Source organism: Enterococcus hulanensis, assembly GCF_005405485.1.
Taxonomy (GTDB): domain Bacteria; phylum Bacillota; class Bacilli; order Lactobacillales; family Enterococcaceae; genus Enterococcus_A; species Enterococcus_A hulanensis.
Genome location: NZ_BJED01000008.1, coordinates 173,015 through 222,342, shown reverse-complemented (window position 1 = coordinate 222,342; position 49,328 = coordinate 173,015). Strand labels below are relative to the sequence as shown.

At 39.8% G+C, this 49,328-nt stretch carries 40 protein-coding genes and 1 tRNA gene (1 of these 41 cut by a window edge); 32 read left to right on the top strand and 9 right to left on the bottom strand.

What is annotated here, in order from left to right; translation table 11 throughout:
* Nucleotides 1-116 precede the first annotated feature (116 nt).
* From FFR60_RS11020 to FFR60_RS10955, 14 genes are all read left to right on the top strand, one after another.
* Entirely contained in the window at nucleotides 117-4,748 is a 4,632-nt protein-coding gene (locus tag FFR60_RS11020; RefSeq protein ID WP_171004914.1) for a SpaA isopeptide-forming pilin-related protein, read from the top strand.
* Between the two features lie 3 nt (nucleotides 4,749-4,751).
* Nucleotides 4,752-5,465, top strand: coding sequence for a pilin N-terminal domain-containing protein (locus tag FFR60_RS11015; protein WP_137664196.1), 714 nt, complete (start codon nucleotides 4,752-4,754; stop codon nucleotides 5,463-5,465).
* A 74-nt stretch (nucleotides 5,466-5,539) separates the two neighbouring features.
* Entirely contained in the window at nucleotides 5,540-7,303 is a 1,764-nt protein-coding gene (locus tag FFR60_RS11010) for a sortase family protein (RefSeq protein WP_137664195.1), read from the top strand.
* Nucleotides 7,304-7,340: 37 nt separating this feature from the next.
* On the top strand, nucleotides 7,341-9,512 hold the full coding sequence (locus FFR60_RS11005) for a glucosaminidase domain-containing protein (RefSeq protein ID WP_137664194.1): 2,172 nt from the start codon (nucleotides 7,341-7,343) through the stop codon (nucleotides 9,510-9,512).
* Between the two features lie 17 nt (nucleotides 9,513-9,529).
* Nucleotides 9,530-10,102 (top strand): signal peptidase I, encoded by a 573-nt coding sequence (lepB, locus tag FFR60_RS11000; RefSeq protein ID WP_137664193.1) that lies wholly within the window; start codon nucleotides 9,530-9,532, stop codon nucleotides 10,100-10,102.
* A gap of 18 nt (nucleotides 10,103-10,120) precedes the next feature.
* The gene (locus tag FFR60_RS10995; RefSeq protein WP_137664192.1) at nucleotides 10,121-10,864 is read left to right on the top strand and encodes a hypothetical protein; all 744 of its coding nucleotides are present in this window, start codon (nucleotides 10,121-10,123) and stop codon (nucleotides 10,862-10,864) included.
* Nucleotides 10,865-10,882: 18 nt separating this feature from the next.
* Nucleotides 10,883-11,977: a coiled-coil domain-containing protein gene (locus FFR60_RS10990; RefSeq protein WP_137664191.1), complete on the top strand. Its 1,095-nt coding sequence runs from the start codon at nucleotides 10,883-10,885 to the stop codon at nucleotides 11,975-11,977.
* A 159-nt stretch (nucleotides 11,978-12,136) separates the two neighbouring features.
* Nucleotides 12,137-12,862, top strand: a complete 726-nt coding sequence (locus tag FFR60_RS10985) for a hypothetical protein (protein WP_137664190.1) — start codon at nucleotides 12,137-12,139, stop codon at nucleotides 12,860-12,862.
* Complete coding sequence (locus FFR60_RS10980) at nucleotides 12,862-14,358, top strand: hypothetical protein (protein WP_137664189.1); 1,497 nt, start codon at nucleotides 12,862-12,864, stop codon at nucleotides 14,356-14,358. The genes FFR60_RS10985 and FFR60_RS10980 overlap by 1 nt, the downstream gene beginning before the upstream one ends.
* A gap of 63 nt (nucleotides 14,359-14,421) precedes the next feature.
* Complete coding sequence (locus FFR60_RS10975) at nucleotides 14,422-15,222, top strand: winged helix-turn-helix domain-containing protein (protein ID WP_249354989.1); 801 nt, start codon at nucleotides 14,422-14,424, stop codon at nucleotides 15,220-15,222.
* A gap of 359 nt (nucleotides 15,223-15,581) precedes the next feature.
* A complete protein-coding gene (locus FFR60_RS10970; RefSeq protein WP_137664188.1) occupies nucleotides 15,582-16,295 on the top strand; it encodes a helix-turn-helix domain-containing protein in 714 nt (237 codons plus the stop codon).
* 3 nt (nucleotides 16,296-16,298) lie between these two features.
* On the top strand, nucleotides 16,299-16,733 hold the full coding sequence (locus FFR60_RS10965) for a hypothetical protein (protein ID WP_137664187.1): 435 nt from the start codon (nucleotides 16,299-16,301) through the stop codon (nucleotides 16,731-16,733).
* A gap of 504 nt (nucleotides 16,734-17,237) precedes the next feature.
* Nucleotides 17,238-17,489 carry a helix-turn-helix domain-containing protein gene (locus tag FFR60_RS10960; RefSeq protein ID WP_249354988.1) on the top strand — a complete coding sequence of 84 codons (252 nt, stop codon included), beginning with the start codon at nucleotides 17,238-17,240 and terminating at the stop codon, nucleotides 17,487-17,489.
* 46 nt (nucleotides 17,490-17,535) lie between these two features.
* Nucleotides 17,536-18,768, top strand: a complete 1,233-nt coding sequence (locus FFR60_RS10955) for a site-specific integrase (protein WP_137664186.1) — start codon at nucleotides 17,536-17,538, stop codon at nucleotides 18,766-18,768.
* 92 nt (nucleotides 18,769-18,860) lie between these two features.
* On the opposite strand, the gene FFR60_RS10950 is transcribed toward FFR60_RS10955, so the two are convergent.
* A tRNA-Arg gene (locus FFR60_RS10950) sits at nucleotides 18,861-18,932 on the bottom strand.
* Nucleotides 18,933-18,984: 52 nt separating this feature from the next.
* Here FFR60_RS10950 and rpoN point away from each other — a divergent pair.
* The 7 genes from rpoN to FFR60_RS10915 all read left to right on the top strand — a co-directional run bounded on the left by rpoN (nucleotide 18,985) and on the right by FFR60_RS10915 (nucleotide 27,104).
* Nucleotides 18,985-20,286, top strand: a complete 1,302-nt coding sequence (rpoN, locus tag FFR60_RS10945; RefSeq protein WP_088932254.1) for an RNA polymerase factor sigma-54 — start codon at nucleotides 18,985-18,987, stop codon at nucleotides 20,284-20,286.
* Nucleotides 20,287-20,462: 176 nt separating this feature from the next.
* Nucleotides 20,463-21,506, top strand: coding sequence for a sugar-binding transcriptional regulator (locus FFR60_RS10940; protein ID WP_088932255.1), 1,044 nt, complete (start codon nucleotides 20,463-20,465; stop codon nucleotides 21,504-21,506).
* A 35-nt stretch (nucleotides 21,507-21,541) separates the two neighbouring features.
* Nucleotides 21,542-22,543 (top strand): type I glyceraldehyde-3-phosphate dehydrogenase, encoded by a 1,002-nt coding sequence (gap, locus tag FFR60_RS10935; protein WP_088932256.1) that lies wholly within the window; start codon nucleotides 21,542-21,544, stop codon nucleotides 22,541-22,543.
* Nucleotides 22,544-22,691: 148 nt separating this feature from the next.
* Complete coding sequence (locus FFR60_RS10930) at nucleotides 22,692-23,882, top strand: phosphoglycerate kinase (protein WP_137664185.1); 1,191 nt, start codon at nucleotides 22,692-22,694, stop codon at nucleotides 23,880-23,882.
* Nucleotides 23,883-23,929: 47 nt separating this feature from the next.
* The gene (tpiA, locus tag FFR60_RS10925) at nucleotides 23,930-24,685 is read left to right on the top strand and encodes a triose-phosphate isomerase (RefSeq protein ID WP_137664184.1); all 756 of its coding nucleotides are present in this window, start codon (nucleotides 23,930-23,932) and stop codon (nucleotides 24,683-24,685) included.
* A 118-nt stretch (nucleotides 24,686-24,803) separates the two neighbouring features.
* Nucleotides 24,804-26,117 (top strand): phosphopyruvate hydratase, encoded by a 1,314-nt coding sequence (gene eno / locus FFR60_RS10920; RefSeq protein WP_088932259.1) that lies wholly within the window; start codon nucleotides 24,804-24,806, stop codon nucleotides 26,115-26,117.
* Between the two features lie 285 nt (nucleotides 26,118-26,402).
* Nucleotides 26,403-27,104, top strand: a complete 702-nt coding sequence (locus tag FFR60_RS10915; protein WP_137664183.1) for a hypothetical protein — start codon at nucleotides 26,403-26,405, stop codon at nucleotides 27,102-27,104.
* Between the two features lie 53 nt (nucleotides 27,105-27,157).
* Here FFR60_RS10915 and FFR60_RS10910 read toward each other — a convergent pair whose 3' ends face one another.
* Nucleotides 27,158-28,777, bottom strand: a complete 1,620-nt coding sequence (locus FFR60_RS10910) for a SulP family inorganic anion transporter (RefSeq protein ID WP_137664182.1) — start codon at nucleotides 28,775-28,777, stop codon at nucleotides 27,158-27,160.
* A 231-nt stretch (nucleotides 28,778-29,008) separates the two neighbouring features.
* Between FFR60_RS10910 and FFR60_RS10905 the strand changes: the two genes are divergently transcribed.
* The 6 genes from FFR60_RS10905 (at nucleotide 29,009) to FFR60_RS10880 (ending at nucleotide 35,551) form a co-directional block, all read left to right on the top strand.
* On the top strand, nucleotides 29,009-29,458 hold the full coding sequence (locus FFR60_RS10905; RefSeq protein WP_137664181.1) for a YueI family protein: 450 nt from the start codon (nucleotides 29,009-29,011) through the stop codon (nucleotides 29,456-29,458).
* Nucleotides 29,459-29,647: 189 nt separating this feature from the next.
* Nucleotides 29,648-31,258, top strand: a complete 1,611-nt coding sequence (pyrG, locus tag FFR60_RS10900) for a CTP synthase (RefSeq protein ID WP_088932263.1) — start codon at nucleotides 29,648-29,650, stop codon at nucleotides 31,256-31,258.
* 181 nt (nucleotides 31,259-31,439) lie between these two features.
* Entirely contained in the window at nucleotides 31,440-32,309 is an 870-nt protein-coding gene (locus FFR60_RS10895) for a class II fructose-bisphosphate aldolase (RefSeq protein WP_088932264.1), read from the top strand.
* Between the two features lie 317 nt (nucleotides 32,310-32,626).
* A complete protein-coding gene (murA, locus tag FFR60_RS10890; RefSeq protein ID WP_137664180.1) occupies nucleotides 32,627-33,898 on the top strand; it encodes a UDP-N-acetylglucosamine 1-carboxyvinyltransferase in 1,272 nt (423 codons plus the stop codon).
* On the top strand, nucleotides 33,898-35,193 hold the full coding sequence (gene rho, locus FFR60_RS10885; protein ID WP_137664179.1) for a transcription termination factor Rho: 1,296 nt from the start codon (nucleotides 33,898-33,900) through the stop codon (nucleotides 35,191-35,193). Before murA ends, rho begins: the two co-directional genes overlap by 1 nt.
* Before the next feature lie 94 nt (nucleotides 35,194-35,287).
* On the top strand, nucleotides 35,288-35,551 hold the full coding sequence (locus tag FFR60_RS10880; protein WP_088932267.1) for a type B 50S ribosomal protein L31: 264 nt from the start codon (nucleotides 35,288-35,290) through the stop codon (nucleotides 35,549-35,551).
* 153 nt (nucleotides 35,552-35,704) lie between these two features.
* Here the strand turns inward: FFR60_RS10880 and FFR60_RS10875 are convergent, their stop codons facing one another.
* A complete protein-coding gene (locus FFR60_RS10875) occupies nucleotides 35,705-36,568 on the bottom strand; it encodes a MurR/RpiR family transcriptional regulator (RefSeq protein WP_137664178.1) in 864 nt (287 codons plus the stop codon).
* Between the two features lie 254 nt (nucleotides 36,569-36,822).
* Between FFR60_RS10875 and FFR60_RS10870 the strand changes: the two genes are divergently transcribed.
* Together FFR60_RS10870 and FFR60_RS10865 are read left to right on the top strand one after the other, a co-directional pair.
* Entirely contained in the window at nucleotides 36,823-38,292 is a 1,470-nt protein-coding gene (locus FFR60_RS10870; protein ID WP_137664177.1) for a PTS transporter subunit EIIC, read from the top strand.
* 80 nt (nucleotides 38,293-38,372) lie between these two features.
* The gene (locus tag FFR60_RS10865; protein WP_171004913.1) at nucleotides 38,373-39,887 is read left to right on the top strand and encodes a subtype B tannase; all 1,515 of its coding nucleotides are present in this window, start codon (nucleotides 38,373-38,375) and stop codon (nucleotides 39,885-39,887) included.
* Nucleotides 39,888-40,187: 300 nt separating this feature from the next.
* On the opposite strand, the gene FFR60_RS10860 is transcribed toward FFR60_RS10865, so the two are convergent.
* Genes FFR60_RS10860 through FFR60_RS10850 form a run of 3 tightly spaced genes read right to left on the bottom strand, consistent with a single transcriptional unit; the run spans nucleotide 40,188 to nucleotide 42,508 of the window.
* The gene (locus tag FFR60_RS10860; RefSeq protein WP_137664176.1) at nucleotides 40,188-41,354 is read right to left on the bottom strand and encodes a M20 family metallopeptidase; all 1,167 of its coding nucleotides are present in this window, start codon (nucleotides 41,352-41,354) and stop codon (nucleotides 40,188-40,190) included.
* Between the two features lie 33 nt (nucleotides 41,355-41,387).
* Nucleotides 41,388-41,888: a nucleoside recognition domain-containing protein gene (locus tag FFR60_RS10855; RefSeq protein WP_088935930.1), complete on the bottom strand. Its 501-nt coding sequence runs from the start codon at nucleotides 41,886-41,888 to the stop codon at nucleotides 41,388-41,390.
* Entirely contained in the window at nucleotides 41,867-42,508 is a 642-nt protein-coding gene (locus FFR60_RS10850) for a nucleoside recognition domain-containing protein (RefSeq protein WP_137664175.1), read from the bottom strand. Before FFR60_RS10850 ends, FFR60_RS10855 begins: the two co-directional genes overlap by 22 nt.
* A 197-nt stretch (nucleotides 42,509-42,705) precedes the next feature.
* On the opposite strand from FFR60_RS10850, the gene FFR60_RS10845 reads away from it, so the two are divergent.
* Complete coding sequence (locus FFR60_RS10845) at nucleotides 42,706-43,566, top strand: LysR family transcriptional regulator (protein ID WP_137664174.1); 861 nt, start codon at nucleotides 42,706-42,708, stop codon at nucleotides 43,564-43,566.
* Nucleotides 43,567-43,716: 150 nt separating this feature from the next.
* Here the strand turns inward: FFR60_RS10845 and FFR60_RS10840 are convergent, their stop codons facing one another.
* From FFR60_RS10840 to FFR60_RS10830, 3 genes are read right to left on the bottom strand one after another with little or no spacing between them, the layout of a single operon-like run.
* Nucleotides 43,717-45,288 (bottom strand): response regulator, encoded by a 1,572-nt coding sequence (locus FFR60_RS10840; RefSeq protein ID WP_137664173.1) that lies wholly within the window; start codon nucleotides 45,286-45,288, stop codon nucleotides 43,717-43,719.
* Complete coding sequence (locus tag FFR60_RS10835) at nucleotides 45,281-46,729, bottom strand: sensor histidine kinase (RefSeq protein ID WP_137664172.1); 1,449 nt, start codon at nucleotides 46,727-46,729, stop codon at nucleotides 45,281-45,283. The genes FFR60_RS10840 and FFR60_RS10835 overlap by 8 nt, the downstream gene beginning before the upstream one ends.
* Nucleotides 46,730-46,731: 2 nt before the next feature.
* Nucleotides 46,732-47,700, bottom strand: a complete 969-nt coding sequence (locus tag FFR60_RS10830; protein ID WP_137664171.1) for an ABC transporter substrate-binding protein — start codon at nucleotides 47,698-47,700, stop codon at nucleotides 46,732-46,734.
* A 239-nt stretch (nucleotides 47,701-47,939) separates the two neighbouring features.
* On the opposite strand from FFR60_RS10830, the gene FFR60_RS10825 reads away from it, so the two are divergent.
* Nucleotides 47,940-48,956 (top strand): ABC transporter substrate-binding protein, encoded by a 1,017-nt coding sequence (locus tag FFR60_RS10825; protein WP_249354987.1) that lies wholly within the window; start codon nucleotides 47,940-47,942, stop codon nucleotides 48,954-48,956.
* A gap of 75 nt (nucleotides 48,957-49,031) precedes the next feature.
* On the top strand, nucleotides 49,032-49,328 hold the 5' end (the start) of the coding sequence (locus FFR60_RS10820) for a sugar ABC transporter ATP-binding protein (RefSeq protein WP_137664170.1). 1,206 nt of this gene lie beyond the right edge of the window; 297 of the gene's 1,503 nt are visible here — the first part of the coding sequence; it begins with the start codon at nucleotides 49,032-49,034; its stop codon lies beyond the right edge, outside the window.

The window sequence follows — 49,328 nt, the reverse complement described above, 5'->3', positions numbered from 1 at the left end:
ACTTTGATGATCGTGATTGCATTAGGTGCGATCGTTGTAGGTACAGCAACAATGGCGATTGAAAAGAAACGTCGTCAATCTGTATAAGGTAGATGACAGAAAGGATGGGTAGACAAGTGCAAAAGAAAAGACTAAAGAAACCAGTCGTCATATTTCTTCCCATCATTCTCCTTATAGGAGCCATCATTATTTATCAGATGGCTCCTATAGGGAAGATATTGAATGCATCGAACCAAACTTCTCTATTTAAAGTAGCGGTAGATGGAGAAAATATTACAGATACAGCGTTTGTTACGGAAAAAGAAAAAGTAGAAGTTCAGCTAACAGCAAAAGAAGCTGGTATTTATAAACTCCCATATGATGAAGAAAATTATCGGTTAGAATACGTAAATAAAGAAGCGCCGCTTCCATATTATGAGACCAATAATATGGGTTTTGATATGGAGAATAATCAAATCATTTTTCATGAAGTTACAAGTGATGATGAACATCTAACTACAGAATTAACTGAAACTGAATCAAGTGAAGTGGTTGAAGAAGAGACAAGTGGATCAGAAATTCAAACACCTAACATTGAATCGTTACCAGAGTTTGTAGTTGTAAAAATTTCAGACGAAAAAGAAACTTCTAAGGGATATTTTTACTTGAAGTTAGATGAAGGGGATTCTGTACTCTTCAATGTTCAATGGACAAGTACTAAAGAGCAGACGCTTGTTGTGACAGATACAACAGATAAGGAAAAAGAGCAAACTTTGCTGACTTTTGGAAAAATAGAGGAAGCAGTAAAAGAAGAAACCTCCAAAACTAACACAACAGAGTCGAAAAAGGAAGTAAAAAAAGAAGATAAAAAAGATGCAGATTCAAAAAAAGCAAAAGGGATGGAAGTATCAATAGCTCCATTAGAATTGAAAGGGGGGGCAGATGTTGTTCGTTTAAAGGATCCGAAATTGACTATCCAAACAGGAGCAACAAACTTTGATCCAGACGATGAACCAGGTCATGATTCTTCCCCTAGCAACGATATCGTTCGAACATGGGACACGGTCACTTATACTTATTCTTTCTCAGTAGAATCTACTAATTCTTTAAAAACATATAAAGATGTTAAGTACCGAGTGGATGCAGAGTTTAAAGACTCACGAAAAAAAACGGATGGTCAATTGAGAGACTATGCCTATTTTCCTCAAGGTACACGAACGGGTAATAATCTGGCAGAGACGAGGGATGCTACTTTTACAACTAGTGGTGTCATATCAGGTTCGACTGGACTTGGTGAGGGAGCAGTTAATCTTCATGTATTGGGAGCAACACATGGTTATGAATTGGCCCCAACAATTACAATTACTATATTAGAAGTCACCGATGCAGAAACGGGAGAACAGATTACGATTAATGCCAGTTCAGAAAATATGGTGCAAAAAAGTGTGAAAGTTTCTGCAAAGCCTAATATAAAGGCAACAATTGGTTCTGGTGATTCTGTAGTTAATTTAATGTCAAGTCTTAGTCCTACATCGGGTCTTAACTCATTTGCACAAGGAATGGGTATGGAGCTTGCTGTAGTTCCGTTAACCGATGATGGTATTTCAAGAACGGGTTCGTTATATGAAATGCTCTATGGAGCTACATTTCCCAAAGGTGAGGTAAAGGTTTCGGTCAGAACAAATGCCTATTCGGTTCTAGATAGCAACGGATATAGGCATGAAATTATATATGGGAGTGATCAGGATGCTCCTCAAGTTATATCTGAAGGTTTTTTAGATGTTAATAATAGAACCAGTTCTACTTTAAATAAAACTCCAGAGTTTGAGCATCTAAATATGGCTGAACTTGATATGGGCAATAGTGGGTGGAATATTGCTTTTTCAAAAATAGTAACAGATGGAGAACAAGCGGTTTTTGATACTAATATAGCAAAAGTAGCTAATACTTCTACAAAGAATACTCTGAACTATTCCTTCACTAATTCTGCTGCTGTTTACAAGCCAATAGTAAATAATGTTGTTGCGTCAACTAATGATAATATAGGTAAATTGAAATATGCATCAGTATTTACATTAATGAATATCCCTTATGATTATATTCTTGATAAAAATGCATCATTGTATACTCAATTTGAAACTACAAACATATCATATGAAAATCAAGATTATTCTAATGATTCTGTCTACACAAACAGCAGTCCTCATGTTTTAGGCGGCAAAGTGATGTGTTATACACCAACGATAGACAGTGCTGGTAAATATATTGGCAGTGGTATAGCTCAACAATGGGCTCCTTCTGGTGATGGTGGAGTTTACAAAGGACAAAAAATTTATGCGTATCCTATATATAATGTTGATTCATTACAAGGAACCGGCATAGATGCAATAACAGCTTGGAATGCTGAGGTTTATCAATATGATAATAGCAGAAATTTGTATTTTCCTTATCCTGAAACTATACAAAAGTATTTTTATGGAGTTTTGAAAGACAAGAGTAAAATACCATCTTTGGATGCAAAATATTCGATTAAGAACAATGAGTATGATTGGTACTCAACTTATGAAGAGGCGAAAGAAAAAGGAACTGTAAGTGCGATAAAATCAATATTCAAGAAGAATAACCCTGATAAAAGACTAGAGACAAGAACCAGAATTCCTTTAATTGTCATTGGAGATAAATATAATGATTTCCAGAGCGTTAAGGGAGATGGAAACTTTTTAATATCGTCAATAAATGGTATTGATGATGCCGGAGAAGTAAAACACACTTTTCCAACAACTGGATCAATATTTCAACCTTCAGTTTTAGATGAAACTGAAATTTCTGGGATAAAAAAACAGATTCCTGGAAGGACTTATGGTGAAACATTGATGGTTGTTCCTTTTATTGCTCGATTAACTAAGCAGGCGGTAAGAACAAGCTATAGCTCAAGTGAAGTTATTCAATGGAAGCTAACCCCTGATATTCAAGCAGCAGATGATGATGATGTGACTTTTACAATTAAGGACACATTACCTAAAGAATTGACCTATATTTCAGGTAGCACTAAGTATGGAACAAAAGAAATTGAACCAGTAGAGAAGAAAGAGTCCGATGGATCAACTACTTTAACTTGGACGATTCGTTATCATAAAGATGAATCACCAATACAAACTTTAGTTTTTGATACGATGATTAATGGAAAAAATATTAAGTATGATGCCACAAATACAGCAAAAGTTACGAATCATGCAGTAATATCAGCAGAAAATAAAGATGGTCTTAAAGATGAATCCATTGAAGAGCTACGAGAGGCAAAAGCAAATACGATTATTACCAAAGTTTCAATTACTACGATAGAAAAAAGTACATCTAACTCCAAAATAGAGGTAGGTACAAATAATCCTGTTTTGACTGATGGAGAACGAGATACGACTATTCACTATTCTTTATACAATAAAAATGAATCGAAAACTTCATTAAATGAAATTAAAATTTTAGATGTCTTTCCTAATGTTAAGGATGGTAGAGGAACTACATTTAACGGTACTTTTGATTTACTATCGGTTAAGGTAACGAGCATAAATAAGCCGAAAATTTACTATAGTATACAACCGATTGAAAATCATGTTGATCCGAATGATGTTGATATTTCATCGGGATGGAGTGTTTACAATGGTGGCCGGATTACGGATGTAAAAGCAATCTATTTAAAATATGATCAATTAGATGTTGGAGAGGAGAATACGATCGATATTAGTTTGGTTGCTAAAAATCAAAAGGCAAAAGATATCATGGTCAATAGTGCCAAGTTGGATAACTCCAATATAAATCCAGTTCAGTCTGTTTTTGTAAAATCTGCGGTTATTGCTCGTTCAATTAAAGGGGTCGCTTGGTATGATGACAATTTGGATGGTAAGAAAAACCCTACAGAAACGATGGTACCGAATATACCTGTGAAATTGTATCGCACGAGTCATGAGAATGGGACGTACAAAAATGAATTGGTGAAAGCAAATTTGACAGGGCTGAAGTTTATTGATGATTCAGGAAATTCTTCCATTAAAACGAGTTCAACAGGAGACTATGAGTTTAATCATCTTCCAGAAGGTGATTATGTCGTCTACTTTGAAATTGGCGATGATGTGGTTGCTAAAAAATATAAAGTAACCAAAAAGGACAGTGCTCCTTCATCACAGACAGTAGATACTTCAAAAGCGGATTTAACTACTTATAAAACAGATAGCTATGAGACACCTACTTTAACGGGAGGAAACTTCCCCGATAGTGAGTGGAAGGTCCAAAATATTAATATTGGGTTGGTTCGACCATCGACTATTCGCTTGTTTAAGTACGCAACCGGAACAGCGATCGATGCTAATGGTGATGGGAAACTGAGTGATGCTGAGAAGGCGACCGGTACGCCATTGAAAGATGCGGAGTTTGATATTTATAAAGGGGATCTTGAAGAAAAACTTGGAAGTGCCAAAACCGACGATACAGGTCATTTAGAATTCACACCATTGTTTGAGGGTGATTATACCTTGGTTGAAACCAAAGCACCGGAAGGGTATGAGCTGATCAAATCACCGATCAAGGTTACGATCACGGAAGGCAATCAAACGATCCAAGTCTATCAAGAAGATGACAAGAAAACCGATCTGCCATTTACTGGTGGTACTGGACCGATGCTTCTGTTACTGATTATTGTCAGCGGTATGGGAATTCTTGGACTTGGAGGTCTGTACTGGTATTATCGCCAACCTAGCAGGAAGGGAGAAGGATAAGTGATGAAACGATTTCTAACAACCGCGTTTAGCCTTCTTCTGATGCTGGGAGGTCTAACCGCTGGAACGACTCGAAGTATTGCGGCAGAAGAAACCGAAGGCTATTCGATCTCTGTCATCAAGTACAAGTTGGAAGATCCAGAGATACTGACTAATCAATTGCCCTTAGATGGGACAAAAGCTGAGGCGGTCAAAGATGCCAAGGGCAATCAACTAGCGCCACTTGCTGGGATCACCTATGAAGTCACACGGGTGTCGCCGGTTCAAGGCACGAATACCTTTGAAAATATCATCGGTGACGATGCTTACTCTACTACGGTTACGACCGATGCCAATGGGACGGCATACTTTCCCGGTTTGGCACAAGGGATGTATCGCGTAGTCGAAAAAGAACATGACCAATTGCGGGAAACGATGGAGCCGGTGATCTTAGAATTGCCGCTGCCCCAACGGACCGGAGAAGCGTTATCAGAGGTCTATCTTTACCCGAAATCGGGGGTGAAGACAGCCGCTGATCCAACGGATCCGAAGAAAGACCTGCCCAATACAGCAGGCACGGCTGGAACCAATTCCGCCAGTGCCGCCAACAAGGAACGGCTTCCGCAAACAAGTGGAACCATTGGTTCGTATCACTCGCTACTACTCGTTTTAAGCTTCATTCTCATCATGGCTCTGATTGGTTTTAGAGTCATGAAAACGAAGAAGTTTGATTTTTAATGACGACGAAGAAGAGTAACTCGGGATCTTTGAGTTGCTCTTTCTTTTCTAATTTCTGTAAAGGATGACACGCCATGAAGAACAAAGGAACCCAAAAACGAAACAAACGCAGTAATCTTGTCATGGGGTTCGCCATTTTTATGATCGTGGCAGGAATCCTTGTGCTGCTCTATCCGATCGTGGGCAATTATTTAGCCAATCGTGAACGAAGTTCAGCTAGTACCAGCTATGACAATGCCTTGAAGAAAATGTCCAAAAAAGAGAAAGCCGAACAGTACGAATTGGCAAAACTCTACAATCAATACGTCTTTGACAAACAACAGGGCAATCACCCAGACCCGATCGCGTACAAAAGCATCATCAAAAATGAGTCTAACGTGATGGGAACGATCGATATTCCAGCGATTGATATCGAAAAGATGCCTTTTTACCATGGAACGTCGTTTAAGACCTTGGATAAAGGTCTGGGCCATTTGGAAGGCACATCGATTCCAATTGGCGGAAAGAATACCCGCTCCGTGATCACGGGGCACAGCGGCGTAAAGAATCAGATCCTGTTTACCGATGTGAAGAATTTACAAGAAGGCGATCTTTTTTATATCAATATTCTCGGCAAACGCTTGGCGTATCAAATCGATTCCTTTGAAGAGATCTTGCCTAGTGAATCAGACAAAGTCAAGATCGTGGAAGGCCAAGACAAAGTGACCTTATTGACCTGTACTCCGCCGGGGATCAATACCTATCGATTGTTAGTCAATGGGCATCGAATCCCATATAAAGATGCAGAAAAACAAAAAGTTCGAAAACGGAATCTATGGAGTTACCAAAACGTTGTTTTGGCAACCTTAGTGATCAATTTCTTATTGTTCCTGATCTTGGTGTCGATCTATCGCTTCCATGTCAAACGGTTCCGTTCGGATGACCCATTAGTGGTCTATAAAGCACGGAAACGACTACGGCGATTGTTTACATTGACGAAGATCTATTTTGTCTTGATCTTTGTCGCTATGTTAACGGTCTTGAGTATTGCGGCTTACGGCTATGTTCAGATGCAGGAAGATACCTCATTGGGTGCTGTGGATGTTGGACAAACTGAGCAACTAAGTACCTTCAACTTAGATAAGGTCAATCGTGCCAATTATGCGGAAAAGCAGATCGCCAGTGTCAATGTGGCGAACTATGCGCAGGCGCGAGGAAACAGTTATGAAACGACCAATAATTGGGGGATCGGGAAATTACAGATCCCAAAGGTCGACATTGATCTGCCTGTATTGGCTGGGATCGCCAATGAAAACCTCTTGACCGGGGCGGCGACCTATCGGGCGGATCAACAATTAGGCAAAGGCAATTACGTTCTCTTGGCTCATAATATTTTTGAACAAGATGTCTTGCTTCACCGAATCAAAAAACTCTCTTTAGGAGATAAGATGTATATCACGGATTTCAAGGATATCTATACCTATGATGTCTCCTTGAATAAAGTGATCGAGGAAACGGAAGTTTCCTATGTCGATAGTGTAGCCAAAGATGGCAAACAAACCTTGACGCTGCTTCGATGTGAAGGCAATATCGGCACGATCTACCGACGCGTCGTTCAAGGAAAGCTGTCGAGCGTCCAACCAATCGAGACAGCCAGTACACACTTACTAAAAGAAGTCGGTGTAAAAGCCAAGGCCCAAGAAGCACCGAAAAAGCTCTTGAACAAACGAAGAGTGAGTCCCTTTCAACAATTTGCGATGTTGATCGCGGCGAAGTTCGTCTCAGAACCGCTTCAAACAATGGTTCCGATGTTTCTCTTCTTTTTATTGCCAATATTATTTTTCAGTCTGATTCATTAACACTGAAAACCATGATGTGAGAAAGGAAAACCAATTCATGAAAAAACTAGTTGTGGGTGTCTGCGGGCTACTTGTCTTCATTGGTGGACTTGCCAGTCTGCGTAGCGGTGTACTAAAAGCAGGTGAGTTGCCAGAAGAATCCTCTTTAATAGTAGAAACAGGCACGACCGAAAGTGCGGTCTCGGTTTCTGAAGGCAGTGAAGTGTCTGTTGTGGAAGCTCCTGTACCAGAATCTGAGGTGATCTCTTCGATAGAAGAGCAGTCAGAAGTACCTGTAGAAGAACTACCAGAAGCAGTGAAACCTTCTGAGTCTTCAGAACCAGAAGTACCGGTTTCCTCAGAGCCAGCACCATCGGAAAGCAGTACGGTGGATTCTTCGACCAGTACTAGTTCAACAGCGTCTAGTACGAGTACCTCAAGTTCGACGAAACCATCAAGCAGTTCGACGACTTCAAGTTCAACGCCGCCGAGCAGTACGAAACCAAGTAATTCATCAACACCAAGCAGCACCAAACCAAGTACGACAACGCCAAGCAGTTCGGCATCAGCACAGTCGTCTACGAGTCAAAGTCAATCGGTGACACCAGCGCCAACACCTGTGGTACCAAGTTCACCCGTAGCGGCAGCGCCAGTCACACCTGAGTATGCTAGTGTGCAAGCCAGTTCTGCGTTTACGCCGACCGTGCCGGAAGCATTTGCGGAAACCAGCACCTTGAACTTGCCAAGTGAACTGAAAACAACGGAAGTGGCGCAATCGGACTTGAAAGGGTTCGAGTTACCATTACTAAGCAGTTTTGAAAATAAAAACCATGCGGTATTGATCTATGAAGGGATAAAAAAACTCGGCTCTGAACAAGCAGAAACCTATAGTACTGAGGAAATGGCAACCGAACTTTACCAGCAATTATTCTCTTTAGAGATGACAGGCGCACCAGAAAAACTACCAGAAGAACTCACAGTAGGGAGTCTGTTGTATCAAAAGGAGAAAGACAAGACTATTTTGTTAGGTGTCTACATAGGGGATGAGTATTACTTAACCGTTGATGATGTAGAGATTGAGAGAGGAACGGAAGACTCTTCGGAAACAGAAGAAGCAACGGAAATGTCCGTTTCCGAAGAGGAAAAAGAAACCCAGAGACAAGTCATCGTTGAATCCATTGATCTGGAAGAGGACCTATTGGTTCAAGAATTACCAGAAACAAACTTGACAGAGTACGGTGAACAAACATTGGCAGACTATCCTGCAGCTATGAACTTTACCGAAAATGACAGTGCCAAGAATTTTATCGAAACAGTCGGTGAGGATGCTAGAAAGTTAGGACAAGAATATGATGTTTTTGCTTCTGTCATGATTGCGCAAGCATTAATAGAAAGTGGTTCTGGTACTAGCAGTTTATCTCTAGCACCAAATTATAATCTGTTTGGGATTAAAGGCACGTACCAAGGTCAAGCAGTGTCGATGGCAACACAAGAAGATCGTGGAAATGGCGAGTTATATTCTATTAATTCCGCATTTCGTAAGTATCCGAATTACGCGGCCTCGTTAGGGGATTACGTGGAATTACTTCGTGGCGGGATTTCGGGAAATGACAGCTATTATAAGCAAACGTGGCGATCAACGGCCAAGAATTATTTACGCACAACCAATGCATTAACAGGCACTTATGCGACGGATACGACCTACGGTCAAAAGTTGAACTCGATTATCGCTTTGTATCATTTGACCCAGTACGATCAGGCGAAAGTTGAACAAGGTAGTTTTGGCTCTGGTGTCTTTATCAAAGGCAAAGAAGAGATCCCAACAGAATATAAAAGTCTGATGAAATATCCAGATTACAATGGCGTCGATTACAACAGCTCAGGCTCTTATCCCGTCGGTCAATGTACGTGGTATGCCTTTAATCGCGTGAAGCAACTAGGCAAATCAGTCGATGACTACATGGGTAATGGTGGCGAATGGGCGACGAAAGGCAAAGCATTAGGTTATGAAGTCAGTCAGAAGCCAAAAGCGGGCTGGTTGATCTCCTTTAAACCAGGCGTGGCAGGTTCGGATGCTCGTTATGGACACGTGGCCTTTGTGGAAGTAGTCCGACCTGATGGAATCTTGATCTCAGAAGGCAATGTTTATGGAGGTACGGTGATTTCTTATCGCGTGATTGATAACGCCTTAGCCACCTCAGACCAAGTGTCATACATTAAAGCAAAGTAGAAGGAGCAACGTAACTTATGGCAACTGTTCGATCCCGGAAAGAAAAAGTGGAAAAACCACCCATACGTTCACTCACCAAGAGTCTGATCCTGACGTTCCTCACATTGTTAGTGATGGGGATGATCGTTTTGTCTGTCCAACTGTTACGAAAGGGATACAGTGTTCATCCGATCTCAGGCACGTCCATGAGTCCAACCTTAACGGAAGAAGAGATGGTCTTAGTGAAAAAGAATCCATCGATTTTGCGGTACGACATCGTGGCGTTTTCCGTGAATGGCGAAAAAGGAAAATTTGTGAAGCGGGTGATCGGGATCCCTGGGGATCGCATCTTTATTCGGAATGATCGAATGATTTTAAATATTGGCGATCAAGGAGAGTTTGAAACCACCTACACCTTCCAATTGTCTCCAGCCGTCTCGGAGGAATTTCAGGAGTTGACGAAGATTCCAGCAGGCTTCTATTTTACGATCGGTGATCATATCGATGTGTCGAAGGACAGTCGAACCTTCGGTCTCGTCAATAAGGAAGACATCGAAGGCACGGTCCAGTTCCAATTACCAAACCTATTAAAACCCAAGGAGGAAAATTAATGGAAAAGAGGAAAGATAATGATCATCATTCATTGGGTTAGTGTGGGACTGGCGATTCTAGTATTGGTTGTTTGGTTCCGACGAATGTTCATTAAACTGCAGCTAGAGAGAATCCGATTACCCAAGAATACCCCGGTGTCGTTCCAACGAAAGTTGGACTATGTCAAGCAAGCCGAACAAGGCAAGCATGTTTCTGCGTTACTCTTTGTGGTCTTTTTTATGGCCGTCGGCTTATTGCTGGTTTCATTTAGTTTGTTTCAGATGGATCACCAGCTGCACCAAACGACGGAACAGAATAATCAGTTAAAAGATGAGCTCTATCTGATCAAAAAAGAACAAAAACAACTCATTTCAAAAATGCCGATCAAAGCGTATCCCCAAAAAGGGATCGGGTTGAAGGACTATTCCTGGGAAGAGCTGTTTTCAGAAGAAAATCGTGAGAAACAATACCAGATGGAAAGCGATCTTTCAACGAAGGTGAGTCCGTACTTTGGTCTATCGACCACGTTGATCGTGTTGGATGTGCCTACGCAAACACTGAATATCGCCTTAGCTGGGGATTCTGGCAGCGAGGACAATCGCAAACAAATCAAAGAGAATGTCAAAGCCTTCGCTAAAGAAGCCGAAGACATCTCTAAATTGACTCAAATCACCTTCCAAATGAATTTGATGAGTGATAAAGAAAAGAAAAAAACGTATAGCTGTACCTTTTCCCGTGAGAATGAAGAGGCCTCCTTTTCATTGGTTCAGGAAGAAGAATAAAGAAAGTGAGGATGTCGCATGAGCGCACAACAAAAGAAAAATGGGTGGTTTTTCAATAAGAACATCATTGATGAAATCAATTCTGTCCCAGAAGAAGTGATCAGAAAAGAAGAAGAGGACCACGTGATCCCCTTGCCAGAAAAGCCCTCGATGAAAGTTACCGAAGAGGTCAAGGACTTAAAACGGCAGCTGCTTGAAAAGGAACAGGCGTTAGAACAAGTCAAAAAAGACAGTGAAGTGGAAAAGCAGCGACTGATCAAAGAAAACGAAAAATATAAGCATGCGCTGTTGCGAACAGGAGAAGAAAAGGCAGAGAACCGTCGCCAGATCCAAGATCTGGAAGCCGAGATTCGTCGAAACCGTTTAGAAAATCAGCGGGTTCAAGAGAACAAAGAGTATGACCATTTAAAAGAAGAGATTACTCAGCTCAAAGAAGAGAACACGACCCTAAAAGGGACACAGGAACAATTACGAACCGTGGAAATTGAGCTGCAAGAAGCCAAGCAACAATACCATGAATTGGTGTTGGAACAAAAGGGCGAAGAGACGCAACGTATGGATGCGATCCGTCAATTGGAAACCCAATTGGAACAGGCAACGACTGAGATCCATGACAAAGAAGCGCAACTGATCCAATTGGATCGGGTACTCAATGAGAAAGAACAGTCGATCAAAGAAAAAGAAACCGCGATTCAACGACTGCTCGAAGAGCAGCGGGATCAATCGATTGAAGGCGAAGTGGTTTCAGAGCTTCAACACCAACTGATGATGATCCAAAAGGAAAACGAGCAGTTGAAACAAGATGTGACGCATTCACAACAAGAGATCGGTGAAGTGTTGGTTTCGGCTCGGAAGCAAGCCAACCGAATGGTAGAAAAGGCAAAATTGGATGCCAAACGGATCCTTCAACAATCAGAAGAAGAGATCCAAACGATTCAAGAACGAGCTAAAGAGATCTCGTTTGAAGTAGATGAATCTCGTCAAGCGATCATCGGGATCTATGATGAGTTGAAAAACCGAGTGGATCAGTTGGCGCAAGGCAATGAAGCCGAAGAAGTAAAAGATCGGTACGACTATTCAAAGGTTTCTTTATTAGCACGTAAAGATTCCTAAGCTATTTTGTGAGAACAGAGATCTGCACGTTCTTTGTTCTCCAACCTTACATAGTATTTCAAGAAACGCATAAAAAAGAAGAACCAGTTGTTTTAGCAGCAGTTACCAAAAAGTGGGGCTAGTAATACACCCCCGTTGATGATGTAGGAGGAAAACGCAGTGAAGGTGTGGATTATCGGATGTTTTGGGATTATGGGGATGATCGTTCTCAGTATTTTGTATCGATTTATGGTGCATTACCGATTGGACAACATTCCAACGAAACAAACCTCACGATTATTTAGAACCAAGTTGACGCAATTCAAGCAAAAAGAATTGCGAAAAAGTTTGGTGTATTTAGCAATCGGAATGATGGGGGTAATCACGGTTATCGCCTTTTCGCTCCTTCAAGTGTTTCAACTAGAGACACGGATGCAGGGGTTACGAACAGATAATCGTGCCTTGCAAGGCGAAGTCCGCACGATGAAAAAGAGGACACAGGTGAAGTCTTTATTAGCAGATTATCCTGTATCGGGGCTGAATCTCAACGACCAATTGGTCGTTTCCAATCAAACCATCGATGAAAAGGAACAATTGGAAAAGAAGGTATCGAAGCAGCTGCTTCCTTACATCGATGAAGCTAAACTGGTCTTCTCTTCTAGTAGTGAGTCCGATTCATTGACACTCCTTTTGACCGGCTCTGTCCAGGCAAGCAATGCCAATCTCGTGATCCTAGGTCAGAATATCACCGCCTTTATGAAAGAAGTAGAAGGGGTCAAGAAAATCGCAGAAGTACATGTGAACATGAACGATCGCGAAGGAAACGACCTCTATAAAGGCACTTATATTCGAAACGATCAAGGACAATTTACATTTCAATCAGAACTGCGGAAAGGAAAAGGGTAATGGCAAAAAAGAATAGCTGGTTTTTCAATAAGAATTTAATGGAAGAAATCAATGACTTTACCAATGATGAGATCGAGCAAGAGGAATTAGCTCTTGAAGATCAAACGAAAGAGATCCATCGTTTAAACGAGCAATTACAAGGGGCGATCCAACGACAGGAAGATTATCAGACAGATAACCGTCGGTTATCCCAAGAGCTAGAGGCGCTAAAAGAGACCCATAGCAAGCAGCTCCAAGCGCAACAACTCCAACACACTGAATACGAGAAAGAGAAACAGGTGCTGGAACAAAAAAATCAGCACTTGACCGAACAACTCGCTTCTTATGAAGAACAACAACAAACATTGGAGCAGGCGCAACAACGCAATCAAGAACACGAGCAAGAAATTCTAGCACTAAAAGAGTCCAATGAGCAGCAACAAGCCGAGCTCCAAGACTTGAAGGCACAATTAGAGGAACTGCACTTAATAAAAACCGAACCCAAACAGGCCTACAAGAAATTGGAGGATGCCTGTAAAAAACAGGAAAGCGAGCGGTTAGAGGCAGAAGAACAAGTAAAGAAAGTGAAGAAACAACACTTAGAAGTGGTGCAGCAATATACCAGTGCGATCCAACAAGTGAATCAATTGAATGAAGAACGCACGGAATTGCGCCGACAAATGAAAGAAAAAGTCATCGAAAACAAACAGTTAGAGGAGCGAGCAGCAGCTATGGAAGAAGTCAAAAAGGAAATGGATCAATTGAATGAAGAAAAACAGGCCTTGAATGAGGCGTTGTATCAAGCACAAGAAGAGATCGCTAAGTTGGAAGCGCAGCTAGAAAACGAATCCGATGTCCAAGAATTACTGACTAAAAACGCAGAATTAGAAGCAGAGCTATCAGAAAAAACGGCTCAAATCACTGAGTTGCAAGAATCCATTGAAAAAACGACTCAATTGGCCGCCACGACAAATGAACAATCCAGTGATCAGGCAGAAGCTATGGACGAACTAGCGAAAAAGTTGGAAGAACTAACTGAAAGCAGTCAGAAACTGCAAATGGAAAAAGCTGAGGTCACGCGCCGCTTACAAACCACAGAAGAAGTGCTGCAGCAAAAGAATCAACAGCTCCAACAATTGGAAGAACTGTTAGTCAAAAAATCAGATGAAGCCAGTTGTGATCCTGAAGCATTGGTTCAAGCAAAACTGCAAGTTGATGAGTTGAGAAAAAAGAATGAAGAACTGAAGCAAGAGGTAGTCCAATCTCAATTGGAGATTGGGGAAGTTCTATTTACGGCTAAGAAGCAAGCGAATCGAACAATCGAAGAGGCCCAAGTAGAAGCGAAACATTTGATGGATGCGGCAGAACTAGAAGTTGAAAACATCGGGAATCGGGCACGAAAGATCTTGATGGAGGTTTCAGAGTCGAAGGAATCGGTCTTAGAAATCTATGCGGATTTGGAACAAAAGGTGGAACAATTGGCCAAAGGGACAATTTTAATCGATAAACAAAAATAAAGAGAACTATTCACGGTCTATGATGACCAGAACGATGTGTTAAGCAAAGAGAGAGGATGAAAGATGATCATGAATCAAGTCTTGATTTTAACGAGGAATATTTTAAACGAGCAAGAGATCCAACAAAAACTACAAGTTTTAAATTATGAGGTGTATTGTTCAGCAAATCATTTTGAGGATTATAATCAACAAGTCCAGACACCAGAGGTGTTCAAGTTTTTCCAATATGTCATCTTGAGTGAGAGTATCTGTGAGTCAGAAGTAAAAGCATTGGTGCCAGTACTGAGGAAACAGTCGGTGAACATCATTCGTAAAGTCGACACCAACCTGACTACCGTGGATCAAGAGTATTTGGAAACAGAACAGATTCACGCCATTATTTCCGCGGAAGACTCGGTCGATGAACTAAGAGAATGTTTGTATAGTTTGAAAAAGAAAATGGGTGCGAGAGAAGAAACGTACCATAATGACAAAGTTGTTCAATTGTCTGGGAAAGTCTCGTTAATTCGTCCGAATTATCTGAGTGAAAGAAGCATGACTCAATTGGAGATACAGAAGTTTGCGGATACCTTGCATCGTTTATCTCCTATTGAGGCACGCCTTATTTCGATTTTAATAAAATCAGAAGATCAAGTGGTTACAAGAGAAGAACTTTGTCGACAGATTTGGAATGAAGAAGTAACGAAGTCACATTTAGCTTCTCTTTCTAGTACGGTTACTCGAATCAAAGATAAATTTGAACATACCACATTAGAAAATGCGGCGATTCATACGTTGTGGGGAAAAGGGTATCGTGTAAATCCAGAATTATTGGAACTGATTCAAAACGATGAATACTTTAACCGGATCGTGATGAACGGTTAGCAAACAGGTGGATTCAAATGTCTACAAATGAGTAAAAAATAGAACTAAATAAATGAAGTATCGGTTGGGCGCTATTTCTTTATCACACAGGGGATGATAAAGGACAGACGAAGATCGGTATTTTTTTGACGATAAACAAAATAGAAGAGGAAAATAGTTCAAGTTCATCGTCTTCTATGAGTAAATCAACGTATTATCAGGCGCTGGCATTTCTGTTATAAACACTTTATAAATTCTTTATATTAAAGTTCGTTTTCCATCAAATAAAGAGCCTTTTTTCATCAACAGTCATGCAAAGGATTCCAGAACACAATTTTCCTTGGTAAAACTAGAGTATAGAGAAAATAAGAGGTAAAAAAATGATAATCATCAAAGAAGTCCGTTACTTCAACCAACAGAATCAAGCATCTTTAAATTTCTTTTATTCGGGAGTTTCTTTAGTTATTCATCAAAGGAAATTTTCAAACGATATAGAGTCAGAACTGACATTTTATTTAAATAGTTTTAAGAATTGGCCAGCAAAGCTACTTGATAAAAATGTTGAAGTGTTACAAATTATTTTTGAATTAACCCCTAATTGCAAAGGTAACAGAAACCAAACTATTTCCTTAGATGTAACAGAAGAGATATACCAAATTACTTCTCTGGTTTTTACTTATTATAGTCAAAAAAAATTTCATTATCCAATAGATAAAGTTTTAGATATGTTGGTAGATCGAATACTTTCGATAAGCAAAGAGCGGCAATTTAAGAACGCTTCTTTTCGGGAACTACTTGAATTCATGGAAAAAAACGTCAAACACTCAATTGGCAGAAAAGGTTTTGAGGATGCTTTACATATGAGTTCTTCCAGTCTTGATAGACTAAGTAATAAATACGTAAGACTAACTACACGGAGACTATTTCTAGAAATGAAATGTACTGAGGCAGAACGAAAGTTGAGGGAAACAACATTACCCATCAAAACAATTGGTGAAGATCTCGGCTTTAAGAGTAGCAAACAATTTTCAACTCAGTTTAAAAAAGTGACTGGAAAAAGTCCTGCAGAAGTAAGAAAATCACGGAGGAAATAGGATATGGATGAACAAGAAAAGAATCAAATTTACCAGCAAATGAACATGATCTTGAATGAAATTCAACAATTAATGACCTTTTATGAGTCATGGAAAGTTAAGCTATTTGGTACTCAAAGTGACAGGAAATCGAGTGATTCTTTTGAAACGAAATCGCTCTATGGACGAGAAGTTGAGAATCAAAAATATCTAAGCAGTAAAGGAACAAACTCAACTAGGTATGACTACCAATGCATAGCATTAAAAATCACATCACTGTTAAAAGAAAGTGGGAGACCTTTATCAACGAAAGAAATTTATCAGGAGCTATACAAGGAAGGTTATGTATTAAAACATTCAAATCTATCAAATAACATTCTTAGAAAAATGAATTTAGATGTGAAAATTAATGTGGAAAGAGCTTACCGCGGGTACTGGCAATATCACTTATCTGGATGAGACCTGATAATTTTCACCAATTCCTTGAAACACCTAAAAGTTAGATGTTTCAAGGAGTAAGTGAGCTTACTTCAGCTTGAAATGCTAAGCTAAAAGTTACACATGATTAAACAAGTAAAATTTTATATTTTATTGTTCTTTGACAACAGAATATTTTTGTTAGGTACGTTTATTTTTGACCGAGCTATTACAAACTAACGCCAAGACAATGATTTTTTTATTTGAGCGATCGATTAGTGATGTAAATTCTAGTTTTACAACTAGAAGCGAGGACAGTCAAAAAAATAATGATACTTCTGTGAAGCTCGGCATAAACCGCGGAGAGGCGAAACTCCTATGTACTCAACTAACGTAAAGGGTAGCCTAACAAATTTTGTATACTATTTATTACTTTCTAGAATGTTGAAGTGGATTACATCGCTTAAAAAGTAAGATCCGGTGTGCTAGTTAACTTTTTATTCGATGCTCCCCTTGAATAAGAACATGAAAGGATTATCGATAACTATGAATGATGATATAATCACTAAGCAAGACTTGCATGACATAAAGTCAAGTATTGTTGACCAATTATTGTCTGCGTATAATATTAAATTGGAGAATCGCTATTTAGCTAAAAAAGACACTTGTAAGTATTTAAAAATTTCAAATAACACACTAGATAAATGGCTCTTACAAGGGTTACCTGTGCTACGAATCAATGGGATAATGCGATTTGATCGTATTGCGATTGATAAATGGCTAAGTGAACGAGTATAATGAACTCATATTAACTTTGACTCGCAACCAAAGGAGATATTAAGTTATGAGTATTTCAAAAACAGAAAATGGCTCATACAGAGTAAGAAAAAAATATCCGAAAGATATCGCAGAATTGTTGGAATTAAATAGCACATCATATGACAAAATTTTTTCAACAAGAAGAGAAGCAAAACAAGCGGAAATTGATTTCGAAGTCAGAGTAGTTACATTACGAGATAATAAAGAAAAAAATCTCTCTAAATCCTTTGAAGAAATACTTTTTAAAGATTTTTTTGAGGATGAGTATTGGCATGATTACAAAGATGGATTAACAAGTTCTCATCCAACACCTCCAAGTGTAGCTACGATTAAAAACACTGAAGACATTTTTCGACTACACTTACTTCCCATGTTTGGGGAATTTTCACTTGATCAATTAAATGAACAGAAACAATTTGTAGTGAAAAAGATGAATAAAAAAGCTAAGGAGTATGCAAATTTCAAATCAGTAAGAAGCTATTTTATTCAAGTAATGGACCTAGCAGAGGAGTATGATTATATTAACTATAATCGATTAGCAAAGCCGCTAAGAAAAATAAAATCTTCAAAAAAGAATCAATTGAGAGAATTGAAAAAAGAGGAAGATAAATATCTATGTGAAGCGGACCTGCTGTTATGGTTTGATGTCGTCGAGAAAGATTACGCCGAAGAACTGTTAAGTATCCAAGATTATACTTTGTTTTGGACGACCTTTTTCCTATCTGATCGAAAGTCAGAAAGTTATGCACTTCAATGGAAAAACGTTTCTTTCGCTGAGAATCGTATTTCCTTAACTCAAGCGCTTGATCGTTATGCGAATGTTAAAGTAACAAAAGGAAATAAAAAAAGTGTAATGAGACTCCCTGCTCCTTTAAAAACAATTTTAGAGAAGTGGAAAAGGAATCAAAAAAGAGAGCTTTTTCAATTTGGAATTAAACAAGATGATAATCAATTTCTTTTCACCTATACAAATTCCAAGGGAGAGATTAATCAACGATTGCATACTGATTATTTAAATCGAAGAATGCAAGCTATTCAGAAACGTCATCCAGAGCTAACTAAGTGTACGCCGCACAAATTGCGACACACTTCTGCTACATTAGCTAAATTAAAAGGAATGTCCGTGGAAAAAATTTCCGAAGGATTAACTCACTCAGAAATAACAACAACCAAACTCTATATTAATGATGAGAGTGTTATTGAATTAACCCCAGCTTCTTATGCATATGATAGAATGATGAGGATGACAAGGAAATAGGTGGGGAATTGGTGGGGATTTTGGTGGGGATTTTGAAAAAAACACCTTCCAAAAAGAGATGGAAAGTGTCCTAAGCCTTGCTATTACAATAATGCGCCCTGAGGGAATCGAACCCCCGTCTCAAGAACCGGAATCTTACGTGATATCCACTACACTAAGGGCGCAAGCACGATTATTAGTTTAGCATATAATTTTAAAAAAACAAGGGGAAAGTATATGAAGTTTCAACAAGGTTATTCGCAAAAGCAGCAGCAAACCCAAAAATTGGCGATGACACAGGAATTGCAGCAAGCCATTCAAATCCTACAATTTAATACTGAGGAGCTGCAGGATTACGTTGAAACGGTTTCTCTAGAGAATCCGCTGTTTGAAGTGGTCCCACCAAAAATCCAAAGTGATCTGATGCAGATGCACAGTGGAGCAGTTAAAGAAGAGTCATTTATCCAAATCGCCGATCACCCAGTCTCCTTATTTGAACATTTGATCAATCAGATACATTTAAACTATCGAGAAACTTTTATCCGAGAGATTATGCTGGTTTTAGTTGAGTATATTGATGTGAATGGTTACTTAAGAGTGGAAGAAGAAGAAATAAAAGAAGAGTTAAATGCAACGGATATTCAATATCTCGATGCTTTGACACTATTGCAGCAGCTTGATCCGCCTGGTGTAGGAGCTAGAAATCTGCAGGAGTGTTTGATGCTTCAGACTGAGCAGGATGATTATGCACCAGAGTTGGCGTACCTTTTAATAGAAGAATCCTTTGATGCGATTGCCAAGAGAAAGTTTGAGCAAATCGCAAAAGATTATCAAATCAGCTTGGCTCAGGTTCAGCAAATACTTGACTATATTCGAAGTTTGAATCCATTTCCAGGAGCAAGTTTTGGTGGTCAAGATTCAAACTTTATTATTCCTGATTTAACATTAGTTAGAAGAGAAGGTCAGTTAGTTGTTTTATCGAACAAGCGAGGTCAATTACGCTTGAACTTTCAAGAAAATTATTTCAAGCGTTTGAAACAACAGGCTGACGAAGAAACCAAAATTTACTTAAAAGAAAAACTTCAGCAATTTGAGTGGCTGAATAAAACACTTGGTCAACGTAAAGATACGATTCTGGAAGTTGGAAAAATTATTGTTCAACATCAAGCGCATTTTTTTGAAGATAAACAAGGGGCTTTAAAACCGTTGATGCTCAAGGATGTTGCGAAACAATTAGAGGTTCACGAATCAACGATCAGCCGTGCAGTAAATGGTAAATATATCGAAACGGATTTTGGTGTTTTTGAATTACGAAACTTTTTCGTAAACAAAGTTAATGATGAAGATACGTCTGCTGATGAAGTCAAACAATTGATTGCTTCACTCGTCGAGCAAGAGGACAAACATAAACCTTTATCGGATCAAAAAATTGTCGAATTACTTGCAGAAAAAGAGCAAAAAATATCCCGGCGCACAGTCGCAAAGTATCGAGATGCACTAAATATACCCAGCTCTTCGAAAAGAAAACGTTTTGATTAAGCCAAGTAAAAAAACTTGGCTTTTTCCTTGCGTAGAAGGCGCAAAACTGTTACACTTTGTCATGTAAGAAATTAGCAAATTTCAAATGAATAATTTGGCTTTCTTGTATTTTTTTTAATATTCATGGGTCGCTAAAAGTCTATGAGGGACTACTTAAGTCCAACGGAGGAATTCCTTTGTTAAGTGAATTAAGAGTACTTGAAGCAATCGCCCCTGATGTGTTAGAGGTTGTGAAAAAAAGATATCGCATTATGCAGAATATTTTTTGGATGCAGCCGATCGGTCGAAGAAACTTAGCTGATTCATTAGGTCTTACCGAACGGGTTTTACGAAGTGAGACAGATTATCTTAGAGATCAGCGTTTGATTGATGCAACGAAGAGCGGTATGTTGTTAACTGAAAAAGGACAGGATTTGCTGCAACATCTAGAATTATTGATGGAACAGTTTACTGGAATGGATCAGTTAGAAAAACAACTTGCTTCACTTTTTGAAATCGAGCGTTGCTTGATCGTTTCTGGAAACAGTGATGAGCAGGAAAAAGTAATCGGTGAATTTGGCGAGCTAGTTGATGAAGCATTGCAACGTCAATTACCAGATGGCCGAAATATCATTGCAGTGATGGGTGGTACGACGATGGCCGAAGTTGCCAGACATGTCAGCCCATTAGAAACAGCAAAACGCCATAATCTTTTTGTTCCAGCTCGAGGTGGTATCGGAGAGGCTGTATCAATCCAAGCCAACTCAGTGAGTGCCTTGATGGCAGCAAATGCTCACGGAGAGCATCGCGCTTTATACGTGCCAGAACAATTAAGTGAAGAAGCTTATCACACACTGCTGAAAGAACCTTCGATTAGAAGCGTCTTGGCGATGATCAAAGAGGCCAACTGTGTTGTTCATAGTATTGGTCGTGCTGTGCATATGGCAGCCAGACGGAAAATGTCGGAAGATGAGATTGTTCGTCTGAAACAAAAAAATGCTGTTGCAGAATCATTTGGTTACTTTTTTGACGAAAATGGAGAGATCGTCCATAAAGTACCTCGCATCGGATTATCTTTAGAAGATATTCAAAAGATGCCGACGGTTCTAGCAGTCGCTGGTGGCAAAAGCAAAGTCAAAGCCATTACAGCGTATATGAAAAACGCTCCAAAACAAACGTGGCTCATCACTGATGAAGCCGCTGCAAATGAGATTTTAAAAGGGACATCCCCTTTAAAATAAATATATTTTTTGATTCCATAAGGAGGAAATCTTAAATGACAGTAAAAGTTGGAATTAACGGATTTGGACGTATCGGACGCTTAGCATTCCGCCGTATCCAAGATGTAGCAGGATTAGAAGTTGTAGCTATCAATGACTTAACAGACGCTAAAATGTTGGCTCACTTGTTAAAATATGATACAACTCAAGGTCGCTTTAATGGAACTGTTGAAGTTCATGAAGGTTCATTCAACGTGAACGGAAAAGAAGTTAAAGTTCTTGCTAACCGCAACCCTGAAGAATTACCTTGGGGAGAACTAGGAGTAGATATCGTATTAGAATGTACTGGATTCTTCACTTCAAAATCTGCTGCTGAAAAACATTTAACAGCTGGTGCTAAACGTGTTGTTATCTCAGCTCCTGGTGGTAACGATGTTCCAACAATCGTTTACAACACTAACCACGAAACTTTAACTGGTGACGAAACAGTTATCTCTGGTGCTTCATGTACTACTAACTGTTTAGCTCCTATGGCTAAAACTTTAAATGACGAATTTGGTGTTGTTGAAGGATTAATGACAACTATCCACGCTTACACTGGTGACCAAATGACTCTTGATGGACCTCATCCTAAAGGTGACTTCCGTCGTGCACGTGCTGCTGCAGCAAACATCGTGCCTAACTCAACTGGTGCTGCTAAAGCTATCGGTTTAGTTATTCCTGATTTGAACGGTAAATTAGACGGAGCTGCTCAACGTGTTCCTGTTGCAACTGGTTCATTAACTGAATTAGTTACTGTTCTTAACAAAAAAGTTACTGTTGATGAAGTAAATGCAGCTATGAAAGCAGCATCTAACGAATCATTCGGTTACAACACTGACGAAATCGTTTCTTCAGATATCGTAGGTATGACTTACGGATCATTATTTGACGAAACTCAAACTAAAGTTATGACAGTTGGCGAACAACAATTAGTTAAAACTGTTGCTTGGTATGATAACGAAATGTCATACACTGCTCAATTAGTTCGTACTTTAGAATACTTCGCTAAACTTTAAGATTTATTTTAAACAATGACAATGTCTGAAAAAAGGCGGGGAAGCAACGCGCTTCTCCGTTTTTTTCGTAAGTTTATCATTGGCTCTTTTTTGGAAAAGAGTTGTATAATAAAAAAGATTTAAAAAAATTATTTGGAGGTTTTCTTTCATGGCAAAAAAGACAGTTAAAGATCTTGACTTGAAGGACAAGAAAGTTTTAGTTCGTGTGGACTTCAACGTTCCTGTTAAAGATGGCGTGATTACTGATGACACTCGTATTAAAGCGGCGTTACCAACAATCAACTACATTTTAGAACAAGGCGGAAAAGCAATTTTGTTCTCTCACTTAGGTCGTGTGAAAACAGAAGACGATAAAGCAGGCAAATCATTAAAACCTGTGGCTGTACGCTTAAGCGAATTACTAGGTAAAGACGTAACGTTTGTTCCTGAAACTCGTGGTTCTGAATTAGAAGCAGCAATCGCAGACATGAAAGATGGCGACGTAGTTGTATTTGAAAACACTCGTTTTGAAGACATCGACGGTAAAAAAGAAAGCGGAAATGACGCTGAACTTGGTAAATACTGGGCTTCATTAGGTGATGTATTCGTCAATGACGCATTCGGTACTGCTCACCGTGCTCACGCTTCTAACGTAGGTATTGCTTCTACTGGAATCCCAACAGTTGCTGGATTCTTGATGGAAAAAGAAATCAAATTCATCGGCGAAGCTGTTGAAGAACCTAAACGTCCTATGATTGCAATCTTAGGCGGCGCGAAGGTTTCTGATAAAATCGGCGTAATCAAAAACTTGATTCCAAAAGCTGATAAAATCTTGATCGGCGGCGGAATGACATATACATTCTACAAAGCTAAAGGCATGGAAATCGGCAACTCATTAGTAGAAGCTGACAAAGTAGATTTGGCAAAAGAATTGATCGAAGCAGCTGGAGACAAATTAGTTTTACCAGTTGACTCAATCACAGCGACTGAATTCTCAAATGATGTACCAACTGAAGAGCATTCAGGCGATGTTCCGGCTGGACAAATGGGTCTTGATATTGGACCTGAATCAATCGCTTTATTCGCACAAACATTAGAAGGCGCGAAAACAGTTGTATGGAACGGACCTATGGGTGTGTTCGAAATGAGCAACTTTGCTCGCGGAACAATCGGTGTTTGTGAAGCAATCGCAAACTTAAAAGACGCTACGACAATCATTGGTGGTGGGGATTCTGCAGCAGCAGCTGAACAACTTGGCTTTGCTGATAAATTCACTCACATCTCAACTGGTGGCGGTGCAAGTCTTGAATTACTAGAAGGTAAAGAACTACCTGGTCTTGCAGCAATCAACGATAAATAGTTAGAAGAGCTATCTTGAAAAGTTAAACAAAAAAGGAGTTTTTTTAAATGCGTAAACCAATCATTGCTGGTAACTGGAAAATGAATTTAACTGCTTCAGAAGCAAAAGATTTTGCGGAAGCGGTAAAAAACAACATTCCTGCTAATGATAAAGTAGATTCAGTTATTGGATCACCTGCTTTATTCTTACAAGAATTAGTCGAAGCAGCAAAAGGCACTGACTTAAAAATGTCTGCTCAAAACTGCTATTGGGAAAATGCTGGAGCATTTACTGGTGAAACTTCACCTGCTGCTTTAGCTGATCTTGGTGTAGAGTATGTTATCATCGGCCATTCAGAACGTCGTGAATACTTCCATGAAACAGACGAAGAAATCAACAAAAAAGCGAAAGCAATCTTTGCTAACGGTATGTTACCAATTCTTTGCTGTGGAGAGTCTTTAGAAACTTATGAAGCTGGCAAAACAGCTGAGTGGATCGAAGGCCAAATCAAAGCTGGTTTAGCTGATCTTTCTGCTGAACAAGTTTCAAGCATGGTTATTGCTTATGAACCAATCTGGGCTATCGGTACTGGTAAATCTGCTGATGCACAAATTGCTGATGAAATCTGCGGCGTTGTTCGTTCTACGGTTGAAGGTATCTACGGCAAAGAAGTTTCTGAAGCTGTTCGTATCCAATATGGCGGTTCTGTTAAACCAGAAAACATTGCTGAATACATGGCTAAAGAAAATGTTGATGGAGCTTTAGTCGGCGGAGCTAGCTTAAAAGCTGATTCATTCTTAGCTTTATTAGAAGGCGCAAAATAATTTTTTTACAGAAATTGCAGCTTTTGTTTGCAACTGCCCGCAATTTTCACTAATATGGGTTATAAGGGTTTTTTAACCTTTATTTACAAAAAAACAAATTTTAAAGGAGAGACAAAACATGTCAATTATCTCAGACGTTTACGCACGCGAAGTCCTAGACTCACGTGGTAACCCAACAATCGAAGTAGAAGTTTATACAGAAGACGGCGCATTCGGCCGCGGTATGGTTCCTTCAGGTGCTTCAACAGGTGAATACGAAGCCGTTGAATTACGTGATGGCGACAAAGCTCGTTACGGCGGTAAAGGTGTTACTAAAGCAGTTGATAATGTAAACAACATTATCGCTGAAGCAATCATCGGCTACGACGTACGCGACCAAGCTGCAATTGATGCTGCTATGATCGAACTAGATGGCACTCCTAACAAAGGTAAATTAGGTGCGAATGCTATTCTTGGTGTTTCTATTGCTGTTGCTCGTGCAGCTGCTGACTTCTTAGAAATCCCATTGTACAACTACCTTGGCGGATTCAATACGAAAGTTTTGCCTACTCCTATGATGAATATCATCAACGGTGGATCACATGCTGATAACTCTATCGACTTCCAAGAATTTATGATCATGCCTGTTGGCGCTCCTACATTCAAAGAAGCTTTACGTTATGGTGCAGAAGTATTCCACGCTTTAGCTTCAATCTTAAAAGCTAAAGGTTTAGCTACTTCAGTTGGTGACGAAGGCGGATTTGCCCCTAACCTTGGTTCTAACGAAGAAGGTTTCGAAGTAATCATCGAAGCTATCGAAAAAGCTGGCTATGTACCTGGTAAAGACATCGTTCTTGCTATGGATGCTGCTTCTTCAGAATTCTACGACAAAGAAAAAGGTGTTTACGTTTTAGCTGATTCAGGCGAAGGCGAAAAAACTACTGAAGAAATGATCGCATTCTACGAAGAATTATGCGCGAAATACCCAATCATCTCAATCGAAGACGGCTTAGACGAAAACGACTGGGAAGGTACTAAGAAATTAACTGAAGCTTTAGGCGATAAAGTTCAATTAGTTGGTGATGACTTGTTCGTTACAAACACTGAAAAATTAGCTAAAGCTATTGATTTAGGTGTTGCTAACTCAATCCTTATCAAAGTTAACCAAATCGGTACTTTAACAGAAACATTCAATGCTATCGAAATGGCTAAAGAAGCTGGCTATACTGCAGTTGTATCTCACCGTTCTGGTGAAACAGAAGATTCAACAATCTCTGATATCGCTGTTGCAACAAACGCTGGCCAAATCAAAACTGGTTCTCTTTCACGTACTGACCGTATTGCTAAATACAATCAATTATTACGTATCGAAGACCAATTGGGTGATGTTGCAGAATACAAAGGAATCAAATCTTTCTACAACTTAAAAAACAACCCATTCATCGGTAAATAATAGAGATAGACTTAATTGTCTACTATTTTGATATGTTACCTCTAACTAGGATTTAAGGATTTTCCTTATCCTAGTTAGGGGTATTTTTTATGGAAAGGAAAAGAAATGATTTGGTCTTGCTAGGTTAGCCACTATTGTTAATTTTTCAGTTCTAGCATAGTAAAATAAGTTGCTTTGGGAGCTAGACGATGAGTCCTGTTATGTGTTTATAATAGAAGTAAGGAATAGTTATCAGTCGTAAAGAGGATTGGGAGTCTATTTCTACGTTATATTTTGGAGGGATTTATGAAAAAGATTGTTGGAATGGCAGTTGTATCTGCAAGTGTATTTATGCTGGCTGGTTGTAACACCAATAAGGAACAAAAAAGGGAAGCGACTATCTCACAGTCTTCCTCAGAAGAGAAAAAGGAACTTGAGATTATCTGCTTCAAAACGTTTGAAACAGATGAGTTAGGTAAAGCAATCATTACTGGAACAACAGAGCCGGATGCGATCATTTCTATTGAAAATCAAAAAGAAACCGCAGATGAACATGGCTTGTTTCGTATAGAGTATCAATTATCCGAACCGATAACAAAAGAATTGAGATTGACTGCTAAAATTAAGAATGAAGAGACTGAGAAAAAGATTCAAATTGAGCCGTCAGTAAGCTATCAGCGTTCCAAGGAAAGTTCTTCAGCAGTTGCTGTAGCAGAAACACAACCCTCTACCGAAACTACTCAAGCACAAACCACACCATCGACAACTGCTGAACAGCCAAAGAAGGACGATCAGGTCGGACAGGTTTTAGTTACTCCAAATGGTGAGGCGGTCACGGTCTTGCGTGTCCTGCCAAATGGAGAGAGAGTAGTTAGCGAGGAAACGTCTCAAGCAGATCTGAATAATGATGGCATCCTAACCTATGAAGAACTAGCTCAAGCAGAGAATGATTTAAACAAGCAAACAGAGGAAATAAGACGTAGACAACTTGAGGAACAAGAACAATAATACTAAAAAAGCTGTGAGAATTTTCTCACAGCTTTTTTAAGAAAAAGAACAGACTAATCATCTTGATGCAAGGCGTGGAGTGCATGTGCAACAGTTGGGTGCTGAATCGGGCAATGGTCTTGCTGATCCCATAATTGTTGAAATTGTTTTTCAACTTCAGGCTGCATCGAAGTAAAAATCAATTTTTGTTTGTTTAATGACGCAACTGAAAAATAATCAGCAAAGGTATCTCGTGCGGTTAAATCAATACTGGGAACTCCGCGAAGAGAAAAGATGATCCCTTCTTTGTCGACAGCTTGATCTAATTCTTTTTTCAACTGATTAGCAGACATGAAGAATAATGGGCCGGTGATGTAGATGACAGCCCAATCAGAACCAGCATCAGAATGCGGTAGCTCCATTCTCTGCCAATCAATCTCTTCGGTAATGATTGAAATTTTCGCGCTTTTTGCGATAAAGAAAATACAGCCAAAAATGACGCCAATCACGATTGCGATGCTGAGGTCGAAAATAATCGTACTTAGCATAGTCACGAGAAATAGAAGTATTGCCGTTCGATTTTTTTGCTGAATCATTGTTTTTATAGTTGTCCATTCATGCATCCGCCAACTTGTGATAAGCAGAACACTGGCAAGGGCAGCCATTGGAATTTGAGACATAATTGGTGCAAAAATAATCATTGATAAAAACAGAAAGAGGGCATGAAAAATTCCGGCTAATCGTGTTTGAGCTCCTGATTTTATCGCTACGCTCGTTCTAGCAATCGCAGCAGTTGCTGGAATGCCGCCAAAAAACGGCAGAATCATATTGCCGATCCCTTGAGCAATCAATTCTTGGTTGCTGTCAAGATCTTTTCCAGTCATCCGTCCAGCGGAAGCACCACAGAGTAAGCTTTCTATCATACCCAACATGGCAATACTGATAGCCGGTAAAAATAACTGCTTAATTAACGGGAGATTAAGTGTTGCCAAGTGAAGACGTTCGCTGGTTAATAATGAAGTCGGAATCGCACCAACCTTTGCGACCGGCAGTTTGAATATAATAGTAGCAAAGGTAGCTAGAATAATTGCAACTAGTGAAGCGGGTAATACCTGATTCCATTTTTTGGGATAAAAAATCAGTAACAATAAAACGACTATACCTAATAAAAGTGTCGGAAAATCTGGTGTGAAGCCGGAACCGTAACTGATTAATTTTGCTATGGCATTATCACCAACAGAGGTTGTACCGAAAAAGTTATCGATTTGACCTAAAGCAATAATGATGGCAATGCCGGAGGTAAACCCGGTAATAACTGGCGAGGGAATGAATGAAGTAAGACTTCCCAGCTTGAATAACCCTGCAATCAATAAAATGATACCTGCGATGAACGTGGCGACTAACACGCCTGCTAAACCTTGTGTTGCAATAATACCTGTTAGAATGGCTGCCATTGCCCCAGTCGGACCGGAAATCTGATAGAAACCGCCTGAAAGACTCCCAATGACAAGACCTGCGATGATTGCTGTGATCATACCGGCTGCCGCATCGGCTCCGCTAGAGACGCCAAATGCTAAGGCCAACGGCAATGCCACGGCAGCGACAGTCAATCCAGCTAATAAATCCTTTTGAAGTTTTTCTTTAGAGTAATGTTTGAACTCCTGTTGTAACAAATTCTTATAACGCTTGATCACAAAACACTCCTTTTTTTGGGAATACGACAAAAGCCCGCATATAAACGGGCTTTTAATAATAATTAACACCATCTTTTACTATAAAATAGAAGGAATAAAAGTACAATGGTTTTCTTATGTTTTTTCTGAAACAATCGCTTTCTCTAGGCTTTTTGGCAGAGAATCAGCATTTTTTTCTTTCTTTTGATATACTAGTTCCAGAAGAAACCTACATATAAGGAAGTGAATGAGATGGCAAAGGACGAATTGCAGCAACATTTAGATAAGGGACGGTATGGTTCACCGCGGATCAATCCGGACGAACAACGGAAATATTTAGGAACTTTTCGAGAACGCTGCTTTGTAAGTATGACAGTGCGGGAGATGGATTGCAAAAAGGATCGTGAAAATTTGATTGAAGAAATCAAAAAGCATCCTGAGGGCAAACTATTGATCAATGGCGAGGTAAATGAAAAACTGCAAAAAGAGTTTATCGCATTAGCTTCAAAAAATGCAACGGATTTTACCATCGTAAATGATGCGACGGTCGAGTCAGAGGACAGCATCGGCGTATTATTAGTGACAGATCATGCAGTGAATGAAGAAATCATCGATATCGAAGAAAAATATCCGTCAAATGCAACGGAAGAGACCGCCGAACCAAAGAAAAAGAAAAGTTTTTTTGGTCGGTTATTTGATTAAAGAAATTTAAGCAACTAACTATTACAGTTGACAATTTTCCAAAGTGTCGGTATTATACTGCTTGGGCACCCTTTTAGTAAGGGTCAAGTGTTTAGTGAATTCACAGCTCCCTATTCAAATTGGATAGGGAGCTGTATTTGTTTTTTCTAGACGTTTCCTGCAAATTAGTATGAAGGAGTTTTTTCATTTATGACAAAGTATATTTTTGTAACTGGCGGCGTAGTTTCATCAATTGGCAAAGGGATCGTGGCAGCATCATTAGGTCGTTTGCTTAAAAATCGGGGATTGAAAGTTACCATCCAAAAATTCGATCCGTATATCAATGTCGATCCAGGTACGATGAGTCCTTACCAACATGGAGAAGTTTTTGTAACCGATGATGGTGCTGAAACGGACTTGGACTTGGGTCACTATGAACGTTTTATCGACATTAACTTGAATCAATACTCCAACGTAACGACAGGAAAAATCTACTCAGAAGTTATTCGCAAGGAACGTAAAGGCGAATACTTAGGTGCAACTGTCCAAGTCATTCCACACATCACAAATGAGATCAAATCAAAAATCATGCGTGCAGCGAAGATGACAGACTCAGATGTTATCATTACAGAGGTTGGCGGTACAGTGGGAGACATCGAATCATTACCATTCCTTGAAGCTTTACGTCAAATGAAAGCAGAAGTTGGAGCGGATAATGTGATGTATATCCATACAACATTGATTCCTTACTTGAAAGCTGCTGGTGAAATGAAAACTAAACCAACGCAGCATAGTGTGAAGGAATTACGCGGCTTAGGTATCCAGCCAAATATTTTAGTTGTTCGTACCGAACAGCCCGTTTCTCAAGGAACAAAAAATAAATTGGCACAATTCTGTGACGTTGCTCCGGAAGCAGTTATTGAATCTCGCGATGTTGAAACTCTTTATTCAATTCCATTAGCATTGCAGGCACAAGGGATGGACCAAATTGTTTGTGATCATTTGAAATTAGATGTACCTGTAGCGGACATGACTGAATGGCGTCAACTTGAAGAAAAAGTCTTGAGCCTTAAGAAGAAGGTCAAGATCGCATTAGTAGGGAAATACGTGGAATTGCCAGATGCCTATATCTCTGTAGTAGAAGCCTTGAAACATTCTGGTTTTGCTTTTGACTCAGATATCGAGATCGAATGGATTCAATCACAAGAAGTTACGCGTGAAAACGTCAAAGAATTATTAGGTGACGCCGACGGTATTTTAGTACCCGGCGGTTTCGGAGATCGCGGAATCGAAGGGAAAATCGAAGCAATCCGATTTGCTCGTGAAAATGATGTGCCGTTCCTAGGAATTTGTTTAGGGATGCAAATGGCCTGTGTGGAATTTGCTCGTAATGTGGCTGGTCTTGAAGATGCTAACTCAGCGGAAACAGTTCCAGATACAGAAAATAACATCATCGACTTGATGGCCGATCAAGAAAACATTGAGAACTTAGGCGGTACTTTGCGTCTTGGTTTGTATCCATGCAAGTTGAAAAAAGGTAGTAAAACAGCAAATGCTTACAACAACGAAGAGGTGATCCAAGAGCGTCATCGTCATCGCTATGAATTTAACAATCAATATCGTCAATTATTTGAAGAGAAAGGATTGGTCTTCTCAGGTGTTTCTCCAGACAATCGCTTGGTAGAAATTGTTGAAATTCCTGAAAATAAATTCTTTGTGGGCTGTCAATTCCACCCAGAATTGATTTCTCGCCCAAACCGTCCACAACCATTGATCAAAGCATTCGTGGGAGCTTCATTAGAAAGCAAAGAAGCAAAATAGTAAATTTGACTGAAAGGCGTCTATGCCTTTCAGTTTTTTTACAAAAAAAAGCAAAAAAGTTGAAATGTAAAGGTTTTATCGGAAGGTTTGGAGTAGCAAAGATGCCGAAACTTTGATAGAATTAACACGTTAGTTAAGCATGGCTTAACCAAATAGTAAAAAACCTTAGGAGGAATTTTTTATGCCAGTAGTATCAGGAGCAGAATTCTTAAAAGCTGCACGTAAAGGCGGATATGCAGTTGGTGGATTCAACACAAACAACTTAGAATGGACTCAAGCTATTCTAAAAGCTGCAGAAGCTAAAAAAGCACCAGTTCTTATCCAAACTTCAATGGGCGCAGCAAAATACATGGGCGGATACAAAGTTGCTAAAGATATCGTATGTAACTTAGTTGACTCAATGGGTATCACTGTACCAGTTGCTATCCACTTAGACCATGGTGACTACGAAGCTGCTTTAGAATGTATCGAAGTTGGCTATACTTCAATCATGTTTGATGGTTCTCATCTTCCATTTGAAGAAAACTTGAAATTGGCTAAAGACGTTGTTGAAAAAGCTCACGCTAAAGGTATCTCTGTTGAGTGTGAAGTTGGTTCAATCGGTGGTGAAGAAGACGGAATCATCGGTGCTGGTGAATTAGCTGACATCGACGAATGTGTACAAATGGTTGCTACAGGTATCGACTACTTAGCATGCGGTATCGGTAACATTCACGGTGTATACCCTGAAAACTGGAAAGGTTTAGCATTTGACCACTTACAAGCTATCGCTGATGCTGTAGGTTCTGATGTTCCTTTAGTATTACACGGTGGATCAGGTATTCCTCAAGAACAAATCCAAAAAGCTATCTCAATGGGTGTTTCTAAAGTCAACGTTAACACTGAATTCCAATTGTCATTTGCTAAAGCAACTCGTGAATATATCGAAGCTGGCAAAGATAAAGAAGGAAAAGGCTTTGACCCTCGTAAATTGTTAGCACCAGGTGTTGCTGCAATCGTTAAAGATGCTGAAGAACATATCGACTGGTTTGGTTCAGCAAACAAAGCTTAATTTGCTTTTTCTAGTCTCGGAGCATACGCTTCGAGATTTTTTTTATGCTTAAATCAATCTTAAAGAGTTGGGGCTTGCAGTCAACTTATAAAATAATCAATTCAACCAATAGAATATTTCAAAAATTCCAATAAATTTGGTCGAGTATATGAATTCAACTCGAAAATTAGCCGTCTAATAATCAAAAGGTTTTCTAATACGAAAAACCTGCTTATTTTCTCCTGAGTTTTGAGAATGGTTCCTTTTTATACGAGCAATAATATGCTAGAATGGATAATGGTCTATAAACTTCAAAATAATTAATTAGGTGAAAATAAATGAGAAAAATTGAAATCCATGGCGGAAAGCCATTATCAGGTAATATTACAATCAGCGGCGCGAAAAACAGTGCGGTCGCATTGATCCCAGCAGCAATCATGGCGGATTCGCCAGTAACTTTAGAAGGTGTTCCAGATATTCAAGATGTTCACTCGTTAATCGAGATTTTAGAGATTATGGGTGCGAAGGTTTCGTTTGAAGATAATCGGATGGTAATTGATCCCACGAATGTCGTATCAATCCCGATGCCGAGCGGAAAAATTAATTCATTACGTGCTTCTTACTATTTTATGGGTGCGTTAGTAGGCAAATTTGGCGAAGCAGTAGTTGGTTTGCCTGGTGGATGCTTCTTAGGACCTCGTCCAATTGATTTGCATATCAAAGGGTTTGAAAGCCTAGGTGCGGACGTTTCAAATGAGCATGGTGTGATTTATTTACGTACAGAAGAAGAAGGTTTGAAAGGCGACCGCATTTTTATGGATGTGGTTTCTATTGGTGCGACTATCAACGTGATGTTGGCAGCAGTTAAGGCTGAAGGCAAAACGATCATTGAAAATGCCGCAAGAGAACCAGAAATTATTGATGTAGCAACTTTATTGAATAATATGGGCGCTAAAATTCGTGGTGCGGGTACTGATGAAATTCGGATTGAAGGTGTTGAAGAATTACACGGCTGTGTCCATTCCATCATCCCTGACCGGATCGAAGCGGGAACTTATTTGGCTTTGGCTGCGGCAATGGGTGAAGGAGTAACAGTCCATAACGTGATTTATGAACATATCGAAAGCTTTATTGCGAAGCTGGAGGAAATCGGTGTGGAAATGAATATCTCAGAAGACAGTATCGAGGTCTTGCCTTCAAAAAATTTGAAGACCGCTGATATAACGACTTCACCGTATCCTGGATTTGCGACTGATTTACAGCAACCTTTGACACCATTATTGTTAAAAGCCCAAGGATCAGCAGAAATTATTGATACGATCTATTCAAAACGTATCAATCATATTCCTGAGCTGGTACGCATGGGAGCGGATGCTCGGGTAGAAGGTAATTTAATCGTACTAAATGGACCAAGTAAGTTACACGGTGCCGAAGTAGTTGCTTCCGACTTGCGTGCCGGGGCTTGTTTAGTTATCGCTGGCTTGATGGCTGAAGGAAAAACAACGATTTTTAACGTGGAATACATTTTACGCGGGTACGATCATATTATTGAGAAACTGACGGCTCTTGGTGCTACTATCGAAATGATCGACGAAGAAGAGGCGGAATAATGAGCGATTATTTAACAATGGCGGAACTTGAAAACAAGACGCTGAAAGAAATTTATACTTATGCAAAAGATTTTAAAATTCCTTATTATAGCCAGATGAATAAGAAGGAATTATCGTTAGCGGTGATTCGTGCGCAGGCAGAAAAACAAGGCTTCTTCTATATGGAAGGCGTCTTGGATATTGTTGGGCAAGATGGCTACGGCTTTTTGCGTCCAATTAACTATGGATCAAGTGCGGAGGATATTTATATTTCTTCTTCACAGATTCGTCGTTTTGGTTTAAGAAATGGCGACAAGGTGGCCGGAAAGGCACGTCCACCAAAAGAGTCAGAGCGTTATTATGGATTGATGCATGTAGAAAGCGTCAATGGCAAAGATCCAGAAGAAGCCAAAGAACGTCCGCATTTTCCAGCTTTGACGGCACTTTACCCAGATAAACAGTTAGTATTAGAAACAACCCCCGGTCGTTTGTCTACTCGAATGATCGATATCTTTTCACCAGTTGGGTTTGGTCAGCGGGGCTTGATCGTTGCACCGCCAAAAGCAGGAAAAACAACTATCCTTAAAGAAGTTGCCAATGGGATTACTGATAATTATCCTGATGTTGAATTGATCGTGCTGTTAGTCGATGAACGTCCAGAGGAAGTAACTGACTTAGAGCGCAGTGTTCAAGGAGATGTGGTGTATTCAACGTTTGATCAGCAGCCGCAGAATCATACTCGTGTGTCTGAGTTGGTCTTAGAACGGGCCATGCGCTTGGTAGAAGATAAGCGAGATGTTGTAATTTTGATGGATAGTATCACGCGTTTGGCACGTGCTTATAATTTAGTCGTTCCTCCAAGCGGTCGGACATTAAGCGGTGGTATTGATCCCGCGGCGTTATACAAACCGAAGAAATTCTTTGGTGCTGCACGGAATATTGAAGAAGGCGGGAGTTTGACGATTTTAGCAACGGCGCTTGTTGATACGGGCAGTCGGATGGATGATGTAATTTATGAGGAGTTCAAGGGAACAGGGAACTTAGAATTGCAATTGTCTCGTGAGTTATCTGAACGTCGGGTCTTCCCAGCAATCGATATCAAAAAATCTGGTACTCGTAAAGAAGACTTATTGATGAGTCCAGATCGTTTAGAAGAAATCTTTAAGCTGCGTAACAATATGACAGGGGATTCGTTAGAATATACCTCACAATTTATAAACTTCTTGAAAAAGACGAAGAATAACGAGGGAGTTTTCAAGGCCTTCAAAGATGTTTCCTTCGGTGGAAAAACACCTCGCAGAAATCAAAAAAGATAATTGCATTGTCGAATCATTCATGATAGTATATTCATGTTGTAAATAAATAACTCTGAACCAGCAAATGATTCAGGGCAAAGGAGCGAAAAAAACTATGAAACAAGGAATTCATCCAGAATATCATCCAGTTGTATTTATGGACTCAACTACAGGTTTCAAATTCTTGTCAGGTTCTACTAAATCTTCACAAGAAACAGTTGAATGGGAAGACGGAAATACTTACCCAGTAATCCGTGTCGAAGTTACTTCTGACTCTCATCCATTCTACACAGGACGTCAAAAATTCACTCAAGCAGATGGACGTGTCGATCGTTTCAACAAAAAATACGGTCTCAAAGATCAAAACGCTGCGGAGTAATCAAAATTCTGTTCAAACAGACTTTAACGAGCTACCCTTTATGGGCGGCTCGTTTTTTTATTTTATAAATTCGGAAACAGAATGTTCAGGATTTGATTTCAAAATAAAAACTCCTCATCAGAACTTTTCTGAAAAGGAGCTTAATGTGAAAGACTAGCGATCTTTCAAGAAGATAAGCAGGTCTTCATTTAAATGTTCGTAATGCGTCTCATAATCCAGCTGGAAGACTCCCGCATAAAGGTAGTTCATGATCGTGATTATGGAGATGCTTGAAGTAAACGTGCCAAGTTTTACATTAGCACAGGGTTTGCTTTCTAGTGTAGCCATATTCAAATTAATATTCGTAATTGATGCTAGGCTGTTCGTTCCTTGACTGGTGATAGATAATGTAGGAACATTATTGCTTTTCAAAAGCTTTGCGTAGCGCAAAATTGAAGGTGTCTCGCCTGAATATGAAATAACAATGGCACAATGATTCGTATGCTTGATGGAAGCAGAGAGCATCTGCTGCTGGTTGTCTTGATGGATATGGACTTGATGATGTATTCTTCCCATTTTATAAGCAAAATCATGGAGTAAATTGACATTTCCGCCTTCACCGTACACATCAATGCAAGCAGCTTCGTTTAATATCTTCGCCGCGGTTTGGTAATCTTTTGGATTAATTATTGAGCGGGTTAAACGAATGGCAATTTCTTCTAAAGCGGTCAGCTGATCTAAGACTGTTTCAGGAGAATCTGCTGCAGTAAAAGGCAGATCGGCATCTACGTAAAGATTTGTTTGTTCTCTTTGTTGATAATCTGAAATAAACTGGGTCTTGAATTCTGCAAAATTTTTACAATCCAGCTTTTGGCACAAACGTACCACAGTAGAAGCAGATGTATAGGCAGCTACGCCAAGCTGTGCTGCTGTGGGACTAGACAACAAAATATTTGGATCGTTTAACAGCAGTTTTATGATTTCAAGCTCAGAGGTAGTGAATTTTTCTTGGCAACGCATTTTTTCGATAATGTCCATTATAATCCTCCTACATATTTCATACTTGTTAGTGAGCGTAAAAAAGAATTTAGCTTTGCAATAAAATTTCAAATAAAAGCCCTTACTTTATTAATTCTGCAAGGAATAGCCTAAACTCCAGAAAGCATTTACATAACAAGCGGATGTTCCTATAATCAAGTTATCAACATGATTTAGTAAGGATGGCCATCCAGAAACTCAGTTGTTAAGCTTTATCTATCATACCTAAAAATTACTTTATGGAGGTTAATAAAATGGCTGGGAAATACGATGCTGTTGCAGGCAAAATTATGGAGCTTGTTGGCGGGAAGGAAAATGTTCAATCCCTTACTCATTGTATCACACGTCTTCGCTTTGTTCTCAAGGATACTAGCAAGGCCGATAAAGAAAAACTTTCAAAAACTGAATATGTTTTAACCGTTTTAGATTCTGGCGGGCAGCTGCAAGTTGTTGTCGGAAATAAAGTCAGCGGAATTTATGATGCAATTATTTCAGAATATGATATCGCTGGCAACGGCGAGGTGGCAGCTGATGAATCAACAGCAGAGGAGAACAAGAAGGGGATACTCAACACATTAATGGGAACTATTTCCGGTATCTTGGTTCCTACGTTGGGGGTACTTACAGCCGCAGGTATTACAAAAGGTGTTGTGGCCTTTTTAGCACTAGATAATATCGGTGTCCTTAGTACCAGTAGCGGAGTTTATATGCTGCTTTATGCTTTGGGAGATGGCTTCTTCTATTTCTTACCTATCATGCTGGGCTTCACCGCTGCTCGGAAATTTAACTGTAATGAATTCATTGGTGCGGCGATTGGTGCTGCTTTGGTTTATCCGGGGATGGTTAATATTGCCGAAGCTTTTGATGTTTCTCATGCATTGTTTGCAGGTTCTGCTTTTGAAATGACGTATTACAATACCTTTTTTGGAATCCCGATCATTATGCCGGGCGCAGGTTACACGTCTAGCGTATTTCCGGTGATTCTTGCGGTGTATTTAGCATCCAAAATTGAAAAATGGTGTAAAAAAACAATTCCAGAGGCCATTCGTGGTGTTTTAACGCCGATTATTACGTTGATTATCACCATTGTTTTAGCCTACATTGTCATTGGTCCTGTGTTGAATGCTGTCTGTGGTGTGATTTCTATTGTTATCGATGCATTATTCAACATACCGGTTGTCGGCGGAGTAATTGCTGGAGCTATACTTGGCGGCGGCTTCGGGGTGTTGGTACTCTTTGGTCTGCATTGGGTCATTATTGGTATGGCGCTGCAGTTAATTGCGTTAAATGGTTTTGATAATATTATGGCCTGTGGCGGTATTGGTCCGATGATTGGCGTGTTTCAAGGTTTAGCAATTTGCTGGGCATGTCGTAAAAATCAAAAGGTTCGAGATCTTGCAATTCCTGCAACGATTTCACAGATTTGCGGAGTTGGGGAACCATTGATGTACTCTATTTTAATTCCGATCAAAAAATTATTCTTAATCAATATCATTGGCGGCTGCATCGGCGGAGCAATTATCGGTGCGCTGGGAACAAAGATGTATATGTTTGGCGGAAGCGGACTCTTCGGCATTTTAAACTATGCTGGCGGCAGCGGCGTTCAAGATATCGTGAAATATTGTATCGGAATTGCGTTTGGTGCGATCTTTACAATTATTGCGACGATTTTAGTTTACAACGATGAAGAGGCGACTCAGGTTCTTGGTCAAGTTGAACAGTAAAAACACAGGATGCCTAGATAGTTCTTGGCATCCTGTTATACCTTACACTACGTTGTTGGATTTAATAGGGAGGAAATGGAATGTCAGATAAACTGCGGCTTCCAACTGAGCAGTATGTCATCAAGACCTGTGAACAAGGGGGCCGGAAAATAACCTATCGAGCTTTCGAAAATCTCAGTTATTGTGAGAAGCCAGTCGATTTGATTCAAAAATTGAGTATTTATGTGCCGGAGGACTATTATCATGGATTAGCCATTGGAGCATACGATCGATCGAGTGCACCAATTTTTATGCCTAATACAGTTGGAGGGTATCTTCCTGGACCAGTCGATGAGCCTGGAGAGGATAGATATTCAAAAAACGTGAATTTAATCTTTCTAGCGTTGGAGCATGGATATGTGGTAGTCAGTGCGGGTGTGCGTGGTCGTACCTCCGGCAGAATTACGGCTGATTATTTTGAAGGCAGTAAGGAAGAAGAGTATATAGAAGCAACAGGTCATATGGTGGGGCGTGCACCAGCGTTGATTGTAGATTATAAGGCAGCGATTCGCTATCTTCGTTACAATAAGCACTTGATCCCAGGTGATACGGAGCGCATTATCACCAATGGAACCAGTGCGGGCGGCGCGCTTTCAGCACTGGTAGGAGCCACCGGAAATAGCCCAGATTATGATTCGTATTTGGCCGAGATCGGAGCAGCAGATGAGCGGGATGATATTTTTGCTGTTAGCAGCTATTGTCCTATTCATAATCTTGAAAATGCAGATAGTGCCTATGAATGGCTTTTTTCAGGACAGAAGGATTATTATCGCACCAAGCACTTGCGAACGGACAACGGCATTATCCGAATTCCCGATGATGGACAGATGACGGATCAGCAGCTGGCGTTATCGAGATCGTTAAAAGCTCTATTTCCCGCATATGTGAATAGTCTTGGACTGACAGACGAAGCTGGAGAAATTTTAACGCTAGATGAAGACGGAGAAGGCAGCTTTAAAGAGTTCGTAAAGAAAGAGCTGCTCGCTTCTGCTAATAAAGAATTGCAGACACATGAGAATGAATCGCTCCGTACCCGCTGGATGATGGATGGCAGTGAGATTAACACACAAAGATATCTTAAAGTTGCGGACAATCACGTAATTGATTTGGATTGGGATACTTTTGTGACAAAGATTACTCGGATGAAGGCTGCACCGGCTTTTGATGCAGTAGATTTAACCAGTCCTGAGAATGAGGAATTTGGGAATGAGGTAATAGACAGTCGACACTTTACTGCTTTTTCGATGGAACACAGCAGAGTGCCGGATGCAGAGCTTGCGGATGATATGACGATCAGATTGTTGAACCCGACCGTGTATATTCGTGAAAACAAAGCAGATATAGCAAAACACTGGCGTATTCGCCATGGGTCATTTGATCGAGATACGTCGCTGGCGATTCCGGTGATTTTAGCAACCTTGCTTAAAAACAAAGGATACGATGTAGATTTCGAATTGCCTTGGGGGATCTATCATTGTGGGGATTATGATCTGGCGGAACTATTTAAGTGGATCGATGAGCATTGCTTATCCTATCAGAGTAATGAAATTGTTTAAGGCAAACAATCAAGATTTTATATAAAAAATTTAGCGGGCTGCTTTTTATAAGGAGCTCGTTTTTTTGACTATAAAGAAAGTATAGAATTTCAACAGGAATAAATCGCTTTGTAGCGGGTATATCCATGTCTGGCTTCACGAACTAGCTTTATCGGCAGTAAGCAAAAATATTTCGAAATTTGAGAAGCAATTTAGAAATATTTTGGTCTTATTGCTCAAAAGCTGAGCGAGTTCGCGAAGCCTTTCTTAATTTAAAGAAAAACTCCCACATGCCATTAAATTTAGCAGTGGGAGTAGAAATTAAAAGTTTTTTTGATTTAACACAACCGTGGTTACTAAGCTGATTCGATCAAACATCGATTGAACAACTGCATATTCCTCTTGTGTATGGTTCCATTGACCTAACACGCCGATCGAACAAATAGCAGGGGTCCCAGCGATGCCGACATAAGCAGCATCAGAGCCGCCGCCGAGGTAGACACTGCCGGGGACATCATGATTTGTTTCAGCAGCGATAGTTTGAATAAAGCCAAGCAATTTCTCAACTTTGTCATTGGTTTCAAAGCTCTTTAAGGCTTCAATGATTTTGACTTCGGTTGAGGTTCCTTCAATATAAGTTTTTTTACAGATATTCTTAATTTCATTTACGACTTTTTCTGCAGCATCTAAGCTTTTATAGCGGACATCGACTTTTAATGTACAGCTGGCAGGAGTAGCATTGATCACAGTTCCGCCTGCGATAACCCCAGGGTTGACTGTCGTTCCAGCTTCCAAATCAGTTAAGTCATGGAGCAGGAGGACTTTATGCGCCATCTCAGTAATAGCATTACGACCGGATTCGAAATCATTGCCGGCGTGACTGCCTACTCCTGTGACGGTGATCAACGCATTGATGACACCTTTTCTGCCAATACATAATTTATTGTCGATCCGACCGGTTTCCATGTTCAAACCGAACAAACAATTTTTTGCTTCTTCAACGAACAGATCGTCACCTTTGGATAGCTGATGTCCGTTTTCCTCATCGCCCGAAACGATAAATTTGATAGGAGTCTCTTCATAGCCCAACATTCGTAAAGCTTTGACTACATACAAGGCAATAATTAAGCCGCCCTTCATATCTAATACTCCTGGACCAAAAGCTTTTCCATCGACGATTTGAAATTCCTTTTCAAAGGTGCCTTCTGGATAAACAGTATCTAAATGACCTGAGAATAGAATCGGCTTTCCTGCTCGTTCTTCACCGAGCATGCCGATAAGAGTGCCGGCTGTTTGTTCGCCTACATCAATGACTTTACAGGTAAAGCCTTCTGCTTCTAACCATGATTGGAATTTACTGATTGTTTTTTCGACTTTAGGCTTTTCTAGGGTAGAACCTTCTAATTCAACAAGTTCTTGCCAATCCTTTAAAATATTCGGTTTTTGTTCCTCGATAAATGCAAGTATCTCCTGATTTTTATTGATCATAAATTGTTGCTCCTCTCTTAATAGCGTGGTGCTTTACATAAGACCAGTTACTGATAGAAGGATGCGCATCAGCAGCATAGCGACAACGGAAGTAATGATAGGAATACATAAAAGTAAAGCTCGATGAGCAGGATTAACATTTGCTACTAAAACAATTCGTGCAAAATGCCCAACTAATGTTCCCATGAGCATACATGGCATTAAAAGAATTGTGGCTTGTGCAGCAGTGATTACGCCTGTCGCATAGAGATTCGCTGCTGTTGAAGCGCCCGCAGCTTTAGCGAAAAAGGCCGAAATTAAGACGACAATCGATGCTCCGGGTAAACCGAAGATTCCCATCACTGGACCGAAAACGACACTTAGAACGTCGGTAATACCTGTCAATTGAAGAAATTGAACGACGACATAACCCAATACCATTGCCGGCAAAATCTGTTCCAGCCCAATGTAGAGTCCTTTTTTACAGCCAGCTAAAAAAATTTCGATGATTCCCTTTTTAGGTGCTGGTTGTGTTACGCTTTGCTCTTTTTCCATTTTCTCAACTCCTTTTGATTAGAGATTTTCAATATAATTCGAACAAGATTTGCCCCAAGTATTTTCATCACAATCAAAAAGACGATGATGAGACCAATAGGCCAGACAACAATAGGCAGCAGAACAGCCTGCGTGTTAATGGTGTTTAAAATGACTGCGGAGGCAGTGTACTGATAGGAAGTAAAAACACTTCGCTCATCATCGCTTAGCTGCCCATTGTCAAATAATTCCTTTGTCATAACAGAGCCGACATCAGAACTAGTGAAAGAAGAAATAAATGCGATTCCGGCCGATCCGGGAATTCCTAGAATCGGACGTAAAATAGGTGTGAAGAGCTTTTCGGCGGCATTAAAAGCCCCAAAGCTTTGAAGTGTTTCAATCAGACCAACGGCAAAAACGACTGACGGGAGAATTGTCAGAGCGACCAGTACCCCTTCTCTAGCACCAACCCCTCCTTGACCTTGAAAATTGACTTCTTCAAAAATCGTACCAAAGTTTCCGGTGAGATTCAGGAAATCAAGCGCTTTCAAAGGACCTTGCACATCTTTAAAAAGTCCAGACAGCATGACAATTAAAAAGAACAACGATAACCAGGATTTCCATGTGACCTTTTTTTCCATTTATTTCACTCCTTCCAAATAACTTTTATTTATGAGAATATGTTATCAAAAGAATGAGGATGTGTATATAATACTATTATGAATAGCACTATTCTAAAATCGAATAGTTATTTTATTGAGTGTATTTATGGATGTGTTGTGGATAGTTTTAATTGGATAGACTACTATGAAGGAAGAAGGTTAAGGAGGAATGATGTATGTTTTTAACGAAACTATACTATTTTCGTTCAGCAGCAAAATTCGAAAATTTAACAAAGGCAGCAAAAGAATTAAAAATCAGTCAACCGACATTGACGAAAACGATACGTTTATTAGAAACTGAAATAGGTGTGCCGCTTTTTAAACGATTTGGGAATAAGATTGCGTTAAATGATAAAGGAAGAATTTTTCAAGGGCGTTGTTGCCAGATTATTGATTCTTGGGAAGAGGCTAAAAGAGAAGTCAGTGAAACGAATGACATTGCGCCTATCAATATTTCATTGCAGGTGGCCTCCTCTTATTTTACGGAGCTGTTAGAGCGGATCGAAACCTGTCAAGTTCCCTCAGCCTTAAATTTTACTCAAAATAAGCAAGATGAAAAAGCAGAAATAGTTCTATCATCTATACCCACGGCCCTTCCTCTGTATGACAGTCAGGTGGTGTTAGAAGAGGAGTGTTTACTAGCGGTTCCAAAGTATCTTTATGATAAGGAATTATTTGATTCACCACTTTCCCTGACTGCTCTCGAAAATATCCCGATGATCAGCTTAACGAAAGAATATGAGTTGAGACAATCGATGGATGACTACTTTATTAAGCATGTCAAAAAAGCTCGAATTAGTTATGAAGTTGATAATCCATCATTGTACAGGGATATGATTAATCGAGGAATGGGGATAGCCTTGGTTCCTAGAAAAACATGGAAATTACAAGATAATGAAGTCCAGCTTGTCTCACTAGAACACCCTTTAAAGAGGATCCTATACATTCGAACACTCAAAAACCAACGTGATAATAGGATAATTCAAAAAATCAGAGAAAGTATGATTCAGTTTTTTCAGGAGCTGGATGCTACATGAAACGTTTCATTTTCTAATGGATGCGATGATTTTTAAGTTAGTCGAGGTTCAGGCACTCTTTATATGGAAATATAAGTGTTTAAGAATTTGACGGATGTTGGAAAACTGCAGAAAAATAAACCTAAGAAGAACTTGATTTTCTTCTTAGGTTTATTTATTTTGCGAATTGCGAAAAGCTTTTGGAGAAACGCCGATTTTCTTTTTGAAGAGATAGCTGAAATAGTTAGGGTCATTATAGCCAATCTCAAAGGCAATCGCAGTGATTAGCAGATCTGTTTCTCTCAGCAGCTCTTTTGCATGATCTAGGCGAATCTCAGTCAATGCGTCAATGAAGTTTTTTCCTTTTGACTGAGAAAAAAGGGTACTTAGATATGTTTGGCTAACTCCTGCGTTATCGGCAACTACTTGTAAGGATAAATTGGGGTCCGAGTAGTTTTCCAAGATCTCTTTGTAGACAGCTGTTACGACAGGATGCTCCTGCTCTTTTTTCTGATAGCTTTTTTCTTTTAGCCCATTTTTGATCGCCGTCAGCAATACTTCAAGGAGCAGTCGAAAAACTGAAGGTGTTTTGCTGATTAAAACTAAATCAGCTTCTTGGTATTCTACCAAAACTTTTCGACCTTGATTGGTGTTCAATTTTTCTAAGAATTTTAGCAAGTATTGTGTCGTTTGATAGGCCGAAGAGGAGGAGAAGCCATTCTCAGTTTCTAAGCCCTGTAAGATCGTATTGATTAATTCGGTTACTTGAAATTCTTGCTGATTGAGATTTAGGACCGTTTTATCGGGTAGGACAAAACCAGCATCTGCGACATTTAGTGTGTCTGCTCGCTGAATAATTTTCCCGTTGAAGGGTTCGAGACTTTCAAGTGCAAATTGTTGGGTCAATAATAGATTGTTGCGAAGCTCGGTCAAACGATTAGAGGTATTGCCAATTGCGATAACAAAAGCAGTTTCCTCCATACTTAACAGTTCGTATTTCAGAATATCTGCCGCGTAATAGGCTTTATCCATTGATTTGCCTTCGCTTGCACCACTAACTAGACACTTGATAGTAAGGGTATCATAGACCACTGGCAGGACATTTTTATCTGAGTCAAAGACTTCATTTAAACGAAGGACAAGATGCTGATAGCTTTGTTCATTTAAATGCTGTTGCGGCAATTTGATGTAGATGACCGTTAGATACTGTCCCAATAGATTAAAGTTGAGCTTCTCCTGACGTTCGATCAATTCACTAGGGTCGTAGCCGTTTTTCTCTAAATGATGGAAAAAATGTTCTTTGTAGTATTCAAAATGCATGAGCTTATTTTTTTGATCTGGCTGATTCTGCCGCTCGCGTTCTTGCTGAATTCGCTTTTGTGAAGATTTGATAGCATCGATCAGCTCAATGGTAGTTACAGGCTTAGTGATGTAGGAATCAACACCAATGGCGATAGCTTCTTGAGAGTAGGCAAAATCATCGTAACCGCTAATGATGATCACATGAAGCCACGGCAGCATTTCTTTAGCATAACGAGCAAGGTCCAATCCGTTCATAAAGGGCATGCGAATATCTGTCAAAAGCAGATCGGGTTTCAACTCTTGCATCATGGAAAGAGCCATGTCGCCATCGCTGGCTTCACCAATAAATTGAACAGTGCCTTCCTTTTCCAATTTCGCAAGTTGTTTGCGTAACGATAAACGAATGATCTCCTCGTCTTCAGCGATAAACACTTTAAGCATCTTCTTCCTCCGTTTCTAAAAACGCATCATCTCGAATCGGCAGCATGATTGTAACTGTTGTTCCTTGATTTTCTTGACTAGCTATTCGCAGCTCAGCTGCCGCACCAAAGTAAAGCCGCAATCTGCGATAAACATTATAAAGTCCATAACCGCCAGATACACCAGTAGGATCGAGCTCTTGAATATTTTTTTGCAGCTCAGCCACTTGCCGAGGGGACATCCCGCTGCCGTTATCTGCGACTTCAAAGATCAGCATTTGATTTTGCTGTGTCCCGCGAATTTCGATGAGTCCGCGTCGGCGGCTGTGTTTAATCCCGTGATACATGGCATTTTCAACGAGCGGCTGTAAAATCATTTTTAGCATTTTAATGTTCTCGATCGAAGGATCAATCATAAGCTGATACTCTAAAATCGAGCCATAGCGAGTTTTTAAAATCTGCAGATAGCTTTTGACATGTTCGATTTCTTGTTGGACGGTCACCCAATCTTTGCCATTGTTTAGTGTCAGCTTAAAAAAATTCGATAAGGCTAGTGTTGTTTCGACCACCCGTTCTGGTTCATCTAATTCTGATAAGGTGATGATCGCATCTAAGCTGTTGTAAATGAAATGGGGCGTTATTTGGGCCTGCAAGGCTTTCAATTCGGCTTTGGCAATTGCTTGTTGTTTACGTTCGTTTTGTTCTATTAGCGCTTTGATCTGAGTGGTCATTTGATTGACCTCAGTCGATAAAAGGTCAAACTCAATGATTTCAGAGCTTTCCACCTGAGTATCCCAGTTTCCTTTAGAAACTTCAGAGAGGGAAGTTAGAATTTTGTCCATTGGTGTCTGTATTCGGGCAGTTAAATCTTTTTTATTTCGGCTGATAATAAGAATGAGAATGACGACTAAACAGAGTTCTAAAAACAGCAAAATAATAATCGTTTGGAAAATCTGATTGCTCTTTTTATTTGAGAGATTGATCTCGCCCGTCACAAATTCCTGTAAGGTGTCTTTTAATAGAACATTGACGTTGCGAATTTCGACTAGGATCGCTTCACTCTCACTGATTGGTTTTTCTGTGGCTATATTATCTTTGATCGTATTCACATAATGGCGATCAGTGTCTAATATGCGTTTTGCCACATCTAAGGTCTGCTGCTGATCGACGGAAGAAGAGCTGGTCTTCAATGTGTCCAGTTTTTTGTGATAATAAAGAATCAATTCAGCGGGGTCCTGCATTTTTGTGGGTTTTCCGGTAATCAAATAAAAAACCGAGTTGTCGATTTTTGTAGCCATTTCAGAATTCAACTTGTTGACATAGTTGACGTTCTCAATTGATTTCCGATATTGAAAAATATTGACCATGAAGAAAACACTGATGAATACCATCGGTAAAATGACTAAGAGAATCACCAGCTTATAATGAAAGTTTAAGGTGTTTCCGATACTTATCCGCTTCATACTCAATACCCTCGTTCCTCAATTTTATTCAACTCAGAAAACTCAGAAAAAATCCTTCCGGTAGTAAAGTTCTCTTTGGGAACGTCTTTTCCTTCCAATACAGCAGTTACGACCTCAAAAAGCATTTCACCCATATTTGGATCACATTCGATTACGCAGTTGATTTTCCCAGCCTTTAGCAGATTAATCGCACTTTGCTGACCGTCAACGCTGCAAATAATAATGTCTTTTCCCGGTTTGATATCCGTTTCTTCTAAATAGGAGACTACGCCGTCGGTCATATCATCATTGTGACAGTAAATCACATCCACTTGTCGAAGATCATGAGATTTGGCCACATTCTTAATTGCCTCGCGGCCTTTGGAGAGCATAAAGTCGCCATGAACGGAAGCAATCATTTGAAAACGAGTATCATCCTTTATACCTTCCAGTAAACCAGCATGCCGGCTGATAGCTGGTGAAGCATCTTTGCTTCCTTGGATTTCGACGATATTGATCGGTGCAGGAACATTTTTAAATTTCTTTTTTAGAAAGTCGGCTGTTTGAATTCCTTGAATAGGCACATTTGGACCAACAAAAGTTTGATAAAGGTGAGAATCCTCCTCTGAAATCAGCCGATCATTAATAACAACCGGAATGTCGGCCGCAGCAGCTTCTTCTAAGACGTGCTTCCATCCAGTCTCCACAATGGGGGTCAAAATAATCAGGTCAACGCGTGAAGCGATGAAGGAACGTACGTCCTTGATTTGCTCTGCTTGGCTTTGGTTAGCATTTTTATAAAGGATCTTATAATCGGCTTTTTTTCCTGCGTCTAAGACCGATTCGGTATTACGTTCCCGCCAAGAACTTTCCGCACCGATCTGAGAAAAACCGATCACGTATTGTTTCTTATCTGTACCTGACTTGGATTTTCCAGCAGAGCAGCTAGTAAGCAGTAAAAGCAGTACTATTAAAAGTGAAACCCTTTTCATTTTTCTTCCCCTCAAATCCTCAACTATTCTTACCTATATTGTATGAAAAAAAATATACCAAAGATAGCAAATCGAAATTTTTTTAAGGAACTATCTAAAAATAATCAAGGTTCTCTGACGTTTATTTTTTAGTTTAGGGAAAAGCCTGAAATATTTAAAGGAATTTAGCATAAATGATCCATGGTAGCGTTTTCAATTTCGCTTTATGATTAACTCATCAAAAGAAGAAGCGAGGGAAAATGATGAAAAAGAAAAATTTGGTCAGCGCGTTCTTGTCACTTACATTAGTTGCTACATTGTTAGCTGGTTGTGGTGGCGGTGGCGGTTCTACAGATGGCTCTAGTGCTAAAAAAGGGAAAGACGAAAAAATTACTATCGGTTTTTCTCAATTAGGTGCTGAAAGTCAGTGGCGGACAGCCAATACGAAATCAGTTCAAGATGCGGCGAAAAATGATCCGAACGTCAATTTAAAATTCTCTGATGCACAGCAAAAACAAGAAAACCAAATTTCGGCTATTCGTAACTTCATTCAACAAGGTGTAGACGTAATCGCAGTGGCTCCGGTTGTGGAAACTGGCTGGGAAACTGTTTTGACAGAAGCGAAGGATGCGAATATTCCTGTATTGATCGTTGACCGGAAGATGAAAGGCAAGAAGATCGACGACTTGTACAGCGCTTGGATCGGAACCGACTCTAAAGATGAAGGTGAAAGAGGAATTAAATGGCTAGAAGACCAGTTGAAGGAAACGGGCAAAGAAAGCGATGCATTGAATATCGCCCATCTGCAAGGGACCACCGGATCTTCTGCGCAAGTTGGACGTACGGCTGGAATTACGGAAGGAGTCAAGAAACACAAAAACTGGAAAATCATTGAACAGCAGTCTGGTAACTTCACTCGTGCGGAAGGCAAAGAAGTAATGGAAGCCTTCATGAAATCGAATGGCGATAACATTGATGTACTCTTCTCGGAAAATGATGATATGGCAATGGGGGCAATTCAAGCAATCGAAGAGGTAGGAAAAGTACCTGGAAAAGATATTACAGTCATTTCCTTCGATGGAACTAACGATGCATTGGAACAAGTTGTCGATGGAAAGATCAATTGTGTAGTTGAGTGCAGCCCGTTATACGGAGAAGACATCATCGAAACAGCTAAAAAATTAGCCAAAGGCGAAAAAGTTAAGAAGGAAGTATTTGTCGAAAACGGTATCTTTGATAGTAAGAACGCAGAAGAAAACCTACCAAGACCTTACTAATACTTAAAAAGGAATAGAGGTCGCTCTATTCCTTTTTTAAACTTTATGGATCGCGATAAAAGGAGGAATCCCTACATGGAAAATGAAGTGATCCTTTCCCTCGAGCATATTTCGAAAGAATTTCCCGGGGTAAAGGCATTAGATGATGTAAAGCTCAAGCTTCGTAAAGGTGAGGTCCACGCGTTAATGGGCGAAAATGGTGCCGGAAAATCTACCATGATCAAGGTAATGACCGGTGTCTATCCTAAAACCAGCGGAACGATTGTACTGAATAATCAAGAAATTGAACCGCAGACACCGCAAGAAGCACAAGAGACCGGCATCAGTACGGTTTATCAAGAAATCAATTTGTGTCCAAATCTAACGGTAGCA

Coding starts and splice junctions, on each gene's coding strand:
- FFR60_RS11015 (WP_137664196.1), top strand. CDS start 4,752: ATGAAACGATTTCTAACAACCGCGTTTAGCCTTCTTCTGATGCTGGGA.
- FFR60_RS11010 (WP_137664195.1), top strand. CDS start 5,540: ATGAAGAACAAAGGAACCCAAAAACGAAACAAACGCAGTAATCTTGTC.
- FFR60_RS11005 (WP_137664194.1), top strand. CDS start 7,341: ATGAAAAAACTAGTTGTGGGTGTCTGCGGGCTACTTGTCTTCATTGGT.
- lepB (WP_137664193.1), top strand. CDS start 9,530: ATGGCAACTGTTCGATCCCGGAAAGAAAAAGTGGAAAAACCACCCATA.
- FFR60_RS10995 (WP_137664192.1), top strand. CDS start 10,121: ATGATCATCATTCATTGGGTTAGTGTGGGACTGGCGATTCTAGTATTG.
- FFR60_RS10990 (WP_137664191.1), top strand. CDS start 10,883: ATGAGCGCACAACAAAAGAAAAATGGGTGGTTTTTCAATAAGAACATC.
- FFR60_RS10980 (WP_137664189.1), top strand. CDS start 12,862: ATGGCAAAAAAGAATAGCTGGTTTTTCAATAAGAATTTAATGGAAGAA.
- FFR60_RS10975 (WP_249354989.1), top strand. CDS start 14,422: ATGATCATGAATCAAGTCTTGATTTTAACGAGGAATATTTTAAACGAG.
- FFR60_RS10970 (WP_137664188.1), top strand. CDS start 15,582: ATGATAATCATCAAAGAAGTCCGTTACTTCAACCAACAGAATCAAGCA.
- FFR60_RS10965 (WP_137664187.1), top strand. CDS start 16,299: ATGGATGAACAAGAAAAGAATCAAATTTACCAGCAAATGAACATGATC.
- FFR60_RS10960 (WP_249354988.1), top strand. CDS start 17,238: ATGAATGATGATATAATCACTAAGCAAGACTTGCATGACATAAAGTCA.
- FFR60_RS10955 (WP_137664186.1), top strand. CDS start 17,536: ATGAGTATTTCAAAAACAGAAAATGGCTCATACAGAGTAAGAAAAAAA.
- rpoN (WP_088932254.1), top strand. CDS start 18,985: ATGAAGTTTCAACAAGGTTATTCGCAAAAGCAGCAGCAAACCCAAAAA.
- gap (WP_088932256.1), top strand. CDS start 21,542: ATGACAGTAAAAGTTGGAATTAACGGATTTGGACGTATCGGACGCTTA.
- FFR60_RS10930 (WP_137664185.1), top strand. CDS start 22,692: ATGGCAAAAAAGACAGTTAAAGATCTTGACTTGAAGGACAAGAAAGTT.
- tpiA (WP_137664184.1), top strand. CDS start 23,930: ATGCGTAAACCAATCATTGCTGGTAACTGGAAAATGAATTTAACTGCT.
- eno (WP_088932259.1), top strand. CDS start 24,804: ATGTCAATTATCTCAGACGTTTACGCACGCGAAGTCCTAGACTCACGT.
- FFR60_RS10915 (WP_137664183.1), top strand. CDS start 26,403: ATGAAAAAGATTGTTGGAATGGCAGTTGTATCTGCAAGTGTATTTATG.
- FFR60_RS10905 (WP_137664181.1), top strand. CDS start 29,009: ATGGCAAAGGACGAATTGCAGCAACATTTAGATAAGGGACGGTATGGT.
- pyrG (WP_088932263.1), top strand. CDS start 29,648: ATGACAAAGTATATTTTTGTAACTGGCGGCGTAGTTTCATCAATTGGC.
- FFR60_RS10895 (WP_088932264.1), top strand. CDS start 31,440: ATGCCAGTAGTATCAGGAGCAGAATTCTTAAAAGCTGCACGTAAAGGC.
- murA (WP_137664180.1), top strand. CDS start 32,627: ATGAGAAAAATTGAAATCCATGGCGGAAAGCCATTATCAGGTAATATT.
- rho (WP_137664179.1), top strand. CDS start 33,898: ATGAGCGATTATTTAACAATGGCGGAACTTGAAAACAAGACGCTGAAA.
- FFR60_RS10880 (WP_088932267.1), top strand. CDS start 35,288: ATGAAACAAGGAATTCATCCAGAATATCATCCAGTTGTATTTATGGAC.
- FFR60_RS10875 (WP_137664178.1), bottom strand. CDS start 36,568: ATGGACATTATCGAAAAAATGCGTTGCCAAGAAAAATTCACTACCTCT.
- FFR60_RS10870 (WP_137664177.1), top strand. CDS start 36,823: ATGGCTGGGAAATACGATGCTGTTGCAGGCAAAATTATGGAGCTTGTT.
- FFR60_RS10865 (WP_171004913.1), top strand. CDS start 38,373: ATGTCAGATAAACTGCGGCTTCCAACTGAGCAGTATGTCATCAAGACC.
- FFR60_RS10860 (WP_137664176.1), bottom strand. CDS start 41,354: ATGATCAATAAAAATCAGGAGATACTTGCATTTATCGAGGAACAAAAA.
- FFR60_RS10855 (WP_088935930.1), bottom strand. CDS start 41,888: ATGGAAAAAGAGCAAAGCGTAACACAACCAGCACCTAAAAAGGGAATC.
- FFR60_RS10850 (WP_137664175.1), bottom strand. CDS start 42,508: ATGGAAAAAAAGGTCACATGGAAATCCTGGTTATCGTTGTTCTTTTTA.
- FFR60_RS10845 (WP_137664174.1), top strand. CDS start 42,706: ATGTTTTTAACGAAACTATACTATTTTCGTTCAGCAGCAAAATTCGAA.
- FFR60_RS10840 (WP_137664173.1), bottom strand. CDS start 45,288: ATGCTTAAAGTGTTTATCGCTGAAGACGAGGAGATCATTCGTTTATCG.
- FFR60_RS10835 (WP_137664172.1), bottom strand. CDS start 46,729: ATGAAGCGGATAAGTATCGGAAACACCTTAAACTTTCATTATAAGCTG.
- FFR60_RS10830 (WP_137664171.1), bottom strand. CDS start 47,700: ATGAAAAGGGTTTCACTTTTAATAGTACTGCTTTTACTGCTTACTAGC.
- FFR60_RS10825 (WP_249354987.1), top strand. CDS start 47,940: ATGATGAAAAAGAAAAATTTGGTCAGCGCGTTCTTGTCACTTACATTA.